The organism is Streptomyces sp. NPDC096012 (assembly GCF_040426375.1).
Taxonomy (GTDB): Bacteria; Actinomycetota; Actinomycetes; order Streptomycetales; family Streptomycetaceae; genus Streptomyces.
In genome coordinates this window covers 1-50,824 of sequence record NZ_JBEOTD010000050.1, presented here as the reverse complement: position 1 = coordinate 50,824, position 50,824 = coordinate 1, and the positions used below count along the sequence as shown (strand labels likewise).

At 72.9% G+C, this 50,824-nt stretch carries 42 protein-coding genes, 1 pseudogene and 1 riboswitch; of the genes and pseudogenes, 9 read left to right on the top strand and 34 right to left on the bottom strand.

Annotated features, from left to right (window positions below):
* Nucleotides 1-472: 472 nt before the first annotated feature.
* From fxsA to ABVB68_RS32870, 4 genes are all read right to left on the bottom strand, one after another.
* Entirely contained in the window at nt 473-1,024 is a 552-nt protein-coding gene (gene fxsA, locus ABVB68_RS32885) for an FxsA family membrane protein (protein WP_353604843.1), read from the bottom strand.
* Nucleotides 1,025-1,286: 262 nt separating this feature from the next.
* Nucleotides 1,287-2,072: a polyprenol monophosphomannose synthase gene (locus ABVB68_RS32880; protein ID WP_353604842.1), complete on the bottom strand. Its 786-nt coding sequence runs from the start codon at nt 2,070-2,072 to the stop codon at nt 1,287-1,289.
* Between the two features lie 533 nt (nt 2,073-2,605).
* Nucleotides 2,606-4,210, bottom strand: coding sequence for an amidohydrolase (locus ABVB68_RS32875; protein ID WP_353604841.1), 1,605 nt, complete (start codon nt 4,208-4,210; stop codon nt 2,606-2,608).
* 76 nt (nt 4,211-4,286) lie between these two features.
* A complete protein-coding gene (locus ABVB68_RS32870) occupies nt 4,287-4,727 on the bottom strand; it encodes an Lrp/AsnC family transcriptional regulator (protein WP_353604840.1) in 441 nt (146 codons plus the stop codon).
* 244 nt (nt 4,728-4,971) lie between these two features.
* Between ABVB68_RS32870 and ABVB68_RS32865 the strand changes: the two genes are divergently transcribed.
* Nucleotides 4,972-5,406, top strand: a complete 435-nt coding sequence (locus tag ABVB68_RS32865; protein WP_353604839.1) for a hypothetical protein — start codon at nt 4,972-4,974, stop codon at nt 5,404-5,406.
* Between the two features lie 91 nt (nt 5,407-5,497).
* Here ABVB68_RS32865 and ABVB68_RS32860 read toward each other — a convergent pair.
* Nucleotides 5,498-6,214 (bottom strand): annotated as a pseudogene (locus tag ABVB68_RS32860) (phosphotransferase); the annotation flags it as partial.
* Nucleotides 6,215-6,622: 408 nt separating this feature from the next.
* The gene (locus ABVB68_RS32855; RefSeq protein WP_353604838.1) at nt 6,623-7,795 is read right to left on the bottom strand and encodes an acyl-CoA dehydrogenase family protein; all 1,173 of its coding nucleotides are present in this window, start codon (nt 7,793-7,795) and stop codon (nt 6,623-6,625) included.
* Between the two features lie 332 nt (nt 7,796-8,127).
* Between ABVB68_RS32855 and ABVB68_RS32850 the strand changes: the two genes are divergently transcribed.
* Complete coding sequence (locus tag ABVB68_RS32850) at nt 8,128-9,360, top strand: glycoside hydrolase family 18 protein (protein ID WP_353604837.1); 1,233 nt, start codon at nt 8,128-8,130, stop codon at nt 9,358-9,360.
* Between the two features lie 121 nt (nt 9,361-9,481).
* Here the strand turns inward: ABVB68_RS32850 and ABVB68_RS32845 are convergent, their stop codons facing one another.
* The 5 genes from ABVB68_RS32845 to ABVB68_RS32825 form a co-directional block, all read right to left on the bottom strand.
* Entirely contained in the window at nt 9,482-10,171 is a 690-nt protein-coding gene (locus ABVB68_RS32845) for a TetR/AcrR family transcriptional regulator (RefSeq protein WP_503006433.1), read from the bottom strand.
* Nucleotides 10,172-10,246: 75 nt separating this feature from the next.
* Nucleotides 10,247-10,387, bottom strand: a complete 141-nt coding sequence (locus tag ABVB68_RS32840; RefSeq protein ID WP_353604835.1) for an SCO1431 family membrane protein — start codon at nt 10,385-10,387, stop codon at nt 10,247-10,249.
* A 107-nt stretch (nt 10,388-10,494) separates the two neighbouring features.
* Nucleotides 10,495-11,910: a C39 family peptidase gene (locus ABVB68_RS32835; RefSeq protein WP_353604834.1), complete on the bottom strand. Its 1,416-nt coding sequence runs from the start codon at nt 11,908-11,910 to the stop codon at nt 10,495-10,497.
* Nucleotides 11,911-12,333: 423 nt separating this feature from the next.
* Nucleotides 12,334-13,875: an amino acid permease gene (locus ABVB68_RS32830; protein WP_503006431.1), complete on the bottom strand. Its 1,542-nt coding sequence runs from the start codon at nt 13,873-13,875 to the stop codon at nt 12,334-12,336.
* A gap of 45 nt (nt 13,876-13,920) precedes the next feature.
* A complete protein-coding gene (locus ABVB68_RS32825) occupies nt 13,921-14,877 on the bottom strand; it encodes a hypothetical protein (protein ID WP_353604832.1) in 957 nt (318 codons plus the stop codon).
* A 263-nt stretch (nt 14,878-15,140) separates the two neighbouring features.
* On the opposite strand from ABVB68_RS32825, the gene ABVB68_RS32820 reads away from it, so the two are divergent.
* The gene (locus tag ABVB68_RS32820) at nt 15,141-15,761 is read left to right on the top strand and encodes a uridine kinase family protein (RefSeq protein WP_353604844.1); all 621 of its coding nucleotides are present in this window, start codon (nt 15,141-15,143) and stop codon (nt 15,759-15,761) included.
* Nucleotides 15,762-16,192: 431 nt separating this feature from the next.
* A complete protein-coding gene (locus ABVB68_RS32815) occupies nt 16,193-18,055 on the top strand; it encodes an AAA family ATPase (RefSeq protein ID WP_353604831.1) in 1,863 nt (620 codons plus the stop codon).
* A 223-nt stretch (nt 18,056-18,278) separates the two neighbouring features.
* Here the strand turns inward: ABVB68_RS32815 and ABVB68_RS32810 are convergent, their stop codons facing one another.
* The 10 genes from ABVB68_RS32810 to ABVB68_RS32765 form a co-directional block, all read right to left on the bottom strand.
* A complete protein-coding gene (locus tag ABVB68_RS32810; protein WP_353604830.1) occupies nt 18,279-19,367 on the bottom strand; it encodes a hemolysin family protein in 1,089 nt (362 codons plus the stop codon).
* Entirely contained in the window at nt 19,364-20,698 is a 1,335-nt protein-coding gene (locus tag ABVB68_RS32805; protein WP_353604829.1) for a hemolysin family protein, read from the bottom strand. The genes ABVB68_RS32810 and ABVB68_RS32805 overlap by 4 nt, the downstream gene beginning before the upstream one ends.
* A 204-nt stretch (nt 20,699-20,902) precedes the next feature.
* Entirely contained in the window at nt 20,903-21,355 is a 453-nt protein-coding gene (locus ABVB68_RS32800) for a PH domain-containing protein (protein ID WP_353604828.1), read from the bottom strand.
* Between the two features lie 15 nt (nt 21,356-21,370).
* Entirely contained in the window at nt 21,371-22,228 is an 858-nt protein-coding gene (gene hisG / locus ABVB68_RS32795; RefSeq protein ID WP_353604827.1) for an ATP phosphoribosyltransferase, read from the bottom strand.
* 50 nt (nt 22,229-22,278) lie between these two features.
* The gene (locus tag ABVB68_RS32790) at nt 22,279-22,551 is read right to left on the bottom strand and encodes a phosphoribosyl-ATP diphosphatase (protein WP_353604826.1); all 273 of its coding nucleotides are present in this window, start codon (nt 22,549-22,551) and stop codon (nt 22,279-22,281) included.
* 34 nt (nt 22,552-22,585) lie between these two features.
* Nucleotides 22,586-23,071, bottom strand: a complete 486-nt coding sequence (ribH, locus tag ABVB68_RS32785) for a 6,7-dimethyl-8-ribityllumazine synthase (protein WP_353604825.1) — start codon at nt 23,069-23,071, stop codon at nt 22,586-22,588.
* A 25-nt stretch (nt 23,072-23,096) separates the two neighbouring features.
* Complete coding sequence (locus tag ABVB68_RS32780) at nt 23,097-24,398, bottom strand: bifunctional 3,4-dihydroxy-2-butanone-4-phosphate synthase/GTP cyclohydrolase II (protein ID WP_353604824.1); 1,302 nt, start codon at nt 24,396-24,398, stop codon at nt 23,097-23,099.
* Nucleotides 24,395-25,036, bottom strand: coding sequence for a nicotinamide mononucleotide transporter family protein (locus ABVB68_RS32775; RefSeq protein WP_353604823.1), 642 nt, complete (start codon nt 25,034-25,036; stop codon nt 24,395-24,397). Before ABVB68_RS32775 ends, ABVB68_RS32780 begins: the two co-directional genes overlap by 4 nt.
* The gene (locus ABVB68_RS32770) at nt 25,033-25,638 is read right to left on the bottom strand and encodes a riboflavin synthase (RefSeq protein ID WP_353604822.1); all 606 of its coding nucleotides are present in this window, start codon (nt 25,636-25,638) and stop codon (nt 25,033-25,035) included. The genes ABVB68_RS32775 and ABVB68_RS32770 overlap by 4 nt, the downstream gene beginning before the upstream one ends.
* Nucleotides 25,639-25,791: 153 nt before the next feature.
* A riboswitch (FMN riboswitch) is annotated at nt 25,792-25,922 on the bottom strand.
* Nucleotides 25,923-26,270: 348 nt separating this feature from the next.
* Nucleotides 26,271-27,536, bottom strand: coding sequence for an ROK family transcriptional regulator (locus ABVB68_RS32765; RefSeq protein ID WP_353604821.1), 1,266 nt, complete (start codon nt 27,534-27,536; stop codon nt 26,271-26,273).
* Between the two features lie 142 nt (nt 27,537-27,678).
* Here ABVB68_RS32765 and ABVB68_RS32760 point away from each other — a divergent pair, with 142 nt between their 5' ends.
* Entirely contained in the window at nt 27,679-28,893 is a 1,215-nt protein-coding gene (locus ABVB68_RS32760; protein ID WP_353604820.1) for an MFS transporter, read from the top strand.
* On the opposite strand, the gene ABVB68_RS32755 is transcribed toward ABVB68_RS32760, so the two are convergent.
* Together ABVB68_RS32755 and ABVB68_RS32750 are read right to left on the bottom strand one after the other, a co-directional pair.
* A complete protein-coding gene (locus ABVB68_RS32755) occupies nt 28,853-29,311 on the bottom strand; it encodes an acyl-CoA thioesterase (protein WP_353604819.1) in 459 nt (152 codons plus the stop codon). The genes ABVB68_RS32760 and ABVB68_RS32755 overlap by 41 nt on opposite strands.
* A 201-nt stretch (nt 29,312-29,512) precedes the next feature.
* Entirely contained in the window at nt 29,513-30,769 is a 1,257-nt protein-coding gene (locus tag ABVB68_RS32750) for an alginate lyase family protein (RefSeq protein WP_353604818.1), read from the bottom strand.
* A 140-nt stretch (nt 30,770-30,909) separates the two neighbouring features.
* On the opposite strand from ABVB68_RS32750, the gene ABVB68_RS32745 reads away from it, so the two are divergent.
* From ABVB68_RS32745 to ABVB68_RS32735, 3 genes are all read left to right on the top strand, one after another.
* Nucleotides 30,910-32,310: a uracil-xanthine permease family protein gene (locus tag ABVB68_RS32745; protein ID WP_353604817.1), complete on the top strand. Its 1,401-nt coding sequence runs from the start codon at nt 30,910-30,912 to the stop codon at nt 32,308-32,310.
* A 200-nt stretch (nt 32,311-32,510) separates the two neighbouring features.
* The gene (locus ABVB68_RS32740; protein ID WP_353604816.1) at nt 32,511-33,197 is read left to right on the top strand and encodes a DUF5995 family protein; all 687 of its coding nucleotides are present in this window, start codon (nt 32,511-32,513) and stop codon (nt 33,195-33,197) included.
* 95 nt (nt 33,198-33,292) lie between these two features.
* Nucleotides 33,293-34,222: a TIGR03619 family F420-dependent LLM class oxidoreductase gene (locus tag ABVB68_RS32735; RefSeq protein WP_353604815.1), complete on the top strand. Its 930-nt coding sequence runs from the start codon at nt 33,293-33,295 to the stop codon at nt 34,220-34,222.
* 34 nt (nt 34,223-34,256) lie between these two features.
* Here the strand turns inward: ABVB68_RS32735 and ABVB68_RS32730 are convergent, their stop codons facing one another.
* From ABVB68_RS32730 to fmt, 10 genes are all read right to left on the bottom strand, one after another.
* The gene (locus tag ABVB68_RS32730; RefSeq protein WP_353604814.1) at nt 34,257-35,954 is read right to left on the bottom strand and encodes a flavin monoamine oxidase family protein; all 1,698 of its coding nucleotides are present in this window, start codon (nt 35,952-35,954) and stop codon (nt 34,257-34,259) included.
* A gap of 51 nt (nt 35,955-36,005) precedes the next feature.
* Nucleotides 36,006-36,794, bottom strand: a complete 789-nt coding sequence (locus ABVB68_RS32725; protein WP_353604813.1) for a carbon-nitrogen hydrolase family protein — start codon at nt 36,792-36,794, stop codon at nt 36,006-36,008.
* An 858-nt stretch (nt 36,795-37,652) separates the two neighbouring features.
* Complete coding sequence (locus ABVB68_RS32720) at nt 37,653-38,105, bottom strand: Lrp/AsnC family transcriptional regulator (protein ID WP_073899367.1); 453 nt, start codon at nt 38,103-38,105, stop codon at nt 37,653-37,655.
* 27 nt (nt 38,106-38,132) lie between these two features.
* Nucleotides 38,133-39,623 carry an amino acid permease gene (locus ABVB68_RS32715; RefSeq protein WP_353604812.1) on the bottom strand — a complete coding sequence of 497 codons (1,491 nt, stop codon included), beginning with the start codon at nt 39,621-39,623 and terminating at the stop codon, nt 38,133-38,135.
* Nucleotides 39,624-40,348: 725 nt separating this feature from the next.
* Complete coding sequence (locus ABVB68_RS32710) at nt 40,349-41,791, bottom strand: GuaB1 family IMP dehydrogenase-related protein (protein ID WP_353604811.1); 1,443 nt, start codon at nt 41,789-41,791, stop codon at nt 40,349-40,351.
* A 132-nt stretch (nt 41,792-41,923) separates the two neighbouring features.
* A complete protein-coding gene (locus tag ABVB68_RS32705) occupies nt 41,924-42,253 on the bottom strand; it encodes a barstar family protein (protein WP_353604810.1) in 330 nt (109 codons plus the stop codon).
* Nucleotides 42,254-42,400: 147 nt separating this feature from the next.
* Nucleotides 42,401-43,444, bottom strand: a complete 1,044-nt coding sequence (locus ABVB68_RS32700; RefSeq protein WP_353604809.1) for a sugar-binding transcriptional regulator — start codon at nt 43,442-43,444, stop codon at nt 42,401-42,403.
* Between the two features lie 90 nt (nt 43,445-43,534).
* Nucleotides 43,535-44,221, bottom strand: coding sequence for a ribulose-phosphate 3-epimerase (rpe, locus tag ABVB68_RS32695; RefSeq protein WP_353604808.1), 687 nt, complete (start codon nt 44,219-44,221; stop codon nt 43,535-43,537).
* A gap of 154 nt (nt 44,222-44,375) precedes the next feature.
* Nucleotides 44,376-45,794 (bottom strand): RsmB/NOP family class I SAM-dependent RNA methyltransferase, encoded by a 1,419-nt coding sequence (locus ABVB68_RS32690; protein ID WP_353604807.1) that lies wholly within the window; start codon nt 45,792-45,794, stop codon nt 44,376-44,378.
* An 80-nt stretch (nt 45,795-45,874) separates the two neighbouring features.
* Nucleotides 45,875-46,807, bottom strand: coding sequence for a methionyl-tRNA formyltransferase (gene fmt / locus ABVB68_RS32685; RefSeq protein WP_353604806.1), 933 nt, complete (start codon nt 46,805-46,807; stop codon nt 45,875-45,877).
* 433 nt (nt 46,808-47,240) lie between these two features.
* On the opposite strand from fmt, the gene ABVB68_RS32680 reads away from it, so the two are divergent.
* Nucleotides 47,241-47,792: a hypothetical protein gene (locus ABVB68_RS32680; RefSeq protein ID WP_353604805.1), complete on the top strand. Its 552-nt coding sequence runs from the start codon at nt 47,241-47,243 to the stop codon at nt 47,790-47,792.
* A gap of 270 nt (nt 47,793-48,062) precedes the next feature.
* Here the strand turns inward: ABVB68_RS32680 and ABVB68_RS32675 are convergent, their stop codons facing one another.
* A complete protein-coding gene (locus ABVB68_RS32675; RefSeq protein WP_353604804.1) occupies nt 48,063-50,210 on the bottom strand; it encodes a primosomal protein N' in 2,148 nt (715 codons plus the stop codon).
* Nucleotides 50,211-50,824: the final 614 nt, after the last annotated feature.

Genomic DNA, 50,824 nt, shown 5'->3' with positions numbered 1-50,824 from the left:
CGCACGTGATCCACGTACGGCGCCCGCGGTCTTTCGTGCGCGCGACCCGCGCGGCGGCCCGGGCGCACCGGTGGGGCCGGCTGCCCCGGTCGCACGGGACGGCCGTCACCGGTGCGACCGGCAGCGACCGGGTCACGGGACGGCCACCGGTGGGGCCGCTCGGGGGCGGGGTGGGGTCAGTGGGCCGCGGAGTCCGCAGGGTCCGGGGGTTTCCGGCCGCACCGGTCCGCAGCCCAGAGAGGCCGCAGGATCCGCGAGGTCCGGCCGTTCCCGGCCGCACCGGTCCGCAGCCCAGAGAGGCCGCAGGGTCCGTGAGGTCCGGGGGTTTCCGGCCGCACCGGTCCGCAGCCCAGAGAGGAGGCCGCAGGATCCGCGAGGTCCGGCCGTTTCCGGCCGCACCGGTCCGCGGCCCCGGAGAGCCGTCGGGTGGGAGAACCGTCGGGAGCAGGCCGGCGGGTCAGGCGGGAGAAGGTCAGCGGGTCAGCGGCGGCCGCTGGTCCCCCGGCCCGGGGCGCTCCTCCCGGATGACCTCCCCCTGCACCACCTTGCCGTCGGGGCGGTGCATGCGGGCCTGCTGGAAGGCGTCGCCGAGGCTGCCCGGGGCGGCCGTGCGCAGCCTCTTCTCCAGGGCGTTCTCGGTGTGCCGGCTCACGGCCCTCTGAACCGGCGGGAGCAGCAGGAGCAGCCCGGCCACGTCGGAGACCAGGCCGGGGATCATCAGCAGCAGACCGCCGAGCATCATCAGGCCGTTGCCGCCCCCGCGCTCGGGGGAGCCGCCCCGCTGCAGTGCCTCGTTCAGGCTCCGGAAGGCGCGCCGGCCCGCCCGCTTGATCACCACGGAGCCGGCCACGAAGCCCGCGACCAGGAGCAGGAACACGGTGAGGGCGCCCGCCGCGCCCGCGACCAGGCTCAGCAGCCAGATCTCCAGCACCAGCCACGCGGCGACGCCCAGTGGCAGATACCTGCGCAGCGCGGAGCGCCGGGGCCGGGCGGTGTTCGCGGAGGTGGGAGCGCCAGTCGTCATGCTCTCAGTGTGCCTGGGCGCGGCTCAGCACGGGATAAGGGGTCGATCCGCCGGAGACGCCCGACACCGCTTGGCTCGGCACCCCGGTACCGCCTCGCTCGCCGCCCCCTGCCGGGCCCGCTCACGGACCCGGTACCACCTCGCTCGCCGACCCGAGCCGCGCCCGCTCAGCGGCCCGGTCCCGCCGTGCTCACCGGCCCGGTCCAGCCTCGCTCGCCGACCCGTCGATGCCGGTCCCGCCAGCCCCTGGTGCCGGGTCTCGCTAGCCCTTGCCGGTGATCTTGCCGACGCGGTCGCCCACGCCCCAGGCGGTGACCCGCCACAGCGCCTCGACGACGATGTTCTTGCTCATCTTGGAGTCGCCGAGTTCGCGCTCGACGAAGGTGATGGGCACCTCGACCACGTGGTAGCCGGCCTTGACGGCGCGGCGGGCCAGGTCGACCTGGAAGCAGTAGCCCTGCGAGGAGACCTCTTCCAGACCCAGACCCTCCAGGGTCTCGCGGCGGAAGGCACGGTAGCCGCCGGTGATGTCGCGCAGCGGAAGGTCCAGGGCGAGACGGGAGTAGAAGCTGCCGCCGCGGGAGATGAACTCGCGGGACTTGGGCCAGTTCACCACCCGGCCGCCCGGCACCCAGCGGGAACCGAGTACCAGGTCGGCGCCCTTGAGGGCGGTGAGCAGGCGGGGCAGTTCCTCGGGCTGGTGGGAGCCGTCGGCGTCCATCTCGATCAGCACGCCGTAGCCGTGCTCCAGGCCCCAGCGGAAGCCGGCGAGGTAGGCCGCGCCGAGGCCCTCCTTGCCCTTGCGGTGCAGCACCTGGACGTGATCGTCCTCGGCGGCCAGCTCGTCGGCCAGCTTGCCGGTGCCGTCGGGGCTGTTGTCGTCGGCGATGAGCACGTGCGCCTCGGGGACGGCTTCGCGCACCCGCCCGACGATGCTCTTGATGTTCTCCGCCTCGTTGTACGTCGGAATGATCACCAGGGCCGTGCCCAGCGGGCCGAACTGCCTCCCCTGGGCCTTGGCCGCGAGGGTCCCGTCGCCGTCGTTCACTGCTGCCCCTTCATCTCGTACGCAGGGATCCACCATAGTGGCCAAGGCCTGGGATGACGCCCCGACTCGAGTCTGTGGTGGTGTCGATTCCACGAGAGTGGGGTAAGAATGCCCTTCTCGGCACCTGGTTCCGCGACGGATGGGGGCCCGGCGCCCTTCGGGCCGACCTGGGACCCGCTGGCTGCGGATCGACCGAAAGCCGTTGTCTACTGAGCGCCCGGGCCCCACCCGGGTCACACCTTGCCGACCGGTCGGAACGATCCCTCGTCGGCGCGGGCGCTGAGCCTGGCTCCCAGCGACGGTGCCCCGTGCGGCACACCGTCCCTGACCCAGCGGCGCTGCGACGAGTTGCTGAACACTCTCCGGTCGGGCGTCCGGTGGTGGACTCCGCCGAACCTACCGGCCCCGCGCCGCCGACTGTCAACAGCCTCGTGCCCGGTGCGGACACGGCATCACGGGCGGTGACCCGAAAGGATGCGCAGGTCGGACGACGGGACCGGCGAGGAGGATGACCGCCGCGCCACCCCGGGAGATCACTCGCCCGGCCGTACGAACACGGTCCGTCCGCCGACCACGGTGCGCAGGCAGACCGGCAGCGCGTGGCCGGGGGTGAGATCGGGCAGGCCGGGGGTGCCGGAGCGCGGATCGGTCGACCAGCGCGCGACCCTGTCGTCGGGAGCCTGGACGATCAGCTCGTCGGTGCGCCAGACGGCGTAGTCGGCCGGCGCACCGGGGACCAGGACGCCCGCGTCGTCGCGTCCCACGGCCCGCCAGCCGCCGCGCGTGTGCGCGGTGAAAGCGGCGCGGACGGAGACCCGGTGCCCGGGCTTGTGGTGGAAGGCGGCGGCGCGGACCGTGCCCCACGGGTCGAGCGGGGTGACGGGGCTGTCGGAGCCGAAGGCGAGGGGCACACCGGCGCGCAACAGGGCCGCGAACGGGTTCAGGGTGCGGGCCCGTTCCGTGCCCAGGCGCTGGGCGTACATGCCGTCCTCGCCGCCCCACAGGGCGTCGAAGGCGGGCTGCACGGACGCGATCAGGCCCAGCTCGGCGAAGCCGGCGACGGTCTGGGGGGTGAGCATCTCCGCGTGCTCGACGCGGTGCCGGGCGGCGCGGACGCGGGCCAGGCCGGTCTTCTCGGCTGCGGCGCGCACCCCTTCGACGACGGCGGTCACGGCGGCGTCGCCGATGGCGTGGAAGCCGGCCTGCAGGCCGGCCTCGGTGCAGGCGACGACGTGGGCGGCGACGGCGTCCGCGTCCAGGTAGGCGGTGCCGCTGTGGGGAGCGTCGGCGTACGGCTCGTGCAGGCAGGCGGTGTGCGAGCCGAGGGCGCCGTCGGCGAAGAGGTCACCCGCGGCGCCCATGGCACCGAGTTGGCGCGCCTTGTCGACGTTCCGCTCCGCCCAGTACCCGACGACGCGGGGGCCGTGGTTCTCGGCGGCGAGCTTCAGCAGAGCGGTGAAGTCCTCCTCGGAGGAGATCTGCGGACCCCCGCACTCGTGCACCGAGCCGATGCCGAGCGAGGCCGCGTGCGCGAGGGCGGTGCGCTGGGCCTCGGCGCGCTGGGCGGGGGTGATGGCGGCGAGGGCGGTCTCGCGCACTAGGTGGTGGGCGTCCCGGGTGAGCGGGGCGTCCTCGCGCGGGACGTCCCCGGGGACGAGGTCCAGCAGGGCGGTGGTGACGACCGCCGAGTGCACGTCGATACGGGAGAGGTACAGCGGACGGCCGCCGGTGGCCTCGTCCAGTTCGGCGCGCGTGGGCGGGCGGCCGCCGGGCCAGCGGGCGGCGTCCCAGCCGTGGCCCAGCAGGACCCGGTCGCCGGGGCGGGCGGCGGCGAACTCGCGGACCAGGGCCAGGGCCGCCGCCAGGGACGGGGCGCCGGACAGGTCGAGGCCGGTCAGGGCGAGGCCGGTGGCGGTGGTGTGCACATGGGCGTCGGTGAAGGCCGGGGTGACCAGGGCGCCGTCGAGGTCGACCACCTCGTCCACCCCGTCGGCGAAGGCGTCGGCGGCCCCCTCGGAGCCGACCCAGGCGACCTGGCCGCGCTCCACCACCATGGCGGTGGCGAAGGGGTCGGCGGGGCTGTGCACCTCCCCGCGGCGCAGCAGGACGGTCTGGGGCTCGGCGGACTGCTCACTCATGACGGACAGTCTCTCGCGTGCGCGGGGTCCGCCGGGCACCGGGGCGGCGCGTGCTGCGGCACGGGGCCGCCCCGGCTCAGATCCTCGGCGGGCGTGCCTCGTACGGCGTCGACAGGACCACCGTCGTCCGGGTGGAGACCCCGGCCAGGGAGCGCAGGCGGGCCAGCAGCTCCTCCAGCTCGTGCGGGGTGGCCACCCGCACCTTCAGGATGTAGTTCTCGTCGCCGGCGACGCTGTGGCAGGCCTCGATCTCGGGGACGTCGGCGAGCCGGTCCGCGATGTCGTCGGGGGCGCTGGGGTCGAACGGTTTGGCCGAGATGAACGCGGTGAGCGGCAGCCCCACGGCCTCCGGGTCGACCACCGCGGCGTAGCCGCGGATGACGCCACGCTGTTCGAGCCGGCGCACCCGCTGGTGCACGGCCGACGTGGACAGGCCCGTGGCCTTGCCCAGGTCTGTGTAGCTCATCCGCCCGTCTTTGACGAGCAGCTGCACGATCTGTCGGTCCAGCTCCTCCATGGCGCCAAAACCTACAGTGCGGTTGATCTCTTCCGATAGCCGAGAGCGCAGGTCATGGCCGGTTCGATACAAAAGGCCGTGAACCGGCGCGCCGACGGGCCGGTACGGGCGCCCTGTGACGAACGCCACAGGCCCTGCGCAGGCTCCGTGACGGTCTCGTGATTACCGCCGAGACCGGGCGGGAAGTGCTTGGTGTGGTCGAGGCCGCAGTGCCTTCACGGCCCAGCCTTAGGGGGAGTAACCCATGCAGAGTGTTGAGCGCCCTGGTCGATCCACGTCCAGGCGGCAGCAGCCGGTCGTCGAGCCCGAGCCGGAGGGCGCCGGATCCGACGTCTTCGACGAGGAGCCGGACGCCTACGACACGTTCGAGATGTACCGGGTGATCTGCCCGGACTGCGCGCAGCCGATCGCGCTGCTGGCGGACGAGGAGATCCTGCCGGAGCACGCGCTGTGCGCCTCGCCGTGGAACCCGTTCGGTCTCACGGTCTGCGCCGGCACGGGCCGTGCGGCGGCCGACGCCCGCCCGGCGGACGAGTCCTTCACGCCGCAGGAGCAGGACACCGCTCTGCTGCTCACGCTCCCCCAGGGCCTGAACTGGCGGACGCAGCCCTTCTCGCACGCCGGGGGCCCGGGCTCGCGCCCGATGCGCGTACCGGAGCTGCGCCGCCAGGCCGCCTGAGCCGCTCGCCGGCAGGCCGGGCTCGCACCCCGGCGGCGGCCGCCCTGTGCCATGGGGCTCCATCCCGGTGACCGCCCGCCCCGCGGAGCGCTCAATCCCCGCACTCGCCCCGCACCATGGCGCGCAGACCGTCCTGGTGCAGGATCAGCGTGTCCGGATCCGCCGGGACGGCGACCTCACCGAAGTACGCCTGCCGGTACGCGACGCGCAGCATGACGATCGCGTGCCGCAGCGCGGCGTAGAGGGTGTGGAACTCCATGTCCCGCGGGGTGTGGCCGGTCAGGCGGGCGTAGCGGGCCTCGACGCGGTCGCGGCGCAGGAGGCCGGGCAGGCCCCGCTGCCCGGAGCCGGTGGCGAGGTCCTGGAAGAAGCGGTGCAGACAGATCGTCCGGCCGAGATCGACCTCGCGCGGGGCGAGCGCGGCCATCTCCCAGTCGAGGACGGCGACGGGCTCGAAGCCGTCGTAGACGATGTTTCCGATGCGCGCGTCCCCCCAGTTCAGGACGGGCTCGCCGGGTTCGCGCGGCCACAGCCGCTCCAGCCGGTCGAAGGCGTCCTCGATCAGGGGTGAGCGGGCCAAACCGTCGGTCACCCAGGTGTAGTAGGCGCGTTGGGCCGTCACGTGTCGGCGCAGCGGGTCGCCTTCGCCGGGCAGGGTGAGGAACGCGGCCTCGGCGGCGGGCACTTGGTCGTGCAGCCGGGCCGGCAGGGCGATCGTGGCCGCTTCCAGGTGCTCGCGTTCGCCGTCGCTCGCCGCGTGCGGCCAACTGCCCTCGTAGGTGTACGGCATGACGTCCGGAGGCACGCGCGGCACCTGGTGCACCGGGTACTCGTCGAGTGGTACGGGACGGTCGTCGGCCACGGACACCACGGACACCCCCTGGTGGACGGTCCGCTGACGGTACGTCAGATCATCGGAGGAGACCAGGGAGGAAACCGGACGGACGTGAACTGACGCGCGATTCGGCCGGGCGGTGACCTGTCGGGCCACCGGCGCGTTGGCCCGGCATGACCCCCACGTACTCGGCGACCGGGCGTCAGCGCCGCATTTTCGTCCCCCGCCCGGCAGAATCGGTTCCGCCGCCGCCCGCGCCGCAGGACCCGCCCATCTACCGCGATCTCCTGCGCACCTGGGCCGACCGAGGGCGCACCCTGCCGGGCCGCCACGACCCGGAGTGGGTCAGGCTGGCGGCGCCGACGGTGCTCGCGGGCCAGTTCAGCGACCCTCGGGTCCCGCCACGTGACGGGCGATGACCATCCGCTGGATCTGGTTGGTGCCCTCGACGATCTGCAGGACCTTGGCCTCGCGCATGTAGCGCTCGGCCGGGAAGTCGGCGGTGTAGCCGTAGCCCCCGAGTATCTGCACGGCGTCCGTCGTGACCTTCATGGCCGTGTCGGTGCAGTGCAGCTTGGCCATGGCGGCCTGCTTGGCGAACGGCCGGCCGGCGTCCCGCAGCCGGGCGGCCGTGAGGTAGAGCGCCCGGCCGGCCTCGATCTGGGTCGCCATGTCGGCGATCATGAAGCGCAGGCCCTGGAAGTCGGCGATGGGCCGGCCGAACTGCCGGCGCTCGGTCGCGTAGCCCACCGCCTCGTCCAGCGCGGCCTGGGCGAGACCGATGGCGCAGGCCGCGATGCCGAGCCGGCCCGAGTCGAGGGCGGCCAGGGCGATGGAGAAGCCCTGGCCCTCCTCGCCGATGCGCCGGTCGTCGTGGACCCGGACGCCGTCGAGGTGGACCTGGGCCGTGGGTGAGCCCTTCATGCCCATCTTCTTCTCGGGCGCCGCGCCGGAGAGGCCCGGGGCGTCGCCGGGCACGAGGAAGGCGGTGATCCCGCGCGGGCCGTCCTCGCCGGTGCGGGCCATCACGGTGTAGAAGTCGGCGATGCCGCCGTGCGTGATCCAGGCCTTGGTGCCGGTGAGGACCCAGTGGTCGCCGTCGCGGACGGCCCTGGTGCGCAGGGAGGCCGCGTCGGAACCGGAGGACGGCTCCGAGAGCCCGTACGCCCCGAGCAGGCCGCCGCCGAGCATCGCGGGCAGGTGCTCGACCTGCTGCTGCTTGGTGCCGTGGGCGGCGAGCGCGTAGGACGCGAGGGTGTGGACGCTGACCCCGAGGCCGACGGTGAGCCGCGCCGCGGCCAGCTCCTCCAGGACCTGCAGGTAGACCTCGTAGGGCTGGTCGCCGCCGCCGTACTCGGAGTCGTAGGGCAGGCCGAGCAGCCCGGACTCGGACAGCAGGGTGAAGACCTCGCGCGGGAAGCGTCCCGCGTCCTCCTCCTCGGCGGCCTTCGGCGCGATCTCGCGCTGGGCGATCTCGCGGACGAGCGCGAGCAGGTCCCTCGCCTCTTCCGTCGGCAGTTGACGCTCCACCGGCTGCGGGTCGCGGTCGGACATGGCGTCGGTCTCCTCCCTGTTTCGGGCACGGGCGGTCGGGCCCGTCGGGTGGGGGCGGCTCCGCCTCGTCTTGCCGGTTCGCCGAAGGGGCCCGCTCCCGGGTCTCGGAAGCGGCTGACCAGCGGCTGCGCTGTGAGTATGCCCGATCAGCGACCTCTCGTCACCAGTTAACGACCGCTTACTTCAAGAATCCAGCCGGAAGCCCCCGCACCCCCAGGATTGGTCCGAACCATTGACGCAGTGGTCTAGTCCTCCTACTGTGCATGACCAACGCTTTACCGCGTTCATGCCAATCGGCGCGCAGGCACCTCTCCCCCACGAGGAGACACCCGATGCACACTCCCCACCGCTCCCGCCTCCGGGCGCTCATGGCCGCCGCGTGTACCACCGTCCTCGGTGCCGGGCTCCTGGCCGGGGCGGGCACCGCGACCGCGGCCGCCCCCACCGCCCCGCACCTGAAGGCCGGCTCCAAGGTCGTCGGCTACTTCACCGAATGGGGCACCTACGACCGCAAGTACTACGTCAAGAACATCGAGACCTCCGGCTCCGCGGCCAAGCTGACCCACATCAACTACGCGTTCGGCAACGTCACGGGCGGCAAGTGCGCGCTGGGCGACTCCTACGCGGCCACCGACCGCGCCTACACGGCCGCCGAGTCGGTGGACGGCGTCGCCGACACCTGGGACCAGCCGCTGCGCGGCAACTTCAACCAGCTGCTGAAGCTGAAGAAGAAGCACCCGGGCCTGAAGGTGCTGTGGTCCTTCGGCGGCTGGACCTGGTCCAGCGGCTTCGGCGAGGCCGCGAAGAACCCGGCGGCCTTCGCCCAGTCGTGCTACGACCTGGTGAAGAACTCCAAGTGGGCGGGCGTCTTCGACGGCATCGACATCGACTGGGAGTACCCGAACGCCTGCGGCAACACCTGCGACACCAGCGGGCGGGAGGCGTTCAAGAACGTCATGGCGGCCCTGCGCTCGAAGTTCGGCTCCGGCAGCCTGGTCACCGCCGCGATCACCGCGGACGCCACCAGCGGCGGCAAGATCGACGCGGCGAACTACGCCGGCGCCGCCGCGTACGTCGACTGGTACAACCCGATGACGTACGACTACTTCGGCGCCTGGGACGCCGCCGGCCCGACCGCACCGCACTCCGCGCTGAACTCCTACCCGGGCATCCCGAAGGCGGACTTCCACACCTCGGCGACCATCGCCAAGCTCAAGGGTCTCGGCGTCCCGGCCGCCAAGCTGCTGCTGGGCATCGGCTTCTACGGGCGCGGCTGGACCGGCGTCACCCAGGCGGCGCCCGGCGGCACGGCGACCGGACCGGCGGCGGGGACCTACGAGCAGGGCATCGACGACTACAAGGTGCTCAAGTCCAAGTGCCCGGCGACCGGCACCGTGGGCGGTACCGCCTACGCCAAGTGCGGCAGTGACTGGTGGAGTTACGACACCCCGGCGACCATCGCCACGAAGATGACGTACAAGAACCAGCAGGGTCTGGGCGGCACGTTCTTCTGGGAGCTGAGCGGTGACACGGCCGGCGGCGAGCTGATCAAGGCCATCAACTGATCAAGGTCATCACCTGATCCAGGCCACGGGGGCCGGGGAGCGGAGGACCACGAGCCTCCGCTCCCCTGTGGCGTCCGGGCGTCACCCCTCGCGGCGTTCGGCGTCGCGTCCCGTGCGGCGTTCAGGCCTCGCGGCGGGCCGGGGGCGGGGCCGGGTGGGCCGGGTCCAGCTCCGCGACGGCCCGCAGGGCCCCGCCGAGCGTCTTCACCAGCAGCGCGCACATCGTGTCGCGGGACAGCTCCGGGCGGGCGATCCAGTCCAGGGTCGCGCCCTCCACGCCGCACACCCAGGCGAGCAGGCCCATGCGGGCGACCGGGGCGATGTCACCCGTGCCGTAGGCGCCTTCGGCGACGGTCGTGATGATCGCCGCCCGCACGCCGTCCCGGACGGCGTGCACCTCCGCGTCGAAGCCGACGCCGCCGCTGACGATCGTGCGGTAGGCGGCCTGGTGGTGTTCGGCGTAGCGCAGGTAGCCGTCGATGGTGCGGTGGACGCGGTCCACGGCGGGCAGTTCGAGGCCGCCGGCGGCGGAGGAGACCAGGTCGGCCACGGAGTCCTCGACGATCGCCAGGTAGTAGCCGCGCTTGGAGCGGAAGTAGTAGTAGATCAGGCCCTTGGCGACATCCGCCTGGCGGGCGATGTCGTCCATGGACAGTGCGTCGTAGGGCGTGTCGGCGAACAACTTGCGTCCGATGGCGATGAGTTCGGCGCGACGCGCCGCCGAGCGATCGGTGCCGCGCGCCCGTGCGGGCGCCTGCCCCGCGCGAGCGGAGCCGGGAGACTGGTGGACGGCGGCACGCTGCTGAGGCATGTTCACTTTCGACCCTGGTCCGGGAGTCGCGGGACACCCGCAGTATGTCAGAACATGCCGGCCCGGGAAGGGCTGTCAGAGCAGACCCAGCTGGGTCACGAGCATCGCGACCATCACGACGAGCAGCCAGCCCATGGCGTGCTCGAGGATCTTCGGGCCGTCTTCCTGAGGGCCGCCGGTGCGGACGCGGGTGGCGGTGGCCGGGTGTGCGGTCATGGTTTCTCTCAGAGGTCGGACGTACGGAGTGGAATCCCCCCACCCATTTGTCCACCTTGCCACCCGCGGCGGTGTCTGCGGCAGAGACGTTGCTCACACGGCCCGGATCAGTGCACGCCCACCGCGGCCAGGGCCTTGCGCTGGCGGTGGCTCGGCTGAGCCGGGAAGTACAGGTAGCAGACTCCCCCGGTGCCCGAGGAGACCCCTCCGGAGGCGTTGTGGCGCTTGGTGCGCAGCCAGATGTTCTCGAACTCCCGGCGCAGGTAGACCCGCCGTACCGCGGCGTCGTCCGGCGAGGCCGGGTCGTTGGCGATCACGTCGCCGTCCGCCGTGAAGCCGATCACGGTCATCAGGTGGCCGGAGGTGCCGTAGCCGGCGCCGGTCAGCTCGCTGCTGAGGAAGGACTGGGACGTTATGGCGGGGATGCCGGCCGCGACCAGCGTCTCCAGGTCGGAGAGCGAGGCGAGCCGGGTGACGACGGCCTGGAGGTCCGGATAGGTGGCCGCGTAGGCGGCGTTGAAGGGCCAGTTGCCGCAGCCCTCGTACTGGTAGTCGTAGGTGAAGCGGGCGGCGTGGCAGACCTGCGGGTCGGCGTAGGCCGGGTCCACCCAGGAGAGCTGCTCGGGGGTGAGCCGGCCGCCCCAGTACTCGATGATCATCTGCGAGGAGGTGGGGCTGCACCAGGCCTCGCCGCCGTTGTCGAACTGTGGGTACTGGCCCTTGTGGATCTCCTGCGAGTACCGCGGGACGGCCAGTTCCTGGGCGAGACCGGGGGTGGAGGCCGGGACGGTGAAGCGGTCGGGGATGTCGGAGCCCATCGCGCCCAGCCGCCAGACGGTGGGCGTCAGGTGCGTGCCCGGCGTGCGGTAGAGGGTGAGGCGCAGCCGGTACGACGCCAGGCGCAGGCCGGTGCTCGCGTCGTCGATGGCGAACGTGTCGGTCCAGACGGTGCTCCTGCCGTCGCTCTGGCCGTCCACCGAGGTCCGCTTGATGTCCTGGTCGCCGGCCGCCCAGCGGCCCATCACGTACCAGGGCGTGTCCGTGCCGTCGGAGTACGTGCCCCGCAGCTCGACCTGGAGCCAGGTCCCCTCGGGGGTGTGCGCGTTCCAGGAGGCGATGACCTCGGTGGCGGGGACGGCCGGCCGGTGGACCGGGGAGGTCCAGGTGGCGTACTCCCAGGTGGCGGTGGTGCCGGTGTGCGGGTCGGTGTAGTCGCTGCGGCCGACCGGCGCGGCGATCACCAGGCCGGGGCGGTGACCGGCGACGGCCCGGGTGCCCTGGGCGGCGCCGGAGCGCCACTCGCGGTGGGTGGTCCAGGCGTGGTAGTCGATCGGACGGTCCTGCGCCCGGCCGGTGCCGGTGGCGCGGGGGGCGGATGTCCGCGGGGCACCGGTGGCGGAGGCCTTCGCGGCACCGGTGGCGGATGTCTGTGCGGCGGCCGCGGGGGGCGCCGCTCCGGCCACCGCCGCGGCGACGGCGACGGCGAGGACGGTTCTGCGGGACGGCTGTTCGGCTCTGCTCATGGGCGCGAATACCCCCAGGTGTCCGAGTCGGGACTGCTCCGGTGCACGGTTCGTGCGCCAACTATGGATCAGGCGGCATGCCCCTGCCAGCACTTCCGCGTATGCCGCGCCACGAATATTGGTCTCGTCCACTGAAAGCGTCTCCCGAGGGCACACGAAGGCCCCGGAGCGGGCGAAAGGGCACGCGCCGGGGCCATGACCGGTGGGCCGCGCGAAGGGAGCGGGACGGTCGTCGTGCTTGAGGACCGGGACGGTCGTCGCACGTGGGGGGGGCGGGGCGGTCGTCGTACGGAGAGGACGGGGGCGGTCGTCGTACGAGAGGACCGAGAGGGACGCCGTACGAGAGGAGCGGGACGGTCGTACGACGTGACCGGGAGGGGTGCGTCCGGTCACCCGGCAGGCCGGGCCGGGTGACCGGGGCGGTCAGACGAGGTCCATCGCGGCGACCTCGTCCGGGCCGCCGTAGCTGACCGGGCCCTGGAAGCGGCGGCGGGCGGTGGCGAACCACCACACCGTGGCCACGAGCAGGACGGCGGCGAGCGCGATCGGCGCGTAGTTGAAGGAGTCGGCGGTGATCGGCGAGGCCTGCGGGAGCATGAACAGGACGCTGCTGAGGAGGATCCAGATCACCGCGAGCCAGCCGATCGGCCGGCCCCAGCGGCCCAGGTGCCAGGGCCCGGGCTGGAACGCGTCACCGAGCCGGAGCCGCAGGAAGATCGGCACGGCGTAGGCGAGGAACAGCCCGACCACGTTGACGCTCACGATGGCGGTGAACGCCGTGTGCGACCACCAGCCGGGCACCACGAGGGCCAGCGAACAGCCCACCGCCAGCCACACCGCCTTCACGGGGGTACGGGTGCGCAGCGAGACCGAGTGCCACCAGCGGGAGCCCGGCATGGCGCCGTCCCGGGAGAAGGCGAAGATCTGCCGGGTGTTGCTGGTGAGGTTGGCCAGACCGCAGAAGAGCATCGCGCCGATGACGATGAGGAGCATGACCTTGGCGGTGGCCAGGCCGAGTCCGTCGATCAGAATCTGGACGGGCGGCGTAGCCGCTCCGGCCACCTTGGCGTAGTCGTTAATGCTGTAGACCAATGCCAGCATCAGGATCAGGCCGGTGAGCGCGGAATAGCCGATCGCCCGGATGATCCCCTTCGGCGCGTTGACCGTCGCGCCGACCGTTTCCTCGGACATGTGGAAGCTGCCGTCGAAGCCGGTGAAGGTCCAGCTGGTGACCAGCAGGCCGAGCATGCCGCCGTAAAGCCCGCTAGTGAAGCCCGTGTTGTTCTCGAAATGCGTCACGAAGGACGCCGACTGATGGTGATCGGGCATCACTATGAGTGCGCCCACGATCACGACCAGTCCGATCAGCAGCCACCACACGGAAATGCGGTTGAGCAGGGCGACGAGTTGGACGGAGTAGGTGTTGGCGAGCCCCTGGAGCACGATGATCAGGGCCGTGATCAGCACCGTCTGGTGTGCGGTCGGCTCGTAGGAGGGCCACTGCAGCTGGGCGAACGCCTGGATGAAGGTGGCGGCCGCGTACCCGGTGGCGGCGGTTCCGCCGATCTGGCCCACGAAGTTCAGCCAGCCCGTGAACCAGGACCAGGCACCCTTGTGCCGTTTGGCCAGTTTACCGGCGGAGAAATAGAGGGCGCCGCTCGTCGGATAGGCAGAGGCCACTTCCGCCATGGCCGCGCCGATGAGGAGCACCATGACGGAGACACCGGCCCAGCCGAATACGAGAATGCGGGGGCCACCCGCATTCATGCCGAATCCGAAGGACGAGAAGATTCCCGAGAGGACGTTGATGATGGTGAAGGAGATCGCGAAATTGTCGAACGCCTTGAAGCGCCGGGTCAGTTTTCGTGGATATCCCATCGCGTGCAGGGTCGCGTCGTCGTCTAGCACGACCGGGTCTTCACCCGCGCGGGCCTTCACGCGTGGCGTCGATGTCCGTTCCGACACAGATCGGCCTTTCTCTCGGTGGGGAAAAGGGGCGGACGAGCGGAATCAGGCGGGCCCCGGCACGGGCAGTCCGCAGGCGCGCCGGGCCCGGGAGAGCTGTTCGGCGGGGTCACCGAAGGCGCTCCAGGGCATGCGCGAGGCGTACCGGCCCATCGCCGTGAACACCGCCCGGGCCTCGAACTCGCACTGGCCCATGACCAGCGCGTGCGCGAGGTAGGCCAGGTCGAGCACCGGGGTGAAGCGGTAACCGGCCATCGTGGGCAGCCAGTTGTGGTAGATCGCCAGGGCCGTGGAGCGCCACTGGGGTTGTTCCCAGACCTGTTCGGCGAGCAGCTGGGTCGGGTTGTAGCTCTCCACCAGGGCCACCAGGGGCAGCAGCCGCAGGGCGGAATCGGCGGGCGCCCGCTGGCTCAGGAAGGCGGCCACGTCCCAGGCCGCGTTGACCGAGCCGCCGTGGCGCGTGAAGAAACAGGACAGGAAGCGGTGATGGGCCTCGCGGTGCCACGGGTCCAGGGACAGGACGTGCGCGAAAAGCCGCCAGGGTCCCGGCGGGGCGGTGAGCAGCCCCCGCGGGGCCGGGTCGCGCAGCCGGTGCAGCCGGGCCATCGACAGCTTGGCGACCCAGGGGGTGGGGTCGTCGGGGGCCAGGGCGGCGGCGCGCTCGCACGCGGTCAGCGCTATCCGCTCCAGTGCCTCGGCGCGCTCGTCGCGGGCGTCGGCGGCCCGCAGCGCGCGCTGCACCGCGACCCGGGCCCACATCAGCGCCGCCTCGGGCGTCGGCTCCTCGTCCAGCCAGCGCTCGACGAGATCGGTGCCGGCCGCCTCGGAGGCGAGCACCAGTGAACGGTGGGCGCGCAGGGCGAAGTCGGTACGCGTCTCGGCCAGCGCCTCGTTGGCGTATCGATAACGACCGGCGCGCACATCGACGCAAACGCTCGCCAGGACACGGTCGTCGGCCGCCGGGTGCCAAACATAGTGCCCTTCGAATAACTCCGCGGCCATGTCCACCCGCCCGTCCCCGTTCGGCGCATCGAAGTTGCGCAGGAGGCACCTTACTCAGCGACGGGCACCCCCGGGAACGCCGAATTCGACATATCGGTCACGTGATTCGATTGGTTTATCGGCAGGATTGGCCGGCCGCCGACCGGTGGTTCAATTTGCGACATCTTCCGGCCCGGCGACCACCGGCGGCCCCGTCACCAGGGGCCGCTACTAGACTGTTTCCGGAAAACACCCCCACACCGCACCACACCTCGGGAATCACCATTCGCGACCTCGCCGCCCGGCTGCGCGGGCTCCCTCCGTCCGTGGGACCGGTCCGGCTGATCGGCGTCGACGGGCACGCAGGCTCCGGAAAGTCCACCTTCGCCGGGCTGCTGGCCACCGCGCTGGGCGGGGCGCCGGTGCTCCACCTGGACGACGTCTCCAGCCACGAGCAGCTCTTCGCGTGGACCGGCCGCTTCATGACCCAGGTGATCGAACCGCTGTCCCGGGGCGAGAGCGCGTACTACACCCCCTACGACTGGCCCGCTCGCGCGTTCGGCGCGCCCCGCCCGCTGCCGCCCGCGCCCGTCGTGCTGATCGAGGGCGTCGGGGCCGGCCGCCGCGCGCTGCGGCCGCATCTGGCGCGGTTGCTGTGGATGGAGCTGCCGGCGGCCGAGTCCTGGGCGCGCGGGCGGTCGCGCGACGGCGCGGGGCTGCGGGAGTTCTGGGACGGCTGGGTCACGGCGGAGCGCGCGCACTTCACCGCCGACCCTTCGCGCCCCCACGCGGATCTTCTGGTGCTGCAGACATCGGAGGGGTATGAGGTGCTGCCGGGGCCTGTGTCACCCCCTGGACCGGACCAGGTCGCTACGCACGGTGAGGGACCGCCTGCAATGTGGTGAAGGCGTGAAGAGCGTTGTCCGGCGAACTCCTCCGGGTGCCCAACTGTGCTTGACCGGGGGCCCGGACAGGACTTACGTTCTGGATGTGCGGCCTTTGGGAGCCGCCCTCAGACGCGAAGCCCCCGGTTGTTCCCCCGTGACCGGGGGCTTCGTTCTGCCCTGGGGCCGTTTTCCGGGCGCTGCGCGCACCGATCCGCTCACCCTCGGTCACCGAGCCGGATGCGCCCCGTCTGCTCCCACCTCGTCGAACGGCATGTGCGGCACCCTTCGGCACGCGGTCGCCCCACGGGTACGATGCCCTCGGTGCGACCTTCGGGCGGTTGCCTCGCGCACCTGCAACTCCGGTCCGCGGCACAGCGGTTCGACCGCGGCGGCCACCGGGTGACTCGCCCGGTGGTGAACCACGGGGACACGGTCTGTGGGGGGACGTGATGGACTTCGGCACGCAGGGCCCCGAGGCCCCGGCCGACCTCGTCTGGCTGCGGGGTGTGGACGCCTACACGATGGGCGCCTACCCGCAGGCGGAGGAGGAGTTCCGCACCGCGGTGCGGATGGACCCGGGCATGGCCGACGCCTGGCTGGGGCTGCACGCGCTGCGCGTGGACACGACGACCGCGCTGCTGAGGATGTTCCGGCACCGCGAGCGCTTCGGCGAACAGCGCGCCCGGCACCGCAGATCCCTCAACTCCTGGTACTGGCTGGGCTGGTGGGTGCAGCCGGTGCTGGAGAGCCCGCGTGATCTGCTGCTGGCGCACGCCTCGCACTGGCTGGACGGCCGGCACGTGCCCGAGCTGGACCGGGCGCTGGCCGGGCTGCCCCCGGTCGACACCGATCCGCAGGTCCGCTTCCTGCACGCCTGCCGCGCCTATCTGGTCAAGGACTGGGAGCAGCTCGTCCGGCACACCGATCCGCTGCTGGACGATCCGCTGCTCGGCATCGAGGCGGGGCTGTTCGGCGGCATGGCCCGGGTCCGGCTGGAGATGTACGGGCAGGCCGAGCCGCTCCTGTCGGCCGCGCTGATGCGGTGCCGCAGCGAGCAGCCGCAGCGCAAGGAGCTGCGGTACTGGCTGGCCCGCGCCCACGAGGGCACCGGCCGCTCGGCCGCCGCGCTCCCGCTGTACCGCGCGGTGCACCGGGTCGACCCGGCCTTCATGGACACCTCGGCGCGGCTGGCCGCGATCGCCGAGGGCGACGGGTACGACGACGCCGCGGACCTGGCCGCGATCACGCTGACCGGCGCCGGGCAGGACAGCGTGGACGGACCGGACGGGTTCGACCCGCTCTTCGGGATGGAGGGCCGCGATCTCAGACTTCCGGAACCGGATCTGCCGGCCGGCCCCCTGCCCTCGGTGAGCGATCCGGCGGTACGCGTGAAGACAGGGCTCTCCTCCTCCACCGTTCCGGCCGGTCCGACCGATCCCGCGCTGCTGGAGGAGGCGCTCGCCGAGCTGGAGCGCATGGTGGGTCTCGAGCCGGTCAAGCGCCAGGTGAAGGCGTTGTCCGCGCAGCTGAACATGGCCCGGCTGCGGACCGGGCAGGGGCTGCCGGTGCAGCCACCGAAGCGGCACTTCGTCTTCTCCGGGCCGTCCGGGACCGGGAAGACCACGGTCGCGCGGATTCTCGGGCGGGTGTTCTACGCGCTGGGCCTGCTCGGCGGGGATCATCTGGTGGAGGCCCAGCGGGCCGACCTGGTGGGCGAGTACCTCGGGCAGACGGCCGTGAAGGCCAACGAGCTGATCGACTCCGCGATCGGCGGGGTGCTGTTCGTGGACGAGGCGTACTCGCTGTCCAACTCCGGGTACGGCAAGGGGGACGCGTACGGCGACGAGGCGCTGCAGGTGCTGCTCAAGCGGGCCGAGGACAACCGGGACCACCTGGTGGTGATCCTGGCCGGCTATCCGGAGGGCATGGACCGGCTGCTCGCGGCGAACCCCGGGCTCTCCTCCCGTTTCACGACCCGCGTCGACTTCCCTTCGTACCGCCCGCAGGAACTCACCGAGATCGGGAAGGTGCTGGCCGGGGACAACGGGGACACCTGGGACGACGAGGCGCTGGAGGAGCTGCGCTCGATCGCCGGGCATGTGGTCGATCAGGAGTGGATCGACGAGCTGGGCAACGGGCGGTTCCTGCGGACGCTGTACGAGAAGAGCTGCGCGTACCGGGATCTGCGCTTGTCGGTGTATCCCGGGGCGCTCTCGCGGGAGGACCTGGCGACCTTACGCCTGCCCGACCTGATGCAGGCCTACGGCGAGGTGCTCTCCGGCCGGGGCCCGCAGGACCCGACACCGACGTAGACGCCTGTCCTGCCGCCGGGACCGGCGCGCTTCACTCACCGCGCTGCAATCCTCAGGGGTGCGGGGCCGGCCATGCAGCCGACCGCCTCCGAGGCCACCCCCAGGGGCGCGGGGAACCGCGCGATCGGCCCCCACGCAGCAGCTGACGAGCGACTTCCGCCGCCGGGCGGACCCCCCAAGGGGCCCGCCCGGTGGCCGCGGCCGACTCGGGGCCGTCGGCGCGCTACGTCGCCAACGCCTGTTCCGGCTCGCCGCTGACTCTCGGTTCCGCCAGCCTCACGTCGGCCGGTTCGCGGTGCGCCGGGTCCCGCACCTCGCCCACCAGCAGCTCCAGGACGTCCTCCAGGGCCACCAGACCGAGCACCCGGCCGCCGGCGTCGGCCACCTGGGCGAGGTGCGTGGCCGCCCGGCGCATCACCGTGAGCGCGTCGTCCAGCGGCAGCTCGGCGCGCAGCGTGGTCATGGGGCGCCAGACGTGCTGCGGTACCGCACGCTCGGACTCCTCCACGTCGAGGACGTCCTTCACGTGGACGTACCCCATGAACGGACCCTTCTCCGTCGCCGCGACCGGGAACCGGGAGTAGCCCGTGCGGGCGGTCAGCCGCACGATCTCGCCCGGTGTGACCGACGGAGCCACCGTCACCAGGGACTCCCGGCGCAGCAGGACGTCCGTCACCGGACGGGAGCCCAGCTCCAGGGCGTCCTCCAGCCGCTCCTGCTCCTCGGGGTCGAGGAGTCCCGCCTGGCCGGAGTCCTCCAGCAGCCGGTTGAGCTGCTCGCTGGTGACCACGGCCTCCACCTCGTCCTTCGGCTCCACCCGGAAGAGGCGCAGGATGCCCTGCGCGCAGGCGCCGAGGGCCACGGTGATCGGCTTGCACAGGCGGGCGAACCACACCAGTCCCGGGCTGAGCCACAGGGCAGCCTTCTCGGGCGCCGCCATGGCGAGGTTCTTCGGCACCATCTCGCCGATGACCAGGTGGAAGAAGACCACCGCGGCCAGGGCGATGACGTAGCCGAGGGGGTGGATCACGCCCTGCGGGATGTGGATCGCCTCGAACAGCGGCTCCAGCAGATGTGCCACCGTCGGTTCGGCGACCGCGCCGAGCGTCAGGGAGCAGACGGTGATCCCGAACTGCGCGGCGGCCATCATCTGCGGCAGCCGCTCCAGGCCGTAGAGCACCTGGCGGGCCCGGGCGGTGCCGAGGGGTTCGATCTGGCTGCGGCGGACGGAGACGAGCGCGAACTCGGCGCCGACGAAGAAGCCGTTGGTGAGCACGAGCAGCCCGGCGAAGGCCAGCTGGAGGACGCTCATCGGGCGGCCTCCACCACGTTGACCACCGGGGCGGTCCGGACCAGGCGGACCCGTTCGGCGCGGTAGTGGCCGACCTGGCGGACGGAGAGCCGCCAGCCGGGCAGTTCGGCCCGGTCGCCGGGGGCCGGGATGCGGCCGAGCAGGTCGGCGACCAGACCGGCGACGGTCTCGTACGGCCCCTCGGGCACGTCGAGGCCTATGCGCAGCAGGATGTCGACGCGGCAGCTGCCGTCGACGTCCCAGGCCGGCCTGCCCTCCTCGGGCGGGGCGGCGGCCAGCTCGGGCATGTCCTTGGCGTCGTGCTCGTCGCGGACCTCGCCGACGAGTTCCTCGACGATGTCCTCCAGGGTGACCACGCCGGCCGTGCCGCCGTACTCGTCCACGACGACCGCGATGGGCTGCTCGCTGCGCAGCCGGGCGAGGAGCGGCTGGACGGGCAGGGTCTCGGGGACCAGGAGTGCCTTGCGGGCGATGCGGCCGACCGGGGTGCGCAGCCGGTCGCGCGGGGGAATCGCCAGCGCGTCCTTCAGGTGGGCCATGCCGACGATCTCGTCGATCTTCTCCCGGTAGACGGGGAAGCGGGACAGGCCGGTGGCCCGGGTGAGGTTGACGACGTCCTCGGCGGTGGCCGATGACTGCAGTGCGCTGACCTTCACGCGGGGGGTCATGACGTGCTGCGCGGTCAGCTCGCCCAGGGACAGGGTGCGGACGAACAGGTCGGCCGTGTCCTGCTCCAGGGCGCCGGCCTGCGCGGAGTGCCGGGCCAGGGACACCAGTTCACCCGGGGTGCGGGCGGAGGCCAGCTCATCGGTGGGCTCGACGCCGAGGGCGCGGACCAGCCGGTTGGCGACCGTGTTGAGCGCGGCGATCACCGGCCGGAACAGGCGGGAGAAGTGGTGCTGCGGGCCGGCCACGAAGCGCGCGACCTGCAGGGGCTTGGACACCGCCCAGTTCTTGGGAACGAGTTCGCCGATCACCATCTGGATCGCGGAGGCCAGCAGCATGCCGACGATCACGGCGACGCCGGAGACGACGCCCTCGGGCAGGCCGAGCGCGGCCAGGGGGCCGTGCAGCAGCCCCGCCAGGGCCGGTTCGGCGAGCATGCCGACGACCAGGGAGGTGATGGTGATGCCGAGCTGGGTGCCGGAGAGCTGGAAGGACAGCTCCCTCAGCGACTCCACGACCGTACGGGCGCGTCGGTCGCCTTCGGCGGCGGCCTTCTCGGCCTCCGGACGCTCGACCGTCACCAGGCCGAACTCTGCGGCCACGAAGAAACCGTTGGCCAGGATGAGCAGGAACGCCGCTCCGAGGAGCAGCAGGGAGATGGTCACGAGGCCACCGCCTTCCCGGTATGTCGGGTCGGGGCGGCGCAGGTACTACAGGACGATCCGTCCATCGCCGGAGAGGGTCACTCCTCGGGTAGCAGGAACCCCCTGGGCGCCGGGCGGCGCGCAGGGGTGGAGGCGCAGCGAAACGCCTCCGCACACCAGATTAATCAAGACATGGGGCAGTCGGGCAGGGCGGCGGTCCCCGAGTCAGCCCTGATCTTGTGTGCCGTGCGCCCCCGAGCGGGCTTCGGCCAGTGTCCGCAGGGCCCGCGCGTCGGCGATGGCCCGCTGCTTGGCGATGCCCGGCTGGATGCCCAGCGCGGGCAGGCTCGTGCCGTCGCTGAGGTTGAGGAACACCCAGGGATCGCCCGGACGGAGGTTCACCTGGACGATCTCCGCCCAGTCCAGGTGGCGCCGGCCGGCGATGTTGACCACGGTGACGCCGGACTCGTCGGCGACGACCTTCACACGGGCCAGCCGGGCCAGCACCCAGAAGATGAGCACCCCGGTGAGGATGAAGCTGAGCCGCTCCCCCGGGCTGAACTCCAGCAGCATCGCTATGCCGGAGAGCACCAGCACTGTCGCGACGCCGGCGCTGAGCAGGACGGCCCGGGTGTGGCCCGGCCGGAAGGTGACGGGAAGGGTGGGAAGGTCGGACATCTGGGTGCGTGTCCCTTACAGGCGGCAGGCGTGGATGGCCGTGGTCAGGATGGCGCGGGCGCCGATGGCGTAGAGGTCGTCCATGATCCGCTGCGCCTCCTTGGCGGGGACCATGGCGCGGACCGCGACCCAGCCCTCGTTGTGCAGCGGGGAGACGGTCGGGGACTCCAGGCCGGGGGTGAGCGCGACGGCCTTCTCCAGCTGCTCGACGCGGCAGTCGTAGTCCATCATCACGTACGTCCGCGCGACCAGGACGCCCTGGAGGCGGCGCAGGAACTGCTGGACCTTCGGCTCGGCGGCCTCGTCGGCGGCGGCGCCGGTGCGGCGGACGACGATGGCCTCGGACTTCATGATCGGCTCGCCGAAGACCTCCAGGCCCGCGTTGCGCAGGCTGGTGCCGGTCTCCACGACGTCGGCGATGATCTCGGCCACGCCCAGCTCGATCGCGGTCTCCACGGCGCCGTCGAGGTGGACGACGGAGGCGTCGATGCCGCTGTCCTCGAGGTGCCGGGCGACGATCCCCTCGTAGGAGGTGGCGACCGTGCGGCCCTTGAGGTCCGCGATGCCCTCCGCCGTGCCCGGCTTGGCGGCGAAGCGGAAGGTGGAGCGGGCGAAGCCGAGCGGCAGGATCTCCTCGGCGCCGGCGCCGGAGTCGATCAGCAGGTCACGGCCGGTGATGCCGATGTCGAGGCGGCCGGAGGAGACGTAGATCGCGATGTCGCGGGGGCGGAGGTAGAAGAACTCGACCTCGTTCTCCGGGTCGACGATCCGCAGTTCCTTGGACTCGCGGCGCTGCTGGTAGCCGGCCTCATGCAGCATCTCCGCCGCAGGGCCGGACAGGGAACCCTTGTTGGGGACGGCGATGCGCAGCATGGGGTCGGCTTCCTTCGCGTTCGGGAGAGTGGATCGTGAACCGGCGCGGTTCACAGGTGGGCGTAGACGTCGTCCAGGGAGATCCCGCGGGCGACCATCATCACCTGGACGTGGTACAGCAGCTGCGAGATCTCCTCGGCGGCCGCCTCCCTGCCCTCGTACTCGGCGGCCATCCAGACCTCCGCGGCCTCCTCGACGACCTTCTTGCCGATGGCATGGACACCCTTGCCGACCAGCTCGGCGGTGCGGGAGGTGGCGGGATCGCCCTGGGCGGCCTTGTGCTGGAGCTCGGTGAAGAGCTCCTCGAAAGTCTTCTTGGACATGGTGATCCCCACCCTAACCGCTGCGGTGCCCGGCCTAGTGCCAGGGTTCGGATACTGAGCGCAGCGTGGCAGCGGTGGCCACCGCCGCCGTCACCGCCTCGTGCCCCTTGTCCTCGCGGGAGCCCTCGATGCCCGCCCGGTCCAGGGCCTGCTCCTCGGTGTCGCAGGTGAGCACGCCGAAGCCGACGGGGACGCCGGTCTCGACGGAGACCTGGGTGAGGCCCTGGGTGACGCCCTGGCACACGTACTCGAAGTGCGGGGTGCCGCCCCGGATGACGACGCCGAGGGCCACCACCGCGTCGTATCCGCGGCCCGCGAGGACCTTGGCGGCCACCGGCAGCTCGAAGCTGCCCGGGACCCTGATCAGGGTCGGCTCGTCGATCCCCAGGTCGTGCAGGGCGCGCAGGGCGCCGTTCACCAGACCGTCCATCACCTTGTCGTGCCACTGCGCCGCGATGACGGCGACCCTGAGGTCGCTCGCGTTGCGTACGGACAGTTCCGGTGCACCCTTGCCGCTCACGTCTCTCCTCGTTGCCTTCTTGCTCTCACTGATTGCCACAGGTGGCCGCCGAGACCGTCACCGCGGGGGTGTCCAGCCAGGGCAGGTCGTGGCCCATCCGGTCCCGCTTGGTGCGCAGGTACCGCAGATTGTGCTCGCCCGCCTGGATCGGCATCGACACGCGGCCGGTGACCTCCAGGCCGTGGCGCAGCAGCGCTTCGGTCTTGTCGGGGTTGTTGGTCATGAGCCGGACACCGCGCACCCCGAGATCGGCGAGGATCTTCGCGCCGGCGCCGTAGTCGCGGGTGTCGGCGGGCAGGCCGAGTTCGAGGTTGGCGTCGAGGGTGTCGTGGCCCTGTTCCTGGAGCTCGTAGGCGCGCAGCTTGGACAGCAGTCCGATCCCGCGTCCCTCGTGACCGCGCAAGTAGACGACGACTCCGCGACCCTCCTCCTGGATGCGGTCCAGGGCGGCGTCCAGCTGGGGGCCGCAGTCGCAGCGCAGCGAGCCGAAGACGTCGCCGGTCAGGCATTCGGAGTGGACGCGCACCAGGACGTCCTGGCCGTCGCCGATGTCGCCGTGGACGAGGGCGACGTGCTCGACGCCGTCGGCGGCGGACCGGTAGCCGTAGGCGGTGAAGGTGCCGTGGGCGGTGGGCAGGCGGGTCTCGGCCTCGCGGCGGACGGTGGGCTCGCTGTCGCGGCGGTAGGCGATCAGGTCCTCGATGGAGATGATCGTCAGGCCGTGCTTGCGGGCGAACGGGATCAGCTCGGGCAGCCGGAGCATCCGGCCGTCCTCACCGGCGATCTCCACGATGGCGCCGGCCGGGCGGAGGCCCGCCAGCCGGGCGAGGTCGACGGCGGCCTCGGTGTGGCCGTCGCGCACCAGCACGCCGCCGGGCCGGGCGCGCAGCGGGAAGACGTGGCCGGGGCGCACGAAGTCGGCCGGCTCGGCCGCGCCGCCCGCGAGGAGCCGGAGCGTGGTGGCGCGGTCGGCGGCCGAGATGCCGGTGCTCACGCCGTGCGCGGCCGAGGCGTCCACGGAGACCGTGAACGCGGTCTTCATCGACTCGGTGTTGTCCTCGACCATCTGCGGCAGCCGGAGCCGGTCCAGCTCCTCGCCCTCCATGGGGGCGCAGATGAGGCCTCGGCACTCGCTCATCATGAACGCGATGATCTCGGGGGTCGCCTTCTCGGCGGCGATGACGAGGTCGCCCTCGTTCTCCCGGTCCTCGTCGTCCACGACGACGATCGGGCGGCCGGCGGCGATGTCGGCGATGGCCTGTTCGACGGGGTCGAGCCGGAAGCTCTCGATGGTGTCCGTGCCGTGCAGCGGCGGTGCCGAGGTCATGCCGGGGCTCCTTCCAGGACGGGCCGCGGGCCCCTGCGGGAGCGCAGCCACCAGTCGCGCATGCCCCACAGGACGAGTGCGCCGTAGATGACGTAGACGAAGCCGGAGAAGGCGTAGCCGTTGGCGAAGTTGAGGGGCACGCCGACGAGGTCGACGAGCAGCCAGGCGAACCAGAACTCGACCATGCCCTTGGCCTGGGCGTACATGGCGACGACGGTGCCGACGAAGATGTAGGCGTCCGGCCACGGGTCCCAGGACAGCTTCGGGTAGGCGGTGAAGAGCAGGGCGACGGCGACCGTGCCGGCGGCGGCCGCGGCGAGCATCGCGGCCCGCTCGCGCGCGGTGGCGAAGCGGGGGGTGATGTGCCCGTCGGCGGAGCCGTCCTTGTCGCGCTGCCACCGCCACCAGCCGTACAGCGCGACGGTCATGACGACGGCCTGCTTGCCGGCGCTGCCGGTGAGGTGGCCGTAGAAGGCGGCGAAGAGGACGAGGCCGGAGAGGAACTGCACGGGCCAGGTCAGCAGGGAGCGGCGCCAGCCGAGGGCCAGGGTGATCAGGCCCAGGATGTTGCCGACCATGTCCGACCAGATGATGTGCTGGCCGAAGAGCGCGAACGCCTCGGAGTTCAGCCAGTTCACCGGCCGGCCCCCTGTCCGGCCGCGAGCAGCCGCTCCACGTACTTGGCGATGACGTCGACCTCGAGGTTGACCGGGTCGCCGGGCTGCTTCAGGCCGAGCGTGGTCAGCGCGAGGGTGGTCGGGATGAGGCTGACGGTGAAGTGGTCGGAGCCGGCTTCCACGACGGTGAGGCTGATGCCGTCGACGGTGATGGAGCCCTTCTCGACGACGTAGCGGGCGAGGTCCGCGGGGAGCGAGATCCTGACGATCTCCCAGTTCTCGGAGGGCGTGCGCTCCAGCACCCGTCCGGTGCCGTCGACGTGCCCCTGCACGATGTGCCCGCCGAGGCGTGCGCCCACGGCGGTGGGGCGCTCCAGGTTGACGCGGGAGCCGACGGTGAGCACGCCCAGACTGGAGCGGTTCAGCGTCTCGGCCATGACGTCGGCGGTGAACTCGTCGCCCTCGTGGTCGACCACGGTCAGACAGACCCCGTTCACGGCGATGGAGTCGCCGTGCTGCGCGCCCTCGGTGACGACGGGGCCGCGGAGCCGGAAACGCGAGGCGTCGCCGAGATTCTCGACGGCGGTGATCTCACCCAGTTCTTCGACGATTCCGGTGAACACTTCCCGGGTCCTCCTGCCTCGTTCGGGCACGGACTCCGGGGCCTGTCGATGACGACAGCATGTACGGCCGAACACACGAGGGGCGACGCCGATGAGGACCCGCCCGGACGGGGCGAGCCCAGATACGGCGGCGCGCACATGCGTGCCCGCCCGCCGCGCACTGCCTCCCATCCGGACTTTAACCGTCGGTCCAGGAATTCCACCTGGTCAACCGGCCGCTGGAAGCGACCGGGTCGCGGACTATAACCGCCGGTTCGGACTTTCACCGACCCCGGAGTGCGCTGCTTCTGGTACAGGGCCAGTGTGCCACGCCCTGCGCCCGGCCAGGCGGACGGGGGATGTGGGCTCGCTCACAGCCCGTGTCACTGGACTTGCACCCCGCAGTCACCCTCGTCAACTGCCGCGGTGGGCGGGAGGCTTGGCATTGGTCCGGACCCATTGACCACACTGGTCTAGTCCTTTTAGGGTGCGGGCGGGTCCGGCGGCGGTGACGACGGCCCTTGCCCGCCGCCGGGCCGTCAGCGGGCCCGAACCGTCGTCCGGCGGCTCCCGGCGGGGTCGGTGGCCGCGGTCGGCCCCGCCCGCCGCGCGGTCGGCGGCGCCGTCCCCGCCCGGCACGCCCGGTGTCCCGGCTAGCGCTCGGGGGGTGCGAAGAGTTCGTCCTGCGCTCGCTCACGGGCCGTCAGGAGCGCTCCGCGCAGCACGGCCGTACCGCCGAGGACACTCGGCCGCACCTCGGTCGGCAGGGGCGACATACGGCGCAGCCGCTCGGCCACGAGCCCGGCCAGCACCGCTCCCCCGGCCTGCCCCACCTCGCCGCCGAGCACCACGCATCCGGGGTCCAGGACCGCCACCACGGAGGCGACGCCGACGGCGACCCGGTCGGCCAGGGCGTAGAGGAAACGGCCGGCGGGGGCAGCCGGCTCCGCCGCGCCCGGCGCCGGCTCCGCGACCACCGGCGCCGCGGCCAACGGTGTCGCGACCACCGGCTCCGCGGTCGCCTGCGCCGCGGCCTTCCGCACCGCCGCGGCCGCCCCGGGCCCGTCCGCCACGGCCGGCACCGGCAGGCCGCAGTGCGCCGCCAGGGCGACGACCGCCGCCGCCCCGGTCAGGGAGTGGAACCCGCCGTCGCAGTCGGTGGCCGAGGGCAGTGAACCGGTTCCCGGGACCGGCAGGAAGCCGATCTCGCCCGTGCCGCCCGAGGAGCCGCGGCGCAGCGCTCCGTCGAGGACCACCGCGGCGCCGACGCCGTGGCCGAGCCACAGCAGGACGAAGGTGTCCCGGTCCCGCGCGGCCCCCTCGCGCTGTTCGGCCACGGCGGCCAGGTTCGTCTCGTTCTCCACGGTCACCCGGGCCCCCGGCAGGCGTTCCTGCAGGGCGGCGGCCAGGCTGCGGTGCCAGGCGGGCAGGCCGGCGGAGTCGCGCAGGTCGCCGGTGGCCGGGTCGATGAGACCGGGGGCGCCGATGCCGACGGTGTGCAGCCGGTCCGCCCCGGCCTCCTTCGCGGTCCGCTCCACCGCGGCCACCGCCTGCTCCACGGCCGGTCCGGTCCCGGCGTCGTCGCCGATCGGCACCGACGCCTCGGCGAGCACCCGCCCGACCAGGTCGGAGACGAGCACGAAGACGCCTTCGGTACGGACGTCGAGGGCGGCGAGGTGGGCGCGGCCTGCGACGATGCCGTACAGCCGGGCGTTGGGGCCGCGGCGCTGTTCGCCGGACTCGCCGACCACCGTCACCAGCCCGGCGGCGGTGAGCCGTTCGACGAGGTCGGCGACCGACGGCCGGGACAGTCCGGTCAGCTGCTTCAACTGCCCTGCCGTCAGCGGGCCCTCCTGCTGCAGCAGCCGCAGGGCGAGCCGGTCGTTGATGGCCCGGGCGGTGCTCGGTGATGCGGGCATGGCGGGAATCCTCCCAGATCGCCGCGACCACCCCGGGACGCCCGCGGCCGTGAAACCGTCTATCTATCAGGCAGGGTCCCTGATAGTTTACGGCGCGTGCATCGGGGGTGTGTCCGGGTTACCGCCGGGGAGGGGCAGGAACATGAGTGACGTGGGCCGCGCACGTGACGAGGTGAGGCACGCCCGGTACGCCGTGGCGGCCGTGTTCGCCGTGCACGGTGCCGTGACCGGCTCCTTCGCGACCCGCGTGCCGTGGATCCAGGACCACGCCTCGCTCGGCGCCGGCCGGTTGGGGTTCGCGCTGGCCTTCACGGCGCTCGGCGCCTCGTGCGCGATGCCGCTGGCGGGCCGTATCAGTCACCGTTTCGGCAGCCGCAGGGCCCTGCGCGGGCTGCTCGCGCTGTGGACCCTGTCGCTGACCCTGCCGTCCGCGGCGACGAACCTGTACACGCTGTGCCTGGCGATGTTCGTCTACGGCGCCGCAGCGGGCACGGCCGACGTCGCCATGAACGCGCTGGGCGTCGAGATCGAGCGCCGACTGGAGAAGTCGATCATGTCGGGGCTGCACGGCATGTGGAGCGCGGGGGCGCTGATCGGCTCGGCGGCCGGCACGCTCGCCGCGCACCTCGGCGCCGACGCCCGACTGCACCACGCGCTGGCCGCGGCCACGCTCACCCTCCTCGGACTGCTGGCCTGCACCTGGGTCCTCGACGTGCAGCCCGCCGAGGACGAGGAACCGCCGCCGCGGTTCGCCCTGCCGCCCCGCTCCGCGCTGCTGATCGGGACGGTCGGCTTCTGCGCGGTGTTCGCGGAGGGGGCGAGCCTGGACTGGTCGGCGGTGTTCCTGCGGGACCGGCTGGACGGTTCGGCCGCTCTCGCGGCGGCCTCGACGACCGGCTTCATGCTGACCATGGCCGTGGCCCGGATCGCCGGGGACGCCGTGGTGAACCGTTTCGGCGCGGTGCGCACGGTCCGGGCGGGCGGGGTCCTGGCCGGGCTGGGCGGGCTGCTGATCGTCCTCGCCGGGCATCCGGCCGTGGCCATGGGCGGGTTCGCGCTGATGGGCCTCGGCATCGCGGTCGTCGTACCGCTGTGCTTCGCGGCCGCCGGGCACGCCGGGCCCCATCCGAGCCAGGCCATCGCCGGCGTGGCGACCATCACCTACACCTCGGGGCTGATCGCGCCGAGCCTGATCGGCGGAGTGGCCCAGGTGACCAGCCTGACGGTGTCGTTCTGCGTGGTGACGGCGCTGGCGTGCGGGCTCGCGGTGTTCGCGGGGGTGCTGCGCACCGCCGAGCGCGGTGGCCGCAAGGAGATCAGTCCGCGGTCCGCAGCAGTTCCCGACCCGCGGCCCTGAAGGCCTCGGTCCACGGCGCGGGCCGCAGGGTCGTCGCGTCCAGCCGGACGAGCACCCGGGTGCCGTGGGCGTAGGTCTGCGCGCCGTCGGCCGAGCAGAAGCGGAAGCCGTAGGTCAGGCCCGTGGTGCCGAGGCGCTCCAGCCAGAGGTGGACGGCGTAGGTGCCCGGCCGGGTCACGGGGGCCTCGTAGCTGATCCGCAGTTCCTTGACCGCGTTGCAGGCGTCGCCGGCCGCCACCCAGTCGCCGTCGAAGCGGATGCCGTGCCCGTGCCACAGCTCGGTCCAGGCGCGCTCGACCATCAGCGGGTAGCGGGCGTTGTGCAGGAGCCCGAGCGCGTCGAGGTCGTCGAAGTGGACGGTGACGGGGATCAGCCGGCCGTGCGGGACGGCGGGCGCGGTCGGGGCTTCGGCGGTCACGGGCGGGGCTCCTGAGCGAGGGTGAGAGGGGCGGCGCACCCCGGGCGAGCGGGGCGTGCGGACCCCGGGGCGGGCGGGGTGTGCGCACCCCGGCGGAACGGGGCGTACACCCCCGGGCCCGCCCATACTAAGCGACCGCTCAGGACCCCCTGCCGAGAGGGCCGCCGGCCGGTGACGCGCCCCGCCGGCGGAACTGGCCGGTCAGCCCGCTATCGAGTCCAGTTGCTCGGCGGCGGGGCGCAGCGCCCACAGGTCTCCGCCGGGCGGCGCCTCGAGCATCGGCACGGCCCGCTCGGCCGCCGCGTCCCCGGCGTCCGCCGCCGCGTGCACGACGTCGCTCGCCGCATAGCGGTGGAACTCCAGCTCGGGGTGCGGCCAGGCGGCGGCGCCGGTCGCGGCCGGCAGCAGGAGGTCGACCGCCTTCCGCACGCTCTGCCCGTCCGGGCCCCGGTAGCTCCAGAGGTCCACCCCCAGGTGCCGGCCGATGGCCGCGAGCCGGGTGTAGGCGACCAGGTCGAAGGTCGAGTAGTGCCAGCTGCGGGTGCGGGCCAGCTCCTGCGGCTGGCTCCCGTCGGCCGCGATCTGCGGGTCGATCCGCTTCGCCCGCGCGTCGAGCACGGTCCGCCGGGCCAGGGCCGTGTCACCGGTGGCGTAGGCGAGGGCGGCCAGCTGCATGTCGTAGAAGGTGCCGTGGTTGTTGGCCGCGGCGCCCTCCTGCCCACCGAAGTCGCTGTTCTTCAGCCAGCCCAGGAAGTCGGAGTTCCACTTGCCCATCGCGGTCCGGTCCTTCGCGCTCCAGCCGGGCGCGCCGGTGGCGAGGAGGGCCTGGGCGTCGAGGACGCAGGTGTACGACTGGGAGAAGTCGATGATGCCGATGGCCCGGCCGTCGTACTTGCAGGGGATGAACTGGGCGTGGTCCAGATTCGGGTTCATCCGGGTGGCGGGGTCCAGGAACCAGGTGCGCAGGATCTGCCCGGCCTTCTCGGCGTAGGTCCGCTCGCCCGTGTAGTACCAGGCGAGCGAGAGGTCGTACACGGAGTCGAAGACCTTCTCGGCGTCCTGCCGGTCCGTCCCGCTGTCGACCTCCGGATTGCGCCGGCCGTCGCGCTGGACGTACGGGCAGCCCCAGGGGTTGTCGGCGGTGGGGGCGGTCGTGGGCCACCAGTAGGGGGCCTGGCTCAGATAGTCGTGGACGTCGCCGCCCGGGGCGGGCCTGGGCTTGTCGACGACCGTCCAGGGGCCTTGGCCCAGCCAGTCGTCCGCGCGGGCCGTCAGGTCCCGCAGGGCGCGCCGCAGCCCGGGGTCGTGGTGGAGGCGGGCCCGGGTCCGCTGGAGACGGACGCCGTCGAGGACGGCGGTCCGCGGGACCTCGGACGCCGCGTGGGCGCAGGGCACGAGCAGGGCGCCGAAGGTCACCACCGCGGTGAGGAGCACGGCCGCACGGGGTCTCGCACGCATCGGGCACTCTCCGATCTGCGAACCAGCGAATCACGTATCTGAACGAGGTTCACAAGCAGGACCGTGTGAGCGTAGAGCCGCCAAGTACCCCTGACAATGGTTCGGACCGTCTTCACGTACCTAAGAAAGCGAAAACCACCATGGACCTCGGCGTGCGCTGGAAACTGCACGGTGACGGGCGCACGCCCGCACCCGGAGCAGTGGTACGCCCCGACGAACGGCTCACCTGGCCCCGCACGGTGGGCCTCGGCGCCCAGCACGTGGTCGCGATGTTCGGCGCCTCCTTCGTCGCACCCGTACTCATGGGCCTGGACCCGAACCTGGCGATCATGATGTCGGGCGTGGCGACCGTGATCTTCCTGCTCGCCACCCGCGGCCGGGTGCCCAGCTACCTCGGCTGCTCCCTGTCGTTCGTGGGCGTGGCCGCCGTCATCCGGGCGCAGGGCGGCACGAGCGCCACCGTGACCGGCGCGGTCCTGGTCGTCGGCGCCGTGCTGTTCCTGATCGGCCTCGCCGTGCAGCGCTTCGGCGCGCGGATCATCCATGCCGCGATGCCGCCGATCGTCACCGGCGCGGTGGTCATGCTGATCGGCTTCAACCTCGCCCCGGTGACCGCGTCCACCTACTGGCCGCAGGACCAGTGGACGGCCCTGCTGGTCATGCTGTTCACGGGCCTGGCCGTGGTCTGCCTGCGCGGCTTCTGGTCCCGCATCGCGATCTTCCTGGGCCTGGTGTTCGGGTACGGCGTCTCCTGGGCCTTCGACCGGCTCTTCGGCAAGATCCACTCGATGGGCCCGGGCGGCAAGGTCACCGACCACTGGCGCCTGGACCTCTCGGGCGTGTCCAAGGCCGACTGGATCGGCCTGCCCTCCTTCCACGGGCCGACCTTCCAGTGGTCGGCGGTCCTGGTCGCGCTGCCCGTCGTCATCGCGCTGGTCGCGGAGAACGCGGGGCACGTCAAGGCGGTCGGTGAGATGACCGGCGACTCGCTGGACGACAAGCTCGGTACGGCGATCTCGGCGGACGGCGTCGCCTCCATGCTGTCGACCGCGGTGGGCGGCCCGCCGAACACCACCTACTCCGAGAACATCGGCGTGATGGCCGCGACCCGCGTCTACTCCACCGCCGCCTACTGGGCCGCCGCCGGCTTCGCCCTGCTGTTCGGCGTCTGCCCGAAGTTCGGCGCCGTCGTGGCCGCGATCCCGGGCGGTGTGCTGGGCGGCATCACGGTGATCCTCTACGGCATGATCGGCCTGCTCGGCGCCCAGATCTGGCTCAACGCCAAGGTCGACCTGCGCAACCCGCTGAACCTGGTGCCGGCCGCCGCGGGCATCATCATCGGCGTCGGCAACGTCAGCATGAAGTTCACCGACAACTTCTCGCTCAGCGGTATCGCCCTGGGCACCGTGGTCGTCATCACCGGCTACCACGCGCTGCGCGCCTTCGCCCCGCCCCACCTGAAGAAGCAGGAGCCCCTGCTGGACGAGGGCACGTCCAGCTACGGCGAGGAGGCTCCGCAGACTCCGCGCACCGAGCAGTAGGCGCATACGGCACCCAAGGGCCCGGTGCCGCCTCGCCACCGTCCGACGCTCCCCCGCACGGGCCCGCGCCGCGCTGCGGCCGTCCGACGCTCCCCCGCACGGGCCCGCGTCGCCTCGCGGGCCGTCCGACGTTCCCCCGTTCCGGCGAAGCGCCGGGCCGGTCGGCGCGCCTGCCGGTCCGGGGCTGGGACGCTTCCCTCATGGCGCGGTCGGAACACCTCACCACTCCCGTCGACGCGGTCGTCTCCCGGATGCGCGCGCTCGACGCGGCCCTTCCCGAACGGGACGGGGTCGCCGTGTTCAACCGCGTCTACCTCGCCGTCACCGAGGAGGTCGACCGGTGCCTGGACGGCGGGGGGTTCGCCGACCCGCGGGCGGCGATCGCGCTGGACGTGCGGTTCGCCGAGCGCTATCTGGCGGCGGTCGACACGGCGGCCGCCGACCGCCGTCCCCCCGCCTGCTGGCGGCCGCTGTTCCAGCTGCGCCGCCATCCCGGCGTACGGCCACTGCAGTTCGCGCTGGCCGGCATCAACGCCCACATCGGACACGACCTGGCGCTCGCCGTGGTGGACACCTGCCGTGCCCTCGGCTGCGAACCGGCCGAGCTGGAGGACGAGTTCGACCGGGTCGGCGACCTCCTCACCGCCCTGGAGGAGCGCATCCGCGACGATCTGATGCCGGGCCCCGACCTGCTGCAGATCGCCGATCCGCTCACCCATCTGCTGGGCTCGTGGAGTCTGGAGCGGGCCCGGGACGCGACCTGGTCGGCGGCCCGCGCCCTGTGGACGCTGCGCCGCTTCGAGGACGTCGCCGAGGAGTTCACCGAGCGTCTGGACGCGGCGGTGGGCTTCGCCGGCCGGATGCTGCTGACTCCCCTGACCGACTGAGGTGGCCTGTTCTCGTCGCCGTGGGCCGCCCGAGGAACCACCCGCCGTCGGCGGCACGTTGACGCCGCGGTATCCGATTGCAGAGGAGCAGTGGTATGGCGACCAGGCTCGGTCTCGGTCTTCCCCAGATGCAGCAGTACGCACTCGGCAAGGACGTGCCGGACGTGGCACGCGCGGCCGAGCGGATCGGCTACGAAAGCCTGTGGGTCTTCGAACGGGCCCTGTTCGCGGAGCCCGCCACCCAGGGCCTGTACGGCATCGAGGGCATGGCCTGGCCCGACGAGTACCGCACCACGGCGGACCCCCTGGTCACGCTGACGCTGGCGGCGGCGGCCACGGAGCGGGCGCGCCTGGGCTCGAGTGTCCTGGTGGCGCCGTTGCACGTGCCGTTCCAGCTCGCCAAGGCCCTGGCCTCGCTGGACGCGGCGAGCGGCGGCCGGGTGATCGCCGGCTTCGGCACGGGCTGGTCCCTGGACGAGTACGCGGCCTCGGGCGTCCGGCCCTTCGAGGAGCGCGGGGCGGTGCTGGACGAGGTCATCGAGGTGTGCCGCAAGGTGTGGGGTCCGGATCCGGTCGTCCACGACGGGCCGCTCTCCAGGATCGCCTCCGCGGTCGTCGGGCCCAAGCCCGCCCGGCCGATCCCGATCATGCTCGCCGCGGGCAACAGGCGGGCCTGGCGGCGGCTCGTGGACCACGCCGACGGCTGGCTGCCGGTGAACACGGGAAAGCCGGAGGTGGTCGCCGACGAGTGGCGCCGGCTGCGGGAACTGGCGGAGGAGCGGGGCCGCACGGAGCCCATCCGGACGGTGCTGCGGGTGAACAGCTACCGGCTGCCGAGGGCGCAGGAGGACACCGGCCGGCTCCACAAGGCGACGGTCGAGGAGACCGTCGACGACCTGATCGCGCACGCGCAGCTCGGTTTCGAGGAGATCATGGTCGACGTCCAGGGCCTGGCGCGGGACGCGGAGGAGCTGAAGGACATCGCGGCCGAGGTGTACGAGAAGGCGCGGGCGGCCGGAGTCTGAGTCCGGCCGCCCGCGCCTTGGTCCCCGCTCCCGGTCAGTCCTCGGGAAGTTCCACCGGCGCGATCTCGTCGTAGAGGTCGCCCGGGCCCGGGTTGGTCGCGTCGGTCCGGCCACCGAAGTGGTGCATGACGCCCCAGACCGCGTTCAGCGCGGTCTGGACGGCGCCCTCGGCCCAGCCGGCCGTCCAGGAGATGTCGTCGCCGGCGAGGAAGATGCCCCGCTTGTCCTCCGGCAGCCGGTCCTGCATGAAGTGCGTGAACAGGCGGCGCTGGTAGCGGTAGTGGCCCGGGAGGTTGGCCTTGAACGCGCCCATGAAGTAGGGCTCGTTCTCCCACGAGACGGTGACCGGGTTGCCGATGACGTGCTTGCGGATGTCGACCTTCGGATAGATCTCGCCGAGCGACTTCAGCATGACCTCCATCCGCTCGTTCGCGGACAGCGGCAGCCACTTCAGGCTGTCGTCGCACCAGGTGTAGGAGAGGCAGATCACGGCCGGCTTGTCCGGGCCGTCGTCCAGCAGATAGGTGCCGCGGGTCATGCGGTCGGTGAGCGTCATCGACATGACGTCCCGCCCGGTCTCCTCGTCCTTGTCGAGCCAGAAGGGCCGGTCCACCGGAACGAAGAGCTTGGAGCTCTCCATGTAGTGGGTGCGCTCGATCGCGGTCCAGTGGTCGATCGGGAAGAGCGAGTCGTCACAGGCGATCTTGGACAGCAGCATCCAGGACTGGGCGGTGAAGATCGCCGCCTGGTAGGTGCGGATGTCACCGTTCGCGTCGGTCACGGTGATCTGGTTGCCCGCGGTGCGGTGCAGCCGGGTCACGGCCGGGCGCGGCTCGCCGTCGAGGTGCAGGGACTTCAGCGAGGTGCCGTACGGCCAGTGGACGATCTTCTCCGGCTCGCGCTCCCACAGGCGCAGCGGCAGCTGCTGGGAGCCGCCGACGATGCCGCGGTGGTGGTCGTCGGCCTCGGTGTAGACGACGCGGAGGATCTCCAGGATGGAGTTGGGGAAGTCGGTGTCCCAGCCGCCGGTGCCGAAGCCGACCTGGCCGAAGATCTCGCGGTGCCGGAAGGACTTGAAGGCCTCGGAGTCGCAGAGGAAGCCGTAGAAGGTCTGGTTGTCCAGCTTCTCGACCAGCTTCGCCCAGATCTCGCGGATGCGCGGCACGTCGCGCTCGCGCATGGCGCGGTTCATGTCGGCGAAGTCGGCGCCCTCTTCGAGGCACTTGTTCCAGGCGGTGGCGACGTCCCGGTACACCTGGGGCAGGTCGTCGATGGTCTCGGCGTAGTGCGACTCGCCCTTGAGGTCGACGACGGTCGAGGGGGTCGCCTCGGCCAGCGGGTTCGGGAAGGGGCTCGTCCGCAGACCGACCAGGTCGATGTAGTGCTGGAGAGCGGTGGAGGACGGCGGGAAGCGCATCGCGCCCATCTCCGCGGTCAGCGACTCGTCGCAGCCCTCGAAACCGACCGTGCGCAGCCGTCCGCCGATCTGGTCGGCCTCGTAGACGACGGGCTTGAGGCCCATCTTCATCAGCTCGTAGGCGGCCACGATGCCGGACAGGCCACCGCCGATGACCGCCACCTCGGTGCCGTGCTCGGTCGCCGGTATCTGGCCGAGGCCGGCCGGGTGGGCGAGGAAGTCGTCGTAGGCGTAGGGGAAGTCCGGGCCGAACATGGTGATCGGCGGCTGCTGCTCGTCGGCGTGCTCGACGGCGTTGGGCACCGTGGACGTCATGGGGTACGGACTCCTTGCGCGGGGGTGACTCGGGGGAAGGCTCGGGGGGGATCAGACCAGGGGCCCGTACAGAGCGGGGCGGCGGTCCTTCAGGTACGGGTTGGCCTCGCGGGAGGCGGCCAGGAAGGCGGGGTCGGCGTCGGCGAGCACCAGTTGCTCGGCGCGGCCGGCACGGGTGCGGGCGACGCCGTCGGGGCCGGCGAGCGTGGAGAGGCCGATGAACTCGAACTCCCCCTCCTGGCCGACCCGGTTGACGTAGGCGACGTACATCTGGTTCTCGAAGGCCCGCACCGGGATCATCGACTCGGCGACGAACTGGAAGGGGTGCATCTGCGCGGTCGGGACGACGAGGAGGTCGGTGCCGGCCAGGGCGTGGGCGCGGACGTTCTCCGGGAACTCCACGTCGTAGCAGATCATCAGGCCCACGGTGAGGCCGTTCAGCTCGGCCTGGACGACCGGCCCCTCACCCGGCGTGAAGTGCTCGCGCTCGAAGCAGCCGAAGAGGTGGGTCTTGCGGTAGTTCGCGAGCCGGGAGCCGTCGGCCGAGACCAGCTGGGCGGAGTTGTAGACGGTCTCGCCGTCCCGCTCCGGGTAGCCGTAGGCGATGGCGATGCCGTGGCGGGTGGCGGTCTCGGCGATCGCGTCGGCGGAGTCGCCGTCGGCGGGCTCGGCCAGGCGGCCGATGCCGTCACCGATCGCGTAGCCGGTCAGGAACATCTCCGGGGCGGCCAGCAGCGCGGCGCCCGCGGCGGCGGCCCGGCCCGCGGCCTCGTCGAGGACCTGGAGGTTCTCGGCGACGGAGCCGGGGCGGCCGGAGCTCTGGAGCAGGGCGGTGCGCATGCGTGGTCCTCACCGGGAACGGGGAGCCTGGGGTCAGAAAGACGGTACGGTCGGCGCACTCGACCGGACAAGAAGGAGCCGTTGCGCGCCGGTGGGCGAATCATTGCGTGGCACGGCCACGCCACGGCGATTCGTTGCGCGTTCCCGGGAGCGGGTCGCGGGATGCGCCGGGGACGCCCCGCGGAACGATCCGGCGGCCCGCTCACGCCGCGGCCGCCGGCTCCCCCGTTCGGTGGCAGGCGCCGGTGCGGCAGGAGCGCCCCCGAAGCGGCCCCGCGGCGCCGGCGAGCCGCACCCCCGCCGGCTCCCCGTCACTGGGAAGCGCGGGGCCGCCCGCGGGAGCGGTCCCGGTGCCGCGCTCGCCGGCTGCGGTGTCCCCGGGTCACCCCTGGACAGGGCAAAGGTCGTGAGGACCGCCGCGTGGCCGGAGGGCCGGTCGTCGTCCACCACGTCCGGCCAGGGGCGCGGGAACCCACGACGAACCCGCGCCCGGCAGCCCCGCAGCACGTACCCCCGAGCCCCCGAAGGGGCGCGGGGAACTGCGCGACAAACCACGACGAACCCGCACCCGACAGCCACGCAGCACGTACCCCCGAGCCCCCGAAGGGGCGCGGGGAACTGCGCGACAAACCACGACGAACCCGCACCCGACAGCCACGCAGCACGTACCCCGAGCCCCCAAAGGGGCGCGGGGAACTGCGCGACAAACCACGACGAACCCGCGCCCGACAGCCACGCAGCACGTGCCCCGAGCCCCCAAAGGGGCGCGGGCAACTGCGCGACAGACCACGACGGCCCCGCAGCCGGCAGCGGCAGCGGCGGCAGCAGCAGCGGGGTCGGTCCGGGACGGGACCGCCGCTAGCCCGGTGCCCCGGAGGAGAACCGGCGCAGCAGCGGCGACAGCACGAGCACCGACTTCGTGCGCTCCACGAACGGCTCCCCGGCGATCCGCTCCAGCACCCGCTCGAAGTGGCGCATGTCGGAGGCGAAGACCTGGGCGATGGCGTCCGCGTCGCCGGTGACGGTCGACGCGGCCACGACCTCCTGGTAGCGCTCCAGACCCCGCTGGATGGTCTCCGGCGAGGTGTTGCGCCGGCAGTGGATCTCGATGAACCCCTCGGTCTCCCAGCCGAGCGCCGCCGGGTCCACCCGGACCGTGAATCCGGTGATGGCCCCGGTGGCGCGCAGCCGGTCCACGCGCCGCTTCACCGCGGGCGCGGACAGACCGACCATCTGCCCGATGTCGGCGTAGGAGCGGCGGGCGTCCTCGGCGAGGGCGTGCACGATGCGTTCGTCGAGATCGTTCAGCACAGGGGGTCGTTCACTTCTTCGGTCCGGTCACTTCTCTTCCGCCACCGCGAGATCCCGGTCGGTCGCGAGACGGGAACGGCGATGGCCGTACACGAAGTAGAACACGAGCCCGACGGCCATCCAGACACCGAACACGGTCCAGGTCACGGTGGACAGGCTGGCCATCATCCACGCGCAGCAGAGGAAGCCCAGCGCGGGCAGCACCCAGGCCAGCGGGACGCGGAAGGTGCGCTTCATCTCCGGACGGGTCCGGCGCAGCACCACCACGGCCACGTTGACCAGAGCGAAGGCGAACAGCGTGCCGATGCTGGTGGCGTCGGCCAGCTGGCCCAGCGGGACGGCGGCGGCGAGGACACCGCAGAACAGGGACACGATGACCGTGTTGGCGCGCGGCGCGCCGCTCTTCGCGTGGACCTTGGCGAAGACCTTGGGCACCAGTCCGTCGCGGGACATCGCGAAGAGGATGCGGGTCTGGCCGTAGAGCACGGTCAGCACGACGCTGGCGATGGCGATGACGGCGCAGAAGGCCAGCAGGGTGCCCCAGAAGCTCTGCCCGGTGACGTCCGTCATGATCTGGGCGAGGGCGGCCTCGGAGTTGTCGAAGGTCCGCCACGGCCTGGCACCGACCGCCACGGCGGCCACCAGCACGTACAGGGCCGTCACGATGACCAGGGACAGCATGATGGCGCGCGGCAGGTCGCGCTGGGCGTTCGTCGCCTCCTCACCGGCGGTCGAGGCGGCGTCGAAGCCGATGTAGGAGAAGAACAGCGTGGCGGCGGCCGCGCTGACGCCGTCCATGCCGAGCGGCATGAAGTGCGCGTAGTTGCCGGACCTGAAGCCCATGAAGCCGATGGCGCAGAACAGCACGAGCGCGGCGATCTTCACACACACCATGACGGTGTTGGCCCGCGCGGACTCCTTGGCGCCGCCGAGCAGGAACACCATGGCGAGGAGCACGACGATCAGGGCGGGCAGGTTGAACACGCCGCCGTCGACGCCGGGCGGGTTGGCCAGGGCGGCCGGGAGGGTCACGCCGATGGTGCCGTCGAGCAGCTCGTTCAGGTACTGGCCCCAGCCGACGGCCACGGCGGCGACCGAGACGCCGTACTCCAGCAGCAGGCACCAGCCGCAGACCCAGGCGATCAGCTCGCCCATCGTCGCGTACGCGTACGAGTACGAGGAGCCGGAGACCGGGATGGTGCCGGCCAGCTCGGCGTAGGACAGGGCCGAGAACAGCGCGGTGAGACCGGCGATCACGAAGGAGACGGTGACGGCCGGGCCCGCCTTGGGCACGGCCTCGCCGAGGACGACGAAGATACCGGTGCCGAGCGTGGCGCCGATGCTGATCATGGTGAGCTGCCACAGTCCGAGGGAGCGCCGCAGCTGCCCTCCCTCGCCCTGCCCCACCTCCGAGACCAGGCGTTCCACGGGCTTGCGGCGCATGAGGCGCGCGGCGAGGCCCGGGGACGCGGGGGCGGCCGTGGTGGGGTGGGGCGGGGGTGCGCCTTGGTCGAGCACGCGCTGGCTCCTTATCGCTGCCGGTCGGTGGGCGGGGACAGGCCGCGGCCCTGCGACGGCAGGGACCGACCGAGCGGGCCCCGCCTCGCCACGTACAGCTGAGCACCCTATGAGGCGGAGCTTCGCGGGCGTAATGCAGCAACCTTGCGCGTCCCCGGATGATCATTGCGTACATCGGGCCGGTGTGACGGTTCGTTGCAGGCGGGCTGCCGAGCGTTGCACCGCTCCCCCACAGGTCCCTGCGACCACAGGCCGGCGTCTCCGGCACTCTCCTCGCCAGGGTGCGCACACCGTCCGCGAACGCCGCTTCGGTAGGGATGTACCTGGTCCCGAACGTGCGCCGAGATGCTCACGCTCGCGCCCGGCCGGTGACGGCCGCGCAGGACGACATCGGCGACCCGGCATGCGGGCACGGCCGCGCAGGACGACATCGGCCGCCCGGCATGCGGGCACGGCCGCGCAGGACGACATCGGCCGCCCAGCATGCGGGCACGGCCGCGCAGGACGACATCGGCCGCCCAGCATGCGGGCACGGCCGCGCACGGCGACATCGCCGGCCCCGCATGCGGGCACGGCCGCGCACGGCGACATCGGCGACCCGGCATGCGGTGACGGCCGCCCGGCGGTGACGGCCGCTGAGCCGACGGTAGGCGCCCGAAGACGCCGACGGCCTCCGTTCTCCCCGGCGCGGGGTGAACGGAGGCCGAACGGGCGGGAGGCGACGGTCAGCTCCAGCTGGCGTGCAGCGGCTTGCCCTCGGCGTAGCCGGCGGCGCTCTGGATGCCGACGATGGCCTTCTCGGCGAACTCCTCCAGGGAACCGGCACCGGCGTAGGTGCAGGAGGAGCGGACGCCCGCGATGATCGAGTCGATCAGGTCCTCGACGCCAGGGCGGGCCGGGTCGAGGAACATGCGCGAGGTGGAGATGCCCTCCTCGAACAGCGCCTTGCGGGCGCGGTCGTACGCCGACTCGTCCGAGGTGCGGTTGGCGACGGCACGCGCGGAGGCCATGCCGAACGACTCCTTGTACTCCCGGCCGTCCGCGTCCTGCTGGAGGTCGCCCGGCGACTCGTAGGTGCCCGCGAACCAGGAGCCGACCATCACGTTGGCCGCGCCGGCGGCGAGCGCCATGGCCACGTCGCGCGGGTGACGGACGCCGCCGTCGGCCCACACGTGCTTGCCGTACTTCTTCGCCTCGGCGGCGCACTCCAGGACCGCGGAGAACTGCGGCCGGCCCACGCCGGTCATCATGCGGGTGGTGCACATGGCGCCGGGGCCCACACCGACCTTGACGACGTCCGCACCCGCGTCGATCAGGTCCTTGACGCCCTCGGCGGAGACGATGTTGCCCGCGACGATCGGCACCTGCGGGTCGAGGCCGCGCACCAGCTTGACGGCGCTGATCATCGACTCCTGGTGGCCGTGCGCGGTGTCGATGACGAGCGTGTCCACGCCCGCGTCGAGCAGCTGCTTGGCCTTGCCCGCGACATCGCCGTTGATGCCGACGGCCGCGGCGATGCGCAGCCTGCCCTGCGCGTCGACGGCCGGGGTGTACAGCGTGGCGCGCAGGGCGCCCTTGCGGGTGAGGATGCCGGCGAGCCTGCCGTCGGCGTCCACGGCCGGGGCGTAGCGGCGGTTGGCCGCGTCCAGGCGGTTGAAGGCCTCGCGCGGGTCGATGTCCGCGTCGAGGAGCAGCAGGTCCCTGGACATGACCACTTCGAGCTGGGTGAAGCGGTCGACGCCGGTCAGGTCCGCGTCGGTGACGACACCGACGGGCCGCTGGTCCTCGTCCACGACCACACCGGCGTTGTGCGCCCGCTTGGGCAGCAGCGCCAGGGCGTCGGCGACGGTCTGGTGCGGGGCCAGCACGATCGGGGTGTCCAGCACCAGGTGCCGGCTCTTCACCCAGGAGACGACGTCGGTGACGACGTCGATCGGGATGTCCTGCGGGATGACCACGAGGCCGCCGCGGCGGGCGACCGTCTCGGCCATGCGGCGGCCGGCGATGGCGGTCATGTTGGCGACGACGAGCGGGATGGTGGTGCCCGTGCCGTCCGGCGAGCTGAGGTCCACGCCCTGACGCGAGCCCACCGCGGAGCGGCTCGGCACCATGAACACGTCGTCGTACGTCAGGTCGTACGCGGGCTGGATGTCATTGAGGAAACGCACGTGCTGCACATCCCAGTCGATCAGAGGTGACCCCCGGACAGGTGTGCCAGGGGGAAAGAGCACGTACTTCATTCTCCCATGTCGTGACCGGTGTACCGCCCCGACGGAACATCCAGGGTCCGCTCCGATCACCTAGGAGGATCCTCCAAGGGCCAGGACGACGGCGAGGGCGGCGGTGCGGTCCACCGCCTCGCCGAGCACGTCCTGGGCGGTCCGCCACTCGCCCGGGCGCGCCTCGGCGTACGGCTGCCACCCGCGCACGACGATCAGCAGCCCCCGTTCGACGGCTCCCGCGGGCCAGACCGTGTGGTCGGACAGGGAATCGGCCAGCGCGTCCCAGTTCCGGCCGAACCAGTCGGGCAGCGCCAGCGCCCGGGCGACGCGGTCCATCAGGCCGGCCTTGTCCCTGACCCCGTCCAGGTCCAGCACGACCGTGCAGCGGCCCGCCAGGTCTTCGCTCATCTCAGCACCGTCCGGGACGACTCGTAGTGATCATCGGCCCCGCCGAGGCCGCGACCCGCGCCGGACGCGTCCTCCGGCGGTGCCGCGGCCCGCCGGACGAACCCGTGGGCCGGCCGTGGGACGCCGTCCGGATCCGCCGGCGAACCGTCAGACGCCGTCCGGGTCCGCGCGGCTGAGCGCGGGCTTCGGCGTCGGCCCCGCCGTCATCAGGTAGTCCGCGGCGGACGTGTCGGTCACCAGGCTGGTGACCAGCCCCGAGCGCAGCACCGCGTCGATGGCGGGCGCCTTGCGCTGTCCGCCGGCGATCGCCACGACCTCCGGGATACGGCGCAACTGGTCGGTCTTCACCGTGATGCACCGCTCGCCCAGGTCCCGCCCGATCCGGCGCCCGTCGGCGTCGAAGAGGTGCGCGGACATCTCGGCGGCGACACCGAGGGAGGCGTAGTGCGCGCGCTCCTCGTCGCTGAGCATGTCGTGCACGGTGGAGATGCCCGGCTCCCAGGAGCCGATGGAGACGCAGGCCACCGTGACCTTGTCGAAGTACTCGAAGGCCCGGGCGATCCCCGTCTGGTTGCGCAGCGCCGCCGCGGTGGCCGCGTCCGGCAGCAGCATCGGTGCGTAGATGGGGTGTGCGTCGCCGCCCGACACCTGGGCGGCGCGGCGCACCGCCTCCACGGAACCGCGCTCGGCGGTTCCGGCGTCGTACACGCCGGTCAGCTGCACCACCGTGCACGGCGGCAGCCGGTCGAGCGCCGCCGCCATGTGAATGGTGGACCGGCCCCAGGCCAGCCCGAGGACGTCCCCCTCGTTGACGAGTTCACCGAGCAGGTCGGCGGCGACCTCGCCGAGGTTCTCGGGGTCGGGGGTCTCCTCCGCCTCGGCCGGGGATTCGACCACGACGGCGTGCCTGAGGCCGTAGCGGGCGCGGAGCGCGTCGGAGCGCTCTGCGTCCAGCTCGGCCGGCACACGGATCTCGATGCGCACGAGATCCCGTTCGAGGGCCGTCTCCAGGACCCGGGCCACCTTGAAGCGGCTGACGCCGAACTCCTCGGCGATCTGGATCTTGGACTTGCCCTCGAGGTAGAAGCGGCGGGCCATGGCCGCCGCCTGGACCAGCTCAGCGGGTCCCATCCGCATGGCTGACCGGCCCGCCGACATACCCGACACGGCGATCTCCTCACTGCTGTTCACACTCTGGATTCGCCGTTCATCCTTGCAGATCCGGCGCAACTGATCCGCCCTGATGGGCGCCGTTCACTTAACCGTTCATTTACCTGTGGCTCAGTGGCCGCATGCCCACGACGCCCTGGCCGCGGCCGTCTCCGCCTGGCCGCGCAGGGCCCGCACCGCCTCGGCGGGGTCCTGCGCCCCGTACACCGCCGAGCCGGCGACGAACACGTCCGCGCCCGCGTCCGCGCACCGCTCGATCGTCGAGGCCGAGACACCGCCGTCGACCTGCAGCCAGAGCTGGAGACCGTGCTTCTTGATCAGCTCCCGGGAGCGGCGGATCTTCGGCAGCATGATGTCGAGGAAAGCCTGGCCGCCGAAGCCCGGCTCGACCGTCATGATCAGCAGCATGTCCAGTTCCGGCAGCAGGTCCTCGAACGGCTCGATCGGCGTCGCCGGCTTGAGCGCCATCGAGGCGCGGGCACCCTTGGCGCGGATCTCCCGGGCGAGCCGCACGGGGGCGGCGGCGGCCTCCACGTGGAAGGTGACGGACGAGGCGCCCGCCTCGACGTACTGGGGAGCCCAGCGGTCGGGGTCCTCGATCATGAGATGGCAGTCCAGCGGGGTGTCCGTCGCACGGGCCAGGGACTCCACGACCGGGACACCGAGCGTGAGGTTCGGGACGAAGTGGTTGTCCATCACGTCGACATGGAGCCAGTCGGCGCCCTGGACCGCCTTGGCCTCCTCCGCGAGGCGCGCGAAGTCGGCGGACAGGATGCTGGGGTTGATCTGCACGGCCATGACCCAAGCCTGCCATGTCCGGGGCACTGATGTTCGCGCCCGTCCACAGGCGAGAGCGTTCATCCTACTTGTACGACGGAATGAGGGTGCCTGTGGACGACCATGGGCGTAGCCGGCCCCGCGCCCGCGTCGCCCGGCGAGCGGACCGTGGAGGTCAGCCCGTGCGGCGGACGAGCGCCAGGTACATCGCGTCGGTGCCGTGCAGATGCGGCCACAGCTGCACGTCCGGGCCCTCGCCCAGCGCGGTGAGGCCGGGCAGCAGCGGGCGGGCGTCGATCAGCTCGGTGTCGGGGTACTGCTTGAGCACGTCGGCGACGACCGCCCGGGTCTCGGCGAGGTGCGGCGAGCAGGTGGCATAGCCGACGATCCCGCCGACCCGCACCGATTCGATCGCGGTGCGCAGCAGGGAACGCTGGAGCGGCGCGAAGTTCTCCAGGTCCTCGGGGCGCCGCCGCCAGCGGGCCTCGGGACGCCGGCGCAGGGCGCCGAGCCCGGTGCACGGCACGTCCATGAGCACGCGGTCGAACGCGCCCGGCTGCCACGGCGGCCGGGTGCCGTCGGCCGTGACGACCTGGTAGGGCCCCGGGTTCCCAACCAGCGCCCTGGCCACCAGACCGGCCCGGTGCGGCTGCTTCTCCGAGGCCAGCAGCGCGGCCCCGCGCTCGGCGGCGAGGGCGGCCAGCAGCGCGGCCTTGCCGCCGGGCCCGGCACACCCGTCGAGCCACTTCTCGTCGGCCCCCTCGAGCGGGGCGTTCGCGAGGGCGAGGGCGACCAGCTGGCTGCCCTCGTCCTGCACTCCGGCGCGCCCCTCGCGCACGGCGTCGACCGCGCCCGGCTCCCCGCCCTCGGCGAGCCGCACCGCGTACGGGGACCAGCGCCCCGGCACGGCGGACTCCTCGCGCAGCAGTTCCTCGGTGGTGGACCGGCCCGGCCGCGCGACGAGCGTCACCTCGGGCCGCTCGTTGTCGGCCGCCAGCAGGTCCTCGATACCGGCGCGCCCGCCGCCGAGGGAGTCCCAGAGCGCGGAGACGATCCAGCGGGGGTGCGAGTGCACGACGGCGAGGTGCTCCTCCGGATCCTCGTCGTAGGGCGGCGCCACCTTCTCGATCCAGCCCTGCAGATCGTCCTGGGCCACCTTGCGCAGCACGGCGTTGACGAACTTGGCCCGTCCGTCGCCGAGCACCGCCCGGGCCAGCTCGACGGAGGCCGACACGGCGGCGTGCGTCGGGATCCGGGTCCCCAGGAGCTGGTGCACGCCGAGGCTGAGCACGTCGAGCACCGGCGGATCGACCTCGCGCAGCGGCCGGTCGACGCAGGCGGCGACGACGGCGTCGTACGTGCCCTGCCGGCGCAGTGTGCCGTACACCAGCTCGGTGGCGAGAGCGGCGTCCCTGGCTCCGAAGTCCGCCTTCTCGCGCGCCTTCCTGAGCAGCGGCGGCAGCACGAGGTTGGCGTACGCGTCCCGCTCGTCGACCGCGCGCAGCGCCTCGAAGGCCAGGATGCGGACGGGATCCTTCTGGGGCCGGCGGTAGGGCTTGGCGGGCCTGCGCGGCCGCCCGGACTGCTCGCTCACGAAAAAGGTGCTCCGGATGTGAAGTAAGGGGTGCGGCCTCCAGCCTACGTCGGCGCACCCCCCGCCCCCGCCGTCCGGGCTCAGGCGCCGAGCGTCTCGCCCTCCGCGATACGGACGCCGCGCGCCCAGTCGGCCGCGCGCATCGGCCTCTTGCCCTGGGCCTGCACCCAGAGCAGTTCGACGGCGTGGGAGCCGGTGCCCACGTGCACGCTGTTCTTGCCCACCGCGAGCTGCCCCGGGGCGAGATCGGTCCGCTCGGGCACCGGCGCGACCTGGACGAGCTTGAGCCGCTCTCCGCGGAAGACGGTCCAGGCGCCCGGTGCCGGGGTGCAGCCGCGCACGACCCGGTCGACGCGCAGCGCGGGCGCCGTCCAGCGCACCTGGGCGTCCTCGACGGTGATCTTCGGCGCCGTCGTGATGCCCTCCGACGGCTGCGGCACCGCCTTCAGGGTCCCGTCCTCTATGCCGTCCATGGTGGCGGCGAGCAGGCCGGCACCGGCGAAGGCTAGCCGGGTGAGCAGGTCGCCGCTGGTGTCGGTGGGCCGGACCTCCTCGGTCACGGTGCCGTAGACGGGCCCGGAGTCCAGTCCCTCCTCGATGAGGAAGGTGGAGGCACCGGTGATCTCGTCGCCCGCCATGACGGCGTGCTGCACCGGTGCCGCGCCGCGCCAGGCGGGCAGCAGCGAGAAGTGCAGGTTGACCCAGCCGTGGGCGGGGATGTCCAGGGCCGCCCTGGGCAGCAGGGCGCCGTAGGCGACGACCGGACAGCAGTCGGGCGCGATCTGCGCGAGCCGCTCCAGGAAGGCTGGATCGCGCGGCCTGGCCGGCTTCAGCACCTCGATGCCGGCCTCCTCGGCCCGCTCGGCCACGGGCGACGCGACCAGCCTGCGCCCTCGCCCGGCCGGCGCGTCCGGCCGCGTGACGACGGCGGCCACCTCGTGCCGCCCGGAGGTGATCAGGGCGTCCAGGGCGGGAACGGCGACCTCGGGGGTACCGGCGAAGACGAGCTTCATGGGCGGGATCGGGCCTCTCGGGCGGGGGTTGGACGGGCAGCGCACCAGTCTATGACCACGGGCCGACTCGGGCGCGGAGGGAAGGGCGTCGTCCGGACGAGGGGACGGACGGGCGGGTGGCGGGGACGGACGGGCGGGTGGACGGGTGGCGGGGACGGACGGCGGGACGGGCGGGCGCAGCAGCGGCCGCCGGGGCCCCGGACCGGGGGCTCGCGTGTCCCGTTCGGCCGGGAGCGGGCGGTGGCCGGCCGGCGGAACGGAGTGGCCGCACCACGGACCGGCGCACGCCTCTTGGGCACCGGCGTACGCATATGCCTGTACGCCCCCACCCCGTGACCAGCGGAGCGCAGACGCGTTGGTCAAGAAAAAGTTGACCACATCGGGCCGCTTTCGCGGCCCAATTCCTTTCAACGCCGGTTCGAGAGGCTTGTTCATGGCCGACCACGCAACCCACGACGCCCAGGCCCGGGCCAGCCTGCACTTGCTGGTGCGGGACATCGAGCGCGTCCGCCGGCAGGTGGACGCACTGCGCACGCTCACCGCCCAGTTGGGCAATGTGTACCGACCGCGCCGCTCCGGCCCGTCCACGGGCTTCGTCGTCTACGGACGTGCCCCCGCCCCGACGGTGCGCCTCGCCCAGGAACTGCGGGACAGCGTCGAGACCCTGGTCACGGCCGCCGTGGACTTCGACCGTTCGCTGGGCTTCTCGTGGGACGCGGTGGGCTCGGCGCTCGGAGTCACCAAGCAGGCGGTCCACCGCCGTTACGGCGCCCGCCGCGCCGCCGCCCAGACGGCCCCCGAGCCGGAGCTGGCGACGGACCCGTCCGGCGGCCGCGCGATCAACGTGAACACCGGCCTGCCCACGATGCCCACGATGCCGACCGTCCCGGCCGCCCGCTCCATGCCGACCCAGCCGACGGCGGGCAGCTCTGCCTTGCGTGAAGACACCCGGCCGACGGCCTTCCCCGGTCCGCGCAACGGCTGACGAATCTGTCCTGCCCTTCCGGAGACCCCCCGTCGTCCTCCGGGAGGGCGGACGACCCGGACCTGACCCGACGGCCGCCCCGGCCCCACACCAACCGCCGTTCCCGGGGCCCGCCGTCCCCCGCCGCCGACGCACCGCCCGCAGTGCCCGCAGTGCCGCTGCCGCCGTCGTATCGTGCGCAGTGTCGCTGCCGCTGTCCGCCGCCGTCGTACCGTGCACACACCTCCGCCCGCGTCCCTCGGCGCGCGCCCGGCATCCTTCGCGCCGATGTCAGCCGATGTCCGGCGGGTCGATCCGCACCCGCACCGGCTCCCCGCTCCCCCGCGCCATGCGAGCGGCCTGGGCGGTCTTCAGGGCGGCGGCCAACGCGGCCCCGCTGCCCGGTGGTACGCGCACGAGCGCCCGCTCCCAGTCCTCGCCCGGCGGGGGCGCGCCGGGCCTGCGTGGCCGGCCGGGCAGCGTCGGCGGCACCGGGACGGGCCCGAGCACCTCCGCGTCCGGCGGCAGTTCGACCGCCGTCAGGAACTCGGCCACCGCCGCCGGCGTGCCGGTCACGGCCGCCATCCGCGACACCGGCGGGAACCCCAGCTCGGCCCGCTCCGCCAGCTCGCGCACCGCGTGCCCGACGGGGTCCCACCGCACGAGCGCCTGCACGGGCCGCAGCGTCGGCTCGGCCACCACGACCACCGTGCCGCCGTCCCCCTGCGGCCGTACGAGTGCTCCCGCCTCGATCCACCGGCGCAGCGCGTCCTCACCGGCCCGCAGGTCGGGCCGTACGAGCATGGCCCAGCCGTCCAGCAGCAGGGCCGCCGCGTAGCCGCCCTCGGCCACCGGTTCGGCCCCCGGGGTGCTCACGACCAGCGCGGGCGTGCCCGGCACGGTGTCGAGCACGTGCTCCCGTCCGGAGGTGCGCACCGGTACGGCGGGGAACGCCCGCCCCAGTTCCTCAGCGGTCCGCCGCGCGCCCACCACCTGGGCGCGGAGCCGGAAGCCGCCGCACTCCGGGCAGTGCCAGGCGTCCTCCGCTCGCCCGCACCACCCGCAGCGCAGCACGCCCCCGTCCTGCCCTTCGAGCGGCCCGGAACAGTGCCGGCATCGTGCGGGCGCCCGGCACCGGGCACAGGCCATGCGGGGTGCGTAGCCCCGCCGGGGCACCTGCACCAGCACCGGTCCGTGCCGCAGCCCCTCGCGGGCCACCTGCCAGGCGAGCGAGGGCAGACGCGCGGCGCGGGCGGCCTCGTCGCGCGCGAGGTCCTCGTCCCCCACGGTCCGCACCAGCGGCGCGGCTCGCCGCACCTGCTCCCGCCCGGCGACCAGCGGCCGGGCCCAGCCGGTCTCGACGAGCTGGGCGGCCTCCACGGTGCAGCCGAACCCGCCGAGCAGGAACGCGCACTTGTCCAGCGCGGCGCGCAGCAGCAGGACGTCCCGCGCGTGCGGCTGCGGCGCGTGCAGCTCGCTGTGGCTGTCGTCGCCGTCGTCCCAGATGGCGACCAGCCCCAGGTCCCGCACGGGAGCGAACATGGCCGCACGCGTGCCCACGACGGCCCGCACGGCTCCGCGCCGCACCGCGAGCCACTGCGCGTACCGCTTCTCGGGGCCGGCGTCGGCGGTGAGCAGGGCGTGCCGGCCCGGGCCGAGCAGTGCGGTGAGCGCGGCGTCGACCCGCGCGGCGGCCCGCCCGTCGGGTACGACGACGAGCGCGCCGCGTCCCGAGGCGAGGGCGGCGCCGACGGCGCGGGCGAGTTCCTCGCTCCACAGCGGGCCCGGTAGGGCGTTCCACACGGCCCTCGGGGACTGCTGGGAGGCGAGTGCCTCGAGGAAGGCGGCCCCGTGCTCGTACCGCGCCCAGGAGCCGGTGTCCGGGGGCGGCGGGGGCGGCAGCGGTGCGGGGGACGGCCGCTGCTCGGCGCGCGCGTTGCGCGGCGGCACGGCCAGCTGGAGGACGTCGGCGAGGCTTCCCGCATAGCGGTCGGCGACGGCCCGCGCGAGGCCGAGCAGTTCCTCGCTCAGCACCGGCTCGGGCGAGACGACCTGGGCCAGTGCGGCCAGCGGCCCGGAGTAGTCGGAGTCGGCCCGGCGCTCGACGAGGAAGCCGTCGATGAGCCCGCCGCCCTCCCGGCGCCCGTCGCGCACCCGGCCCCGCCCCGCGCCGAACCGCACCCGCACCCGCACTCCGGGCTGCGCCTGCGCGTCCAGCTCCTCGGGCACCGCGTAGTCGAAGTACCGGTCGAGGTGCAGCACGCCCTTGTCGACCAGCACCCGCGCGACGGGCAGCTCCCCGGCGAGCGCGGCTCCCCGCCAGGTCCGCGGCTTGGCGCGCGGCGCCTTCGCCTGGCGCACGCTCTCCCGGATGAGCGCGAGCTGCTCCGGCGGCGCGCCGTCGGCCCCGCCGTCCCCCGCTCCGTTCTCGCTGCTCACGCTTGCATTCTTACCAAACGGCACCGACAACGGCGCCCGCCGGCCGAGACACCGGTCCGCCCGCCCCCGAGCCACCGGTCCGCCCACCATCGACCGATCCACCCGCCGGGCCAGTGTCCGCCCAGCCGGCCGAGACACCGGTCCGCCCGCCCCCGAGCCACCGGTCCGCCCACCGGCCAAGACACCGGTCCAGCCACCCCCGAGCCACCAGCCCGCCCACCGGGCCACGTCCGCCCAGCCGACCGAGACACCGGTCCGCTCACCCCGAGCCACGGATCCGCCCGGCGGCTAAGACACCGGTCCGCCCGCCCCCCGAGCCACCAGTCCGCACGCCGACCACCGGGCTAGTCCGCCCCGCCGGCCGAGACACCGGTCCGCCCGCCGGGGCCACGTCCGCCCCGCCGGCCGAGACACCGGTCCGCCCGCCGGGGCCACGTCCGCCCCGCCGGCCGAGGCGCCGGTTCACGCACGTCGACGAAAGGCACCGGGCCGCCGCCCTCGGCCCGGTCAAGGCGCCTTTCCGCGCACGGCCCGGCCCCGGAAGCGCGCCGAGGCCCAGCCGTGCGGGGACGGGCGAGCGCCGAGGCCCGGCGCCGGGAGGCGCGAGCGCGCCG

Bases quoted from the DNA above. Each gene is read 5' to 3' on its own strand.
- fxsA (WP_353604843.1), bottom strand. From the start codon at position 1,024: ATGACGACTGGCGCTCCCACCTCCGCGAACACCGCCCGGCCCCGGCGC.
- ABVB68_RS32875 (WP_353604841.1), bottom strand. From the start codon at position 4,210: ATGAGTGAGCAGTCCGCCGAGCCCCAGACCGTCCTGCTGCGCCGCGGG.
- ABVB68_RS32870 (WP_353604840.1), bottom strand. From the start codon at position 4,727: ATGGAGGAGCTGGACCGACAGATCGTGCAGCTGCTCGTCAAAGACGGG.
- ABVB68_RS32865 (WP_353604839.1), top strand. From the start codon at position 4,972: ATGCAGAGTGTTGAGCGCCCTGGTCGATCCACGTCCAGGCGGCAGCAG.
- ABVB68_RS32855 (WP_353604838.1), bottom strand. From the start codon at position 7,795: ATGTCCGACCGCGACCCGCAGCCGGTGGAGCGTCAACTGCCGACGGAA.
- ABVB68_RS32850 (WP_353604837.1), top strand. From the start codon at position 8,128: ATGCACACTCCCCACCGCTCCCGCCTCCGGGCGCTCATGGCCGCCGCG.
- ABVB68_RS32845 (WP_503006433.1), bottom strand. From the start codon at position 10,171: ATGCCTCAGCAGCGTGCCGCCGTCCACCAGTCTCCCGGCTCCGCTCGC.
- ABVB68_RS32840 (WP_353604835.1), bottom strand. From the start codon at position 10,387: ATGACCGCACACCCGGCCACCGCCACCCGCGTCCGCACCGGCGGCCCT.
- ABVB68_RS32835 (WP_353604834.1), bottom strand. From the start codon at position 11,910: ATGAGCAGAGCCGAACAGCCGTCCCGCAGAACCGTCCTCGCCGTCGCC.
- ABVB68_RS32825 (WP_353604832.1), bottom strand. From the start codon at position 14,877: ATGGCCGCGGAGTTATTCGAAGGGCACTATGTTTGGCACCCGGCGGCC.
- ABVB68_RS32815 (WP_353604831.1), top strand. From the start codon at position 16,193: ATGGACTTCGGCACGCAGGGCCCCGAGGCCCCGGCCGACCTCGTCTGG.
- ABVB68_RS32810 (WP_353604830.1), bottom strand. From the start codon at position 19,367: ATGAGCGTCCTCCAGCTGGCCTTCGCCGGGCTGCTCGTGCTCACCAAC.
- ABVB68_RS32800 (WP_353604828.1), bottom strand. From the start codon at position 21,355: ATGTCCGACCTTCCCACCCTTCCCGTCACCTTCCGGCCGGGCCACACC.
- hisG (WP_353604827.1), bottom strand. From the start codon at position 22,228: ATGCTGCGCATCGCCGTCCCCAACAAGGGTTCCCTGTCCGGCCCTGCG.
- ABVB68_RS32790 (WP_353604826.1), bottom strand. From the start codon at position 22,551: ATGTCCAAGAAGACTTTCGAGGAGCTCTTCACCGAGCTCCAGCACAAG.
- ABVB68_RS32780 (WP_353604824.1), bottom strand. From the start codon at position 24,398: ATGACCTCGGCACCGCCGCTGCACGGCACGGACACCATCGAGAGCTTC.
- ABVB68_RS32765 (WP_353604821.1), bottom strand. From the start codon at position 27,536: ATGCCCGCATCACCGAGCACCGCCCGGGCCATCAACGACCGGCTCGCC.
- ABVB68_RS32760 (WP_353604820.1), top strand. From the start codon at position 27,679: ATGAGTGACGTGGGCCGCGCACGTGACGAGGTGAGGCACGCCCGGTAC.
- ABVB68_RS32750 (WP_353604818.1), bottom strand. From the start codon at position 30,769: ATGCGTGCGAGACCCCGTGCGGCCGTGCTCCTCACCGCGGTGGTGACC.
- ABVB68_RS32745 (WP_353604817.1), top strand. From the start codon at position 30,910: ATGGACCTCGGCGTGCGCTGGAAACTGCACGGTGACGGGCGCACGCCC.
- ABVB68_RS32740 (WP_353604816.1), top strand. From the start codon at position 32,511: ATGGCGCGGTCGGAACACCTCACCACTCCCGTCGACGCGGTCGTCTCC.
- ABVB68_RS32735 (WP_353604815.1), top strand. From the start codon at position 33,293: ATGGCGACCAGGCTCGGTCTCGGTCTTCCCCAGATGCAGCAGTACGCA.
- ABVB68_RS32730 (WP_353604814.1), bottom strand. From the start codon at position 35,954: ATGACGTCCACGGTGCCCAACGCCGTCGAGCACGCCGACGAGCAGCAG.
- ABVB68_RS32725 (WP_353604813.1), bottom strand. From the start codon at position 36,794: ATGCGCACCGCCCTGCTCCAGAGCTCCGGCCGCCCCGGCTCCGTCGCC.
- ABVB68_RS32705 (WP_353604810.1), bottom strand. From the start codon at position 42,253: ATGAGCGAAGACCTGGCGGGCCGCTGCACGGTCGTGCTGGACCTGGAC.
- rpe (WP_353604808.1), bottom strand. From the start codon at position 44,221: ATGGCCGTGCAGATCAACCCCAGCATCCTGTCCGCCGACTTCGCGCGC.
- fmt (WP_353604806.1), bottom strand. From the start codon at position 46,807: ATGAAGCTCGTCTTCGCCGGTACCCCCGAGGTCGCCGTTCCCGCCCTG.
- ABVB68_RS32680 (WP_353604805.1), top strand. From the start codon at position 47,241: ATGGCCGACCACGCAACCCACGACGCCCAGGCCCGGGCCAGCCTGCAC.